Origin of the sequence: Aquisalinus flavus, from assembly GCF_014640095.1 — a bacterium.
In the GTDB taxonomy this organism is placed as follows: domain Bacteria; phylum Pseudomonadota; class Alphaproteobacteria; order Caulobacterales; family Parvularculaceae; genus Aquisalinus; species Aquisalinus flavus.
In genome coordinates this window covers 1742260-1798395 of record NZ_BMGH01000001.1, presented here as the reverse complement: position 1 = coordinate 1798395, position 56136 = coordinate 1742260, and the positions used below count along the sequence as shown (strand labels likewise).

The following is a 56136-nucleotide window of genomic DNA, read 5'->3' as shown; positions in this document are numbered from 1 at the left end:
GGCCGGCGATGAACCCGGCAGGCTTTGCCCTCGGCATCGCTGTCGGTACGTCCATCGGCGTTTCCCTTGGCGTCGCGCTCGACAATCTCGCCCTTGGAATCGCGCTCGGTGTTGCCATCGGCGCAGGGATCGGCACCTCTTTCGCTGTCGCGATGGGCAGTGCTGACAATAAAGACAAAACGGATAACGAGGACAAATAATGCTCTTTACAAAGAAGACCGTTGAACAGAAGCGTCGCGATTTCCGTGCCCAGCTGGCCGACGGCAAGCTGCACCAGTTCCCCGGCGCGTTTAACCCGCTCTGTGCCCAGCTGATCGAACGCAAGGGCTTTGACGGGGTCTATGTCTCCGGCGCCGTCATGGCCGCCGACCTCTGCCTGCCGGATATCGGCATCGCCAACCAGGAAGAGTTCGTCACCCGTGGCAAGCAGATCGCCCGCGTCACTGATCTTCCGGCCTTCATCGATATCGACACCGGATTTGGCGAGCCGATGAGCGCGGCCCGCACCATCCGCCTGATGGAAGAGGCGGGCCTTGCCGGCTGCCATATCGAGGATCAGGTGATGCCCAAGCGCTGCGGCCATCTCGACGGCAAGGAGATCGTCGACACCCACACCATGGTCCAGCGCGTGCGCGCCGCAGCTGACGCCAGGCTCGACCCGAATTTCGTGCTCATCGCTCGCTCCGACGCCCGCGCGGTGGAGGGGCTGGAGGCGTCCATCGACCGGATGAAGGCCTATGTCGATGCCGGCGCCGACATGATCTTCCCCGAGGCGATGAAATCCGAAAAGGAATTCGAGGCGGTACGCGAAGCGCTCGACGTGCCGATCCTCGCCAACATGACCGAGTTCGGCAAGAGCCGCCTGCTGAACAAAAAAGAGCTGGAAGACCTCGGCTTCAATGTCGTGATCTATCCGGTGACGACGCTGCGCCTGGCCATGGGTGAGGTCGAGCGCGGGCTGGATCACATTCTGGCCCACGGCGATCAGAATGGCATTCTCGATAAAATGCAGCACCGCAAGGACCTTTACGACCTGCTGCGCTACGAGGAATATAACCGCTTCGATCAGTCGCTGTTCAACTTCGAGGTCGGCGACACACCGATGGAGTAGACCCGGAGGAGGGGAGAGGGATCATGACACTGAAAGTAATCGGCGCTGGATTGGGCCGTACGGGAACGTTTTCGCTGAAGTTCGCGCTCGAGAAACTGCTCGACGAGCCTTGCTATCACATGTTCGAGCTGATGAAGCGGCCGCAGGACCTGCCGACGTGGAAGGCAGCCCTCGATGGCAATCCCCATGACTGGTCGGTGCCCTTTGCCGACTATGGCGCCGCCGTCGATTATCCGGTTGCGTATTTCTGGGAAGAGATCCTCGCTGCCTATCCTGACGCCAAAGTGATCCTGACGGTGCGCGACCCGGAAAGCTGGTACGACAGCGCGAAGAACACGATATACCAGTTCGAGCCGAATACCGCGGAAAAGCTCTCCATCGGCATGCGCTGGCTGTTCAAGCGCAGCCTGCGGACCATGGTGAAGTCCGGCCTCTATGCCGAGAAGCTGGTGTGGAAGACCCATTTCGAGGACCGCTTCGATGACAGGGATTTCGCGATCTCCGTCTTTGAGAAGCATAACCAGCATGTGCGCGATACCGTGCCAGCAGACCGGCTGCTGGAGTTCAACGTGAACCAAGGCTGGGGCCCGCTCTGCGACTTCCTCGGAACGCCGGTGCCAGACATGCCGTTTCCCCACGAGAATGAACGCGCCGCCTTCGCCGCCCGCCGCAAGGAAATGATGGGATGATGGGCCGCTTCGCCGAGGGGCTGGTGCCGCCCTATTTTGCGGTGATCTTCGCCAACCAGCTGCGTGATCCGGCGCCGGGATATGAAGCGATGGCAGAGCGCATGGCGGCGCTTGCCGAGACCATGCCGGGCTATCTCGGCGTCGAATCGACCCGCGACGCAGAAGGCTTCGGCCTCACTGTCTCCTACTGGGAAAGTGAAGCGGCGATTGCGCACTGGAAAAAGCAGTCGGATCACCTGGCGGCGCAAGACACAGGTATGCGTGAATGGTATGCCCGTTATCACTTGCGCGTGGCGCGGATCGAGCGGGCCTATGCTGGCCCCGATGGCCGCCCGGCGCTGACATGAAGAGATAAATGACGGAGGAAATGATGAGCGACGATATCAAATACGGCTTGGCCGGTGTCGTGACCGACGATACGGCGATCTCCAAGGTGATGCCGGAAACGAACTCGCTGACCTATCGCGGCTATCCGGTGCAGGATCTGGCGACGCAGGCCGATTTCGAGGAAACCGCCTATGTCATCTGGAATGGCGACTTGCCGAGCGCCAGCCAGCTGGAAGACTTCAAGAAACGCGAGAAAAGCGAGCGTGGGCTGTCGGATGATCTGGTGTCGGTTGTTGCCAAATACAACCGCGATGCCCACCCGATGGACACGGTGCGCACCTCTGTCAGTTTCCTCGGTCAGGAAGATCCGACCGCCGATGATTCATCGCCGGAAGGGCTGTATGACAAGTCCATCCGCATGATGGCGAAGATCCCGGAAATGGTTGCGGCGGATTATCGCCATCGCAAGGGCGAGAAGCCGATCGGGCCGGATGAGAGCCTGAGCTTTTCGGAGAACTTCTTCCACATGTGTTTCGGCGAGGTGCCGGCACCGGAAGTGATCAAGTGTTTCGATATTTCGATGACTCTGTATGCGGAGCACTCCTTCAATGCTTCTACCTTTGCCGCGCGGGTCATCGCCTCGACGACCTCGGATATCTATTCCGCCGTCACTGGTGCCATCGGCGCGCTGAAGGGGCCCCTCCATGGCGGCGCGAACGAAGCGGTCATGCATATGCTGAAGGAGGTTGGCGAGCCGGAGAGCGCCCGCGAATGGATGCTGACGGCGCTGAAAGAGAAGCGCAAAATCATGGGCTTTGGCCACCGGGTCTATCGTTCGGGCGACAGCCGCGTGCCGACCATGACCGATGCCTTCAAGGCGATGGTCGATATCATCGACACCGAGGAAGCCCGCAAATACTGGGAGATGTCGCGCATTCTCGACGACACCATGGTCGCGGCAAAGGGCATCTATCCCAATCTCGATTTCCCGGCGGGCCCGGCCTATTACCTGATGGGCTTTGACATTCCGATGTTCACACCGCTCTTCGTCATGGCGCGGATCACCGGTTGGACGGCGCATATCGCCGAGCAGCTGGACGAGAACAAGCTGATCCGTCCGCTGTCGAACTATACCGGCCCGGATGAGCGCTCGGTCACGCCGCTTGACGCGCGCTGAGGGACCCTGTCAGTCGCGGCCCGGTCTCGCGCCGGGCCGACCAGCGGCATATTGCCTGAAAATTCCCGAGCGGACTTTGTAATTGCCGTGGATGTCCGATGACGAGGCGGCGGGGGAGAAGAGGATGATCTCTCCTTCCTTTGCCGAGCTTGCGGCCATGGTGATCGCGTCTTCCAGCGTCTTGGTGCCATGGAAGCGGACGCCGAGGCCGGCTTCTTCTGCGGCATCGGCGAGCTTGCCAGCAGTGTCGCCAAAGCCATAGATGCGCACATCCTGGCGCAGGGCACAGGTCGCCATCAGATCGCCGAAGGACTGGCCGCGATCCTTGCCGCCGAGGATGAGATGGATCGGCGTACGCGCCCAGCGGGTGAGCGCCGACTCCGTCGCCTCCGGTACGGTGGCAAGGGAGTCATCGACCCAGACCTTGCCGTCTTTCGAAGTGATAATCTGCTGGCGGCATTCAAGGCCGGACCATGTCGGCAGGTGTTTCTCCAGCGCGTCGTACATTGTGACCGGTTCTGCAAGGCCGCGGGCCTTGGCAATGGCGATGGCGGTGCGCAGCGCCATGACCATGGTCGGTGCCTTGAACGCTTCGTTGTGGTCGGCAGGGCGAAATGTCAGTCCCTGTCCGAGAAAGATGGTGCCCGCCGTGATCGGCACAACATCCTCGAAATAGCGCACGCCGTCAGGCTTTTCCGACAGATAGGGTTTCAGCTCGCTGCTGGTCAGGCCGGGCGCTGGCGGGTCAAAGAACCATGGCCGCATTTTCGCCTCGGCATAGGCCTCGTGCGTGCCGTGCCAGTCCGTATGCTCCGTATAGAGAGAGGTGACGGTGTGAAAGACATCTGCCTGCGGCAGGTCGTGCATCATGTAGGAGGACAGCTCGAATACGCAAATCGTGTCCGGCCCGGGATTAGCCTCATAGGGTGTGCGGCCGATATTCCCCATCTCCTCGGCCTTTACCCCGCACCATTTAAGGAGGCTCGCTGTCAGGCTGGCGGTCGAGCTCTTGCCCTTTGTGCCGGTGATGGTGATCGTGCCTGCACGGGCGTGCTGCGAGATCCAGTAGCCGGTCGGCGTCGTCGAGGCGATGCCGGCCTCGGCCATGGCGGCAACGATCCTGTTGCGCGGCGGAATGCCAGGGGAGCGCAAATAGAGCGTCGTCTCGCGGTTCTCGTCAGGAACGGCAACCCGATTCTCCTCCGCGAAGCTGATGCGTTCATTGTGGCGCAGCGCCTCCGGAAGGCGCTCGACCGCTTCGGCCTTGTCGATCGCGATGATCCGGCATTGGGAGCGCTCGAGGAACCAGGGCAGGGTGGCGCGGCCCTCGACGCCGAGGCCATGCATGATCAGCAGGCTGATATCCTGTTCAGAGCGCACGGGCAGCCTCCAAGAATTTTTCCGGCACAAAGTGGCGCGGCGCCTCGCGCAGACCGTCATCCCAGAATGCCTGCAGCTCCGCGGGCGTGTTCCGCGCCAGCACGTCGGGCAACAGCGCGCGGACGACGGCCACGTCCTTCCAGTCAGCCATCAGGCTGATCTGATAGAGCGTGGCGCGGCATTCGTCGATTGTGCCGACGCAGTCCCACGGCTTTGTCTCGGTCAGGCCAAGCAGTTCGCGATAGACGGGAATCAGGTCTTTCTTGTCCGGAAACAGGGCCGGGAAGATCGCCTCGGCCTCATGGCGAGGCATGTGCGGAGCGAGCATCAGGGAGGTGAAGGCGCATTTGGCGCAGTCGCCGCACCACCGGGGCGAGTCATCGCCGGTGATCTGGAAATTGCGATTGCAGCTCGTGAACTTTACCTTGGGCAGCGTCGTGCCGGCAAAGGCGCGGGCGATCCAGATTTCCGACCACGGCCGCAGGATGGAGAAATAGTCCGGCGCGCCAGGATCGGCGGCATGGATCGCGGCGCGCAGCTTCTCCTCGAAAAAGCTTGACTTGGAGTACTGGTGATTGGCGCTGAGGCCGCCCAGCTCCATGGTCGGTTCGTCTGCGGAGCGTTCATTCGCGAAGATCGCGTATCTTGCTCCGGTCAGGCGGCCGAGGATGACCAGCATCAGCGAGTTGATGGCGGTGATCGGCACGTGACCGTTGAAGGCGCCCCCTTCCTCTGGCGGGACGGCATTCACCTCGCGGATTTTCGGGTCGAGGGTGCGGCGCATAAAGTGGACCGGCGTTACGGACGTGCCCTGTATCGTGTTGGCGACCTTGTCCGACATGACAGAGGAAGACGCCGCCCAGGAGATACCAGCCTGTTCCACGATGCGTTCGGCGACGTAAGAGTCCTTGCCGCCGCCGAAAGCGACGAGGGCGTCGGCAATCTGAGGGAAGGAAGCTGCACCGCCCTGATGGGGCTGGTGGCGCTTTCCCTCGAACTCGAACCGGAGGTCGGTCGGCCAGGGCAGGCCGGCGCGGACATAGAATTCGGCGAGGCCATCCGTGTAGAGACTTCCCGCCATCTCCCGCGCTTCAAGGCCGAGGTCGCCGGGCAGGGCCAGTCTGTACGCCGCTGCGCATTTGTAATAGCTGACGCCGAGGGCCGCATGGAGAAGGTCGATCAAACCCGCCAGTCCCTCGTCGATATGATCCGTCAGCGCGCTTTCCAGTGTCGGCCAGGCGACGGTCTCGCGGAACGCGCCGAAGCGCGAGCAGGTGAAATGAAAATGGATAGCGGGTTTGGTCTCGTCAGCCTGCCATCCGGCAAGCGCGAAACGCTCGGCCCGCTTGGGGGTGTCTGTCATGCGTCGTTCCGTTTCGCCTCTTCTCTAGAGCCAATTGCCTTAACAAGACAATATTTCGCCCGGCAGCTTCACGGCAAAATGGGGCGACAGCATGATTTCAGCTTGATCAGTGGAAACGGATCGAGACGGTGACGGTTCCGATGATGTCGGTCAGCCGGTCGACATAGAGGGTTTCGTGGTTGGGATCGCTGGAATAGGGCTCAAGCCGCGACGGTTCCTTTCGCCAGCGCCTGAGCAGAGGCGATCCGTCCTCGCGCCGGATCAGGACGATGTCGCTGTCGGCCGGCACGCGGTGGTTATAGTCGATCACCACGAGGGTGTTGGACGGGAAGGCGAGATTCATCGCCGCATCGGCGGAGAAAAAGCCGAACATGCGCTCGCTGCCCGAGGTGACCGGGATATAGTCGGTCGCGATTTCGTGTGGGTCGAAATTCTCGTGCTCCAGCATGCGCACCGTCTCGGCATAGGGGATGACCGGCACATGGTGGATCGCCCGGCGCAGATAGGCGGCGGCCGGGTGCTTGTCGCGTTCGGCCATGGAGCGCTCGCCGGAGGCTAGCCAGCCTAGATTGACGTGCAGCGCCTCGGCGAGCTTGGCGAGCATGAGCTGACGCGGGTCGTGGACCCCGGTTTCCCAGTTCGCGACGGTGGGCTGGGAGACACCGAGGCGCAGGGCGAGATCGGCCTGGTTGAGGCCGATTGTCTTGCGCGCGGATTTGATTCTCGCCCCTATCGACCCCACATCCCCTTCAGCCGCCGGCTCCGGCGCGTTCTGGTTGGGATAGGCATATCTCGCCATGATCTTCACTTTGTCCATAATATTAGCCTAACCTATAGAACTTTATAAAACAACATATTTGAACCCTGAATGTTAGCGCTAAACATTGATTTTGCACTGCAGCAAATGAATTTCCTATAAATGTTATCAGGCTAAACTATTTTTCGTGTGGACAAGATAAGGATTCTCTGCTTGCTTACAGGTATAAAAAGGTCACCCAAGCACAGGAGGAAATCGACCCATGTCAGACTTGTGTACAAAGGACGGCGCCCACCGTTTGCAAAATCTGATTGCCGACTATTGGCGTAGAAAAGGGTTTGATGTCGATGTGAAGCTCGTCAATGAGGGCTTTGTCTCGACCATGCGTTCCGCGCGGACCGATATTCGCAGCGACATGGTCAACGGCATGCCGCGGCGGATCAACCAGCAGGCGCATGCATAAGTAGACTTTTGTCGTTACAGATTGGACAGAAGGCCGGGCAAGGCGTCGAAGGCGTCGAACCACCCGGCCTTTTTCTTTTGCTCGTCGGTGAATCTGCCATAGCCGAAAGAGGCGATGAGGCAGGGCATGCCGGCGGATAGGGCCGCGGAGAGGTCCGTCATGGTATCGCCGATCATTACGCCGCGACCGCGGCCGGTCCGGTTGACACATTCCAGCAAGGGTTCGGGCGCCGGTTTGTAGGTCGCCAGCGTGTCACGGCAAATGATTGTGTCGAAGCGATCCGTCAATCCCGTCGCGTCGAGCAGCGCAAATCCCAGTTTTTCGGTCTTGTTGGTGCATACGGCTAGAGCGGCGCCGTTTGCCGCCAGCGCATCAAGCATTGATTCGCAGCCAGGGAAGGGCCTGCTCTCATCGGCGATGTGATCGACGTACCAGTCAATGAACCTGCCGATATGACGCTGCATCTCTTCTTCTGCGATACCGGCCGGGTCATATTCGGCAAAGCCCCGCTCCAGCAGTGCGCGGGCGCCATTGCCGACGAGCCCGCGGACCTTTTCCAGGGGCAGGGGCGGGTGACCCTCCAGAGCCAGCACATGGTTCATCGCGTTGGCGAGATCCGGCGCCGAATCGACCAGTGTTCCGTCGAGATCGAAAATCACCACCATGTCCTGAAATACCATGCAAACTGCCCCTTTATGTCTTCACAAGCCTTCTAGGATGCGGCGGCGAAAAGAAAAACCCGCTTTAGGGCGTTGATTACCGGTTCGGTGCCATAATACGAAACGAATCGTCATTTAGAGAGCGCGGGAAAGCCCGCTATGCCGAACGCTGAAGGACCCTGTATATGACCAGCACCGCCACGCCCGGCACCGCCATCGTGATACTGGCCGCAGGCCATGGCACCAGGATGAAATCATCCCTGCCAAAGGTGCTGCACCCCGTCGCCGGCCTGCCGATGCTGGGCCATGTCATCAAGACCGCGAAAAGCCTGTCGCCGGAACGGCTGTGCGTCGTCATGGGCGATCATGCCCCGCAAGTGGGGGAGGCGGCGACCGCTTTCACGCCGGATGCCCAGATCTTCGTTCAGGCGCCACCGCGCGGCACCGGCGATGCCGTCAGATGTGCCCTGCCGGGTCTTGAGGGTTTCAACGGCGCCGTCTTCGTTCTGTATGCCGATACACCGCTGATCACGCCGGAAACATTGCAGCGCATGGCGTTGGGCATGAATGCCGGCACCGCCGTCAGCGTGCTCGGCTTCACCCCGCCGGACCCCGGGGCCTATGGCCGGTTGATCCTCGACGGCACGGGCGCGCTCGCCCGCATCGTCGAGGCCAGGGATGCGAGCGAGGAAGAGCTTTCCGTGCGCCTGTGCAATTCCGGCGTCATGGCGATCCGCTCCGATGTGCTGTTCGACCAACTGCCGAAGATCGGCAATGACAATGCCAAGGGGGAGTATTACCTCACCGATATCGTCAGGCTGGCGCGCCAGGCTGGCGGTCGATGTGCCGTAGTCGAGGGCGACGCGGATGAAGTGCTGGGCGTGAACTCCCGTGTCGAACTGGCCGAAGCGGAAGCGGTGTTCCAGCGCCGTACCCGCAAACGCATGATGGAGGCAGGTGTGACCCTCGCCGATCCGTCCACTGTGTATTTCTCCTACGACACGCAGATCGGCAACGACGTGATGGTCGGCCAGAATGTCGTCTTCGGGCCTGGCGTGATGGTCGAGAGTGGGGCGCAGATCAAGCCATTCAGCCATCTCGAAGGCGCCAGTGTGAAATCCGGCGCTGCCATCGGCCCCTATGCCCGGTTGCGCCCCGGCGCGGAAATCGGCACGAAGGCCAAGATCGGCAATTTCGTCGAGATCAAGAACTCGGTCATCCATAGCGGCACCGCCGTCAGCCATCTGAGCTATATCGGCGATGCGGAGATCGGCGCTGATTGCAATATCGGCGCGGGGACCATCACCTGCAATTATGACGGCTACAGAAAATACAAGACCATTATCGGCGCCAATGCCTTTATCGGGTCCAACACGGCGCTGGTCGCGCCGGTGACCGTCGGCGACGGTGCGTTTGTCGGCTCCGGCTCGGTCGTGACCGAGGATGTGGCTGGTGACGCCCTCGCGCTCGCTCGCGGGCGGCAGGTGGAAAAGCCGGGCTGGGCGATCAGCTTTCGCAAGAAAATGACGGAAACGGAGTAACAGCGCATGTGCGGCATCATCGGCATCATCGGCAAGAGCGAGGTTTCGGACAGGCTGGTCGAGGGGCTCGCCCGGCTGGAATATCGCGGCTATGACAGTGCCGGTATCGCGACGCTGACCGGCGGCGCGATCGAGCGCCGCCGCGCCGTCGGCAAGCTGCAGGCCCTGCGCGAGACGCTGGCCGGGAACGCGCTGCCGGGCGTCATCGGCATCGGCCATACGCGCTGGGCGACCCATGGCGCGCCGACCGAAGGCAATGCCCACCCGCATGCGACGGAACAGGTTGCGGTCGTCCATAATGGCATCATCGAGAATTTCGCCGATCTGAAGGATGAGCTTCAGCAAAAGGGCCACCGGTTCGCGACGCAGACGGATTCGGAAGTCATCGCGCATCTCGTCACATTCTATCTCGCGGAGGACAATGATCCGGTCACGGCCTTTCACAAGGCGCTGAAGCGGCTCGAAGGGGCGTTTGCCATCGCCGTGCTGATACGCGGTGAAGATGATCTGATGCTCGGCGCGCGCAAGGGCTCGCCCCTCGCCATCGGGCGCGGCGACGGGGAGATGTATCTCGGCTCCGACGCCTATGCGCTGGCGCCGTTCACCAATCGCGTCACCTATCTGAAGGATGGCGACTGGGCGATCATCACCCGCGAGGGCGCCGAGATCCGCGATGGCGCTGGCAATGCGGTCAGACGCGAGGAGAAACTCTCCGATGCCTCCGCCGCGCTGGTCGACAAGGGCGGCCATCGCCATTTCATGGCCAAGGAAATCTACGAGCAGCCTGAGGTGATCGGTCATACGCTGTCATCCTTCATCGATCCGATCACCAGCAAGGTACGCCTGCCGGGCAAGGGCATCGACTTCCGCGGCATCGACCGGCTGACCATGTCAGCCTGCGGCACTGCCTATTTCGCCGGGCTGATCGCCAAATACTGGTTCGAGGAATGGGCCCGCCTGCCGGTCGAAATCGATATCGCCTCGGAACTGCGGTATCGCCATGTTCCGTATCCTGAAAAAGGCGTCGCCCTGTTCATCTCCCAGTCCGGCGAGACGGCGGACACGCTCGCGGCCCTGCGCGATGCGCGCGAGCATGGCCAGACCATCGCTGCGCTGGTCAACGTGCCGGAGTCGACGATTGCGCGCGAAGCGGATGCCCTGTTCCCGACCCATGCCGGTCCGGAGATCGGCGTCGCCTCGACCAAGGCGTTCACCTGCCAGCTCGCCTCGCTTGCCGCTGTCGCCATCGCCGCCGGCGTCCAGCGCGGCCATCTCGACGAGAAGGAAGAGAAACGGCTGGTCGAAGGCCTGCTCGGCATGCCGCGCCATATGTCGGAAGCGCTAGCAATGGCGGGAGAAGTGGAGGCCATCGCCGCCGATCTCGCCAAGGCGCGCGACGTGCTGTATCTCGGTCGCGGCATCTCCTTCCCCATGGCGCTGGAAGGGGCGCTGAAGCTGAAGGAAATCTCCTATATCCATGCCGAGGGCTATGCGGCGGGCGAGTTGAAACACGGGCCCATCGCGCTGATAGACGAAAATGTGCCGGTCATCGTGGTCGCGCCGGATGACGCGCTGTTCGACAAGACCATCTCCAATATGCACGAGGTCATGGCCCGCGGGGGCAAATGCATGCTGATTTCCTCGGAAAAAGGCATCAGGGCTGCAGGGCGGTCCGGCGACTTGTGGGCTTCGCTCGCCGTGCCGGAATGCGACCCGCTTCTCGCCCCTTTGCTGTACGCCATTCCGATCCAGCTGCTTGCCTATCATACCGCCGTTGCGAAAGGCACGGATGTCGACCAGCCGCGCAATCTCGCCAAGTCCGTAACGGTTGAATAATTGCCGAACTGGTTTAAGGCTAGGATAGTAGAGGCCACAACCCGAGGAGAGAGAAAATGGGTTTTGTTGACGCCGTAAAGACGGTTTACACGAATTATGTGAATTTCCAGGGCCGGTCCGGCCGCGCCGAATTCTGGTGGTTCGTCCTGTTTTATCTGATTGTCGTTATCGTGCTGTCGCTGCTGGGCGAGGTCGGCAGGTTGCTGAGCACGCTTTTCTGGCTCGCCAGTATATTGCCGGGACTCGGCGTTTCAGTACGGCGCCTGCATGATACCGGGCATTCCGGTTGGTGGATTCTCCTGAATCTGATCCCGCTTATTGGTTTCATCATCTTGATCATCATGTCCTATGCCAGAGCGAGCCAGGGCCCGAACCAGTACGGTCCGCCGGCTGAAGGCGGTGGCGCAATGCCGATCAGCGACGACAGTACCGCCGTTTGATCTCCCGCAGCTGATTTTCAGTAGTCTGCAGAACCCCGCGACGTGCCGTCGCGGGGTTTTGTGTTGGCGGCGGCGTGGTGCACAGGCTTGCGGTGTCGGCAGGTTTTTGCTTTAGCTTGGCGTACACCACCGTGAGGAACGATCCATGTCCGCCGACTCCCAGAAAAGACGCGCTGCCGCCGCTGCGCTCGAACATGTAACCAACGGGATGACCCTCGGGATCGGCTCCGGCTCAACCGCGAAACACCTGGTCGAACTGCTGGGCGAGAAGGTCAGGGCCGGCCTCACCGTTCTCGGCATTCCGACCTCCGAGGAGACCAGGCGTCTTGCGACAGAGGCCGGGATCGACCTGGTCGAGCCGGACGAGATGACCCGGATCGATCTGGTGATCGATGGCGCCGACGAGGTGGATCCGGACCTTAACCTGATCAAGGGTGGCGGGGGGGCGCACCTGCGCGAGAAGATCATTGCCGCGGCCGGCCAGCGCATGATCGTGATTGCCGACAAGTCCAAGAAGGTCGCCCAGCTCGGCAAGTTTCCGCTGCCGGTCGAGATCGAGCGCTTTTCGTGGCCGCTGACAGTGCAGGCGATTCGCAAGGCACTGGCCGAGAATGACCTGAAGTCCGCCACCCTGAAATTGCGGCCCGGGGCACGGGACGCTGGCGGCGGCGTCTATCTGACCGACAGCAACAATTATATCGCCGATATTCAGTGTACCCGTATCGCCGATCCTGCCGCGCTGGATGCGGCGTTGCGGGCCATCCCGGGCGTGATCGAGACGGGGCTGTTCGTCGGCATTGCCGACCTCGCCATCTTCGGAACCGATCGCGGCGTCGAGACATTGGGCGCGTAACCCGTGACGGCAAGAAGGTAAGGCGAATTCATGACCGACACTAACGAGCCAGGAGACAGCTCCGCAGACAGTCCCTATGGTGAATTAAAGCGTGCCGTCGCCGATTACGGCAAGGCGGCGATGGACAACCTGCTCCACTGCAAGGCGTTCGGCCGTGCCGTGATGGAGGGCTATGCAGGCTGGCTCGGCTGTGAGCCGGAGCGTGTCGTCGGCGTGCCGGCCAAAGGCCAGTTCGATCCGCATCACGACTATGGCGATGCCGCATTCAGCTTTTACCAGAGCCCGGTGATCCGGCTCGAACCGGTAACTTTCGGTATCTGTCTGACAATCGACAATGTCGAGGATTCAGGCTCGCTGTGGCTGCGCACGGCGATCCGGGTCGACATGGCCGGGACGGTGCTGGAGGTCTTTGTCGGCACACAGCCCATGGTCAATGTGCCGGTGGAATTCGACGGCCAGCTCGATCCGGTCTTCCGGGCGATCCATAAGGAGATGATGTCGGTGTTCTCGCAGGAGTTGCAGGAATTCCGCGATGACCGGTTCAGGGGCGGGATCGGCTTTATCGCCGACTGATCACCCGGATTCGGTCACATTCCTGTGGAGCCTGCCTGGCAAGAGCTTGTTTTCCGGCGCCAAAGCCCCCACAACCACCACCATGAAATTTGACTATGATCTGTTTGTCATTGGCGCGGGGTCCGGCGGTGTGCGGGCCTCTCGTCTCGCGTCCCAGGCCGGGGCAAAGGTTGGCCTTGCCGAGGAAAGCCGCGTCGGCGGCACCTGTGTCATCCGGGGCTGCGTGCCCAAGAAGATGTTCGTCTATGCCAGTGAGTTCGGGCGCGCCTTCGATGATGCCCAGGGCTATGGCTGGGTGCAGCGCGGGCGGCCGGACTTCAACTGGAAGCTTCTGGTCGACAACAAGGACCGGGAAATCGACCGGCTGAACGGGATCTATCTGACCAATCTTGAAAAGGCCGGCGTCGAGGTGCTGCACACTCGCGCCGTGCTGAAGGATGCCCATACGGTGCATCTGGTCGGCGAAGACCGCGACGTGACGGCGGAGAAGATCCTGATCGCCGTCGGTGGCACGCCGGTGCGCGACACGTCGGTCGAGGGCAACGAACTGGGCATCACATCGGCAGAGGCCTTTCACTTGCCCGAGCTGCCCAAGCGCATGGTCATCGCGGGCGGCGGTTATATCGCCATCGAGTTCGCCTTTATTTTCGCCGGGCTCGGCGTCGAGACGACGCTGGTCTATCGCGGCCCGCGCCTGCTCAAATATTTCGACGACGACCTCTCGAAGCAACTGCATGTCGAACTGGACCACAAGGGCATCCGCCTGATTACCGAAACGATCTTTACCAAGATCGAGGAAACGGACGGCGAGAAGGTCGTGCACCTTGCCAATGGCGATACACTGCACACCGATGTCGTATTCTGGGCAATCGGGCGGGCGCCCAAGACAGACGGCCTGGGGCTCGATGCTGCCGGTGTCGAGACGCGACCGAGCGGGGCGATCATCACCGATGACGAGCATCGTACCACGCAGGGGAATATCTTCGCGCTGGGTGACGTCACGGACCGGGTCAATTTGACACCGGTTGCGATTCGTGAGGGCGTCGCCTTTGCCGAGACGCAGTTCAAGAACAATCCGACGAAGATGGATTATGACTGTATTCCCAAGGCGGTGTTTTCCCAGCCGCCCATCGGCACGGTCGGCATGACGGAGGCCGAAGCTCGTGATGAGTATGGCGAGGTCGATATATACAAGTCTGACTTCAGGCCAATGAAACACGTTCTTGCCAATAATCCGGAACGCATGCTGATCAAATTGGTCGTTCATCCAGAGACTGACAAGGTGCTGGGCTGCCACATCATCGGTGACGATGCGCCGGAAATCATTCAGGCGGTGGCGATTGCCATCAAGGCCGGTGTCACTAAGGCGCAGTTCGATGCCACCGTGGCCCTGCATCCGACGGCGGCGGAAGAACTCGTGCTGATGCGTGAGAAGACCGCGAGCTAGAAAACGTTCTTCAGGTTAACCTTCCGTCATCGGCGGAACTTTACAGACCTGCCGGCTGACTGCTCAGCAGTCGGAACCATCCCTTGCGGGCATTTGTTACTTCATCACCGGACAATATTTCCCCAAGCAATTTCAGGAATGATGAAGATGACGCACAAGAGTAAATTCATGGCCGTCCTTTTGTCGGCGAGCTGCATCATTCTGCCGGCCTGTTCGCCGGATGGCAGCACTGCAAGGGTGCAGCCGGCCAGCGACCAATCGGCACAGGATGAAAAAGCGCGCCTGACGGTAGCGCTGCAGGATCAGCCCGAATGGATTCAGGCCGCCTATAGCGAGACTGACTACCGCATGATCTGGACCGGCATGTTCGACCGTCCGACGCGCAATTACGACCAGCTGATCGATTACCTGCGGGAGGCTGAAGAAGACGGCGTAATGGTAACAAGCGGTCGCGTGCAGCAGCTTGAAGACGTGCGTCACGCCTCGCCGGTGGAACGCGAGATGACCGCTGCGCGGGTCTTCGCCGAAACCGTCGAGGAGTTGCGCAATGGTGTGACGACGCCGCAATTCGAGATCCCCGATGTCGAGGAACTGACCGATCGCACCGCGAACTATGATGCGATCCTGCAGCAGGCCTATATGCGCGACGATCCGGCAGAGCTGATCAACATGGCGCTTGAGGACAATTTCATCGTCACCAACCTTCTTGATGCACGCAAGGAGTATCGCGCATTCAAGGAGCGCGGCGGCTGGGAGCAGATCACCTTCGATGAACGCAAGATCGAGGTCGGTGCAACCGACGAGGCCATCCCGCTGGTGCGCGCACGACTTGAAGCCGAAGGCTTCGATGCGGGACAGATACCAGAAGACCCGACCCTGTATGACGAGAATCTCGAACAGGCACTGATGGATTTTCAGCGTACACGCAGCATGATGGAAGATGGTGTCATCGGGCCAAACACGATCGAAGCCCTGAATGAAAGCGTCGATGACCTGATCGCCAAGATTGAAATCAATATAGAGCGCGCGCGCTGGCTGCCGGAAAGCCTTGGTGACAAGGCGGCTTTCGTCAATATCGCCGATTACAAGCTGCGCATGCTGAAGAATGACCGCATTGTCGATGAGATGGATGTGATTGTCGGCACGGTGAACCACCAGACGCCGGTTTTTTCCGACAAGATGGAAACGGTCGTCATCAATCCGTACTGGAATGTGCCGAGCAGTATCACCATCGAGGAGATCGCGCCTCAGCAATTGAACAATTCCGGCTATATCGCCAGCCAGAACATGGAAGTACTTGCCGGAAGCGAGATCGTTTCGCCCTCCAGTGTCGACTGGTCGGCGGCGGCTAATGGTGATTTGAATTTCCGCGTGCGCCAACGGCCCGGCGACAACAACGCGCTTGGACTGATCAAATTTCTCTTCCCCAACAAATATGCGGTCTATCTGCATGACAGCCCGGCTGAACAGCTGTTCTCGCAAGACCTGCGAACCTTCTCCCATGGGTGCATCCGGCTGGAAGACCCGATGCGCTTCGCGGAATTCGTGACCGAGAACGCGAGCGGCTGGGATCGTGACCGGGTAGAGCAGGCGATTGCGTCTGGCGAGCGCATCGAGTTCGCGCTCGATGAGCAGTTCCCGGTCTACATCACCTATTTCACCGCCTGGGCCGGCCCGGAAGGCAATGTCAGCTTCGCGCGTGACGTGTATGAGCGCGATGGTCGCATCGCCGGCGCGCTGCAGACACGCATCTAGGACGACATGGCTACCGGCCCCAGCGGGCCGGTACGCCGCGCGTATCGACATGAACGAACGGTCCGTGGGCGGCATTTGCGCCATATTCGCCGATCTCGCCCCGGCGCAGGCCGATGCCGGGTGCGGTCGCGTTCATCCTGCATCGCCCAGCGCCTAGCTTTCACGGCGGGCGAGGAAGGCGAGCCGCTCGAACAGGTGAACGTCCTGCTCGTTCTTCAGGAGGGCACCATGCAGCGGCGGGATCGCCTTGCGCGGGTCGCGCTCGCGCAGCACGCTCTCGTCGATATCGTCAGACATCAGCAGTTTCAGCCAGTCGAGCAATTCCGACGTGGACGGTTTCTTCTTCAGGCCCGGGGTTTCGCGCAGGGCGTAGAAGACCTTCAGCGCCTCGGACACCAGCGATTTCTTGATACCGGGGAAATGGACCTCGACGATCTCGTTCATGGTCCCGGCATCGGGGAACTTGATATAGTGGAAGAAGCACCGGCGCAGGAAGGCATCCGGCAGTTCCTTTTCATTGTTGGAGGTGATGACAATGATCGGTCGCTGGCGTGCACGGACGGTTTCGCCGGTCTCGTAGACGAAGAACTCCATGCGGTCGAGTTCCTGCAGCAGGTCGTTGGGGAATTCGATGTCGGCCTTGTCGATCTCGTCGATCAGCAGGATCGGGCGCTTTTCCGACGTAAACGCCTCCCACAACTTGCCGCGCCTGATGTAATTGGCGACATCGGTGGCGCGTTCATCGCCGAGCTGTGAATCGCGCAGGCGCGCGACGGCGTCATATTCATATAGGCCCTGGCGCGCCTTGGTGGTCGACTTGATGTGCCATTCGATCAGCGGCGCGTCCATCGCACCGGCCATCTCCTGCGCCAGCACGGTCTTGCCGGTGCCGGGCTCTCCCTTGATCAGCAGTGGCCGTTGCAGGGTGACGGCGGCATTGACTGCGACCTTGAGGTCGTCCGTTGCGATATAGTCCCTGGTGCCTTCGAATTTCATGCGTCATCCGTTTTAAAAATCTGTTCAGCGGGAAAGATAGCAGGGCTGACCTTCAGGACAAGGTATGCTTGCAGTGGTCTGCAGCGGGGTGTCGCTCAGTACCGGGATGGTCGGCTCGTGGCGACGCCAAAGGCGATTTTCTCACTGATTGGTTCGTGCCGGACAGAAACAGTAACGGCGGAGAATCACGCATTCACATCGGTCCTGTTTTCACGCCCGTACGGCCAAGAACAGTGTTTGCCGGTCAGTGGAACTCCGGGGGAAATGGTCTTTAGCGGGAGAAAAATATCATTTAAAATCAGATATATAACAGTCGTTCCGGCAAAAAATATGCTCATGGGGCGTCCCTTTAATACTTCGTAATATCTTATCGCGGAACTTTACATGGTAGAAAAGGGGCGTATATCCGCACTTCGAACAGAAACCATCTTGGGCAGAGCAATGAAAACCAGGACTTTCTCGACACTGGCGGCCGCAGGCCTTGTTTGTGCTGTTGCCGTGTCGTTCGCCAATGGCGTACCGTATCACAAGAACCAGATGAGCCCGATTGCGCTCGCCGATGTTCCGACCCCTGCGGTCAAGCCTGACCCCGCGCTCATCCCGCGGGATGTCAGCGTGCTCGAGGTCAATGAAGCGGCGATCGAGCTGATCATGACCAATGAGGGCCTTGAGCTGGAGCCATACCAATTCGGTGGCGCCTGGTATATCGGCTATGGTCATGGCCGCACGGCGAAGCCCGACATGAAGATCACCCCGGAAGATGCCCTGACCCTGTTGCGCGAGGATTTGCGTGATTTCGAGGACGCTGTCCGCCGCCTGGTAAAGGTGCCGCTGACAGAAAATCAGTTCTCGGCGCTGGTCTCCTTCGTCTATAATTGCGGCGAGGGCACCTTCTCCCGGTCATCCATCCTTCGCCATATCAACAATGGCGAGATGGAAAAGGCCGCCGATGCGCTGCTGCTCTATACCAAGGCGCAGATCGGCGAGGAAAAACGTGAACTGCGCAGCCTCGTCAAGCGTCGCCAGGGCGAACGCCGCATCTTCCTCGGCCAGCCGCAGCTCGACAAGACGCTGCGCACCTAGCACTTTCGCTATTTCTTCAGGCCGATTGCCTCCAGCCGCTGCTGGAGGAAGTCGTCTGCCGTGATGTCCGGCATCTCGCTGCCGTTGCGAAATTGCGGCAGGCAGGAGAGCTGTGCTTCCGGGCGCGGATGCAGAAAGAACGGCATGGAGTAGCGCGAGACATTCGGCCCGTCCGGATTGACGACGCGATGCGTGGTCGCCGGAATGTGGTTGTTGGTGATGCGGGCGAGCATGTCGCCGGCATCGACGATCAGCGCATTCTTCGAGCCTTCCACCGGCAGCCATTCGCCATTGCGGTCGAGCAGTTCGAGACCTGACGAGGAAGCCGCCACCAGAATGGTGATCAAATTGATGTCTTCATGGGCCGCGGCGCGCACGGCATCGGGGTCGGCATCCTCCGGCACTGGCGGATAATGCAGCAGGCGGAGGATCGAGTTGCCCTCGAATGTCATGGCACGGAAATATTCCGTGTCCACCTCAAGGGAGGGCGCGAGTGCCTCGAGCATCACCTGGCCGGCTTCCTCCAGCGCCTTGTAGAGGGTCAGGAAGGTTTCCTTGAAATCTGCGGGATGATCGGGCCAGAGGTTGGGCTGATAGACGCCGCGCATGTCGCTGCCTTCTGCCGGCTCCTGGCCGATATGCCAGAATTCCTTCAGGTCCGGCACCTTGCCGCCAACGGCCTGTTCGCGACCGGTCTTCGTATAGCCGCGCTGGCCGCCGAGGCCGGAATCGTAGCGCATTTTCTCGTCCATCGGCCGGGTGAAGAAGTCGGCGCTGGCGATATAGGCGCGGTCGAGCAGGTCTTTGGAAATGCCGTGGTCGCGCAGGATGATGAAGCCGAAATAGCGGAAGCCCTCATAGAGGGCCGCAATGAAATCGGCGCGCGCGGCGGCATCGCCATCGGTGAAATCGCTCAAGGAGAGCTCGGGTACTTCGGTGAATGTCTGCATGGCGTTTTTCCTATCCCACGCCATGCAGATTGACCAGCCCCGGGGCGCGCCCGGGGGGGGATTGTGTCCGTCTGATCGTCTGGCGTCCTACGCGGCGACGCCGGTATCCCATTGCGGCGCCCAGTCCGGGTCGATGATACGCCCGTCCGGCTCCACGAGGGAAAAGATTTTCTTCATCTCGTCGTCGCTGAGGTCGAAATCGAAGATGTCGAAATTCTGCTCGATATGCTCCCGGCTTGTCGCCTTGGGGATCGCGGCGACATTGGGCTGCTGCATCAGCCAGCGCAGCAGGACCTGGCCCGGCGCCCTGCCATGGGCCTCTGCGATGTCCTTCACCACCTGCTTGTCGAGGCTGTCGCCACGCCCGAGAGGGGAATAGGCGGTAAACAGCATGTTGGAATTGCGAATCACGTTGAGGACCGGGTCCTGGTCCAGCTCGGGGTGGTACTCGGCCTGCAGGCAGGCCAGCTCCGGGCAGGCGCTGATCGCTTCGGTCAACTGGCTGACATTGTAGTTGGAGATGCCGATGGCCCTGGCCTTGCCGGCCTTCTTCACCTCGGCCAGTTCCAGCACCTGCTCGGATACGGGGCGGTCTGTCATCGGCCAGTGCAGGAGCAAAAGGTCGACATAATCGGTGCCGAGGCGCGACAGGCTCTCATCGGCGGCATCGGCGATGCGCTGTTTCTCGATGTCCTCGTTCCAGATCTTGGTCGTCAGGAAAATCTCGTCGCGGGCAACGCCGCCGTCCTTCAGGCCCTTGCCGACAGCTTCCTCGTTTTCATAGATGGCGGCGGTGTCGACATGGCGATAGCCGGTATCGAGGGCGATCTTCACGGCTTCCACGGCGTCATCGTCCTTGAGCTGCCAGGTGCCGAAGCCGAGGCGCGGAATGGTGAGGTCGCCGGATTTGAAATATTCCATGGTGAGCTCCTGTCGGTGTTGCTGATTGCTGTTGGCTGATGTTGTACCGCAACACGGGGCGGCGGGGATATGTTCCTGCCTGGCGTGCCACAGGTCGCGTCCCGGCTCGTCCTGGTGCTTGTCTGTCGAGCCGGGCTTGTCCTTCCCATCGGCGGGGTCTAATCCTCGTGAAACTGTCCGAAACTCCAAAACTTCCGGGAGACATGCATGAGCAATCATGGCCAGAACGAATTCCAGTCCAACGACGTGCTTGTTGCCAGGCGCGATGAGGCCTGTCCACGCGGCCTGCCGTCGAAGTCCGGCATCTATGCCGAGCGTGCGCAGGGCGCCGAGATCTGGGATGTCGAGGGCAACCGCTATATCGATTTCATCGCCGGTATCGGCGTGCTCAATGTCGGCCACCGTCACCCGAAGGTGCAGGAAGCGATCAAGACCCAGCTCGACAAGGTCGTCCACACCTGTTTCGGCGTTGCCCAGTACGAGAGCTATATCGAGCTGGCCGAGCGGCTGAACAAGCTGGTCGCCAATGGCCGGTCGACACCCTACAAGACGATGTTCATGAACACCGGCAGCGAGGCGACCGAGCATGTGTGCAAGTTCGCCCGGCGGATCACCGGCCGCACCGGGCTGATCTCCTTCGAGGGATCGTTCCATGGCCGCACGCTGCTGGCGACCGCGCTGACCGGCAAGGCCGTGCCCTACAAGGTCGGCTTCGGGCCGCTGCCGGGCGATGTCTTCCATGCGCCCTATCCGGACCCGTACAAGGGCCTGTCGAGCCAGGGCGCGCTCAATTGCCTGAAGCACATCCTGCAGACCTCGATCCGCGCCGAGGATGTCGCCGCGATCATCATCGAGCCGGTGCAGGGCGAGGGTGGCTTCGTGGCCGCGCCGAACGAGTTCCTGCAGGGTCTCAGGCAGCTGTGCGACGAGACCGGCATCCTGTTCATCGCGGATGAGGTCCAGACCGGTTTTGCCCGGACCGGCAAGATGTTTGCGATCGAGAATTCCGGTGTCGAGCCGGACTTCCTCGTCTGCGCCAAATCCATCGCCGGCGGCCTGCCGCTGTCTGCCGTGATCGGCAAGCAGGAGCTGTTCGACAAGATCGAGCCGGGTGGCATGGGCTCGACCTATGGCGGCAACCCGGTCGCCTGCGCCGCAGCGCTCGCCGTTCTCGACGTGATCGAGGAGGAGGGGCTGATTGCCCGGGCCGAGCAGATCGGTGCGAGGCTGGAAGCGCGCTGGAAGGCCATGCAGGCCGGTATCGCCAAGGGCCTGTTCGGCGATGTGCGCCGGGTCGGCGCCATGGCGGCGGTCGAATGCGTCGTCGATGGCGACCCGAACCAGCCGAATGCCGAGATGGCGGCGGCGATCCAGGGCAAGTGCCGCGACAATGGCCTGATCTTCCTGACCGCCGGCAAGAAGGCGCAGGTGATCCGTACCCATGTGCCGCTGGTCGCGTCCGATGAGCTGATCGACGAGGGCCTCGACATCTTCGAGAAATCCGTACGCGAGGTTCTCGAGGGGCAACGGGCCGGGTGAGCGGTTTTGTCTTCCCGCCGATGAGGCAGCCAGCCGTGCCGGTAACCGGCGGCGGGCTGTTCCCGGTGCGCCGGATATTCTGTGTCGGGAAGAATTACGCCGACCATCAGGCCGAGATGGGCGATGCGAAGGGCACGCCACCGGTATTCTTCACCAAGCCTGCCGATGCGGTCTGTTCCGGCGGCGACATTCCCTTTCCGCTGGCGACGCAAGACCTCCATTACGAGGCCGAACTGGTCGTCGCGCTGGGGCAGGGCGGTGCGGTCTATGGCTATGCCGCCGGTTGCGATCTGACCCGGCGCGATTTGCAGGCGGCGGCGAAAAAGACCGGTGCACCGTGGGATACGGCCAAGGCGCTGGACAATGGCGCGGTCATCGGGCCGATCACGCCCCTCGAGGCGTGCGGCGATCTGCGCGAAGCGGCGATCCGCCTGAGCGTGAATGGCGAGCGGCGGCAGGATGGGCGCCTGTCGCAGATGATCTGGCCGGTGACGGAGATCATCGACAATTTGTCAGCCTATTTCGAGTTGCAAGCCGGTGACCTGATCTATACCGGCACACCGTCCGGTGTCGGCGCCATCGCGCGCGGCGATCGTGTGACGGTCAGCATAGACGTGCTGGAGCCCGTCAGCTTCACGCTCGTCTGATTGCGGTATTCGTGGCTGCACCGGCGGGAGGATTTTCTCAAGCGGAATATTTGCATCTGACGGGCTGGAAGTTCGCTGCATGACATGGTGTGATCGATCATAGCTGAGCATCTTGGGGAGAGGATAACAGCACCAGAGGAGGAGCCGGAATGAGCGAGACCAAACAGGAAATCTATGCCCGGGTGTCGAAGGAGATCCTCTCCGTGCTGGAGGACGAGACCGATGACATCGCCCGCATGGCGACGATCTCCTGCCTGTTGCACCAGGCCTTCGACAACCGCATCTGGACCGGCTTCTACATCACCGATCAGCACAAGGACAAAGAGCTCGTCGTGGGCCCGTATCAGGGCACGCTTGGCTGCCTGCGTATCCCCTTCGACAAGGGCGTGTGCGGGGTAGCGGCCTCGACGCGGGAGACCCAGGTCGTCGACAATGTGCACGACTTCCCCGGCCATATCGCCTGCGATTCCCGGTCGGTCAGCGAGATCGTCGTGCCGGTTCTGCGCGATGACCGAGTCATCGCCGTGCTCGACATCGATTCAGACCTGCCGGCGCAGTTCGACGATGTGGACCGCGAGGCACTGGAAGAACTGGTCGACGAGATTTTCTAGATCTCAGTCCGCGTCGCCGGACAGCTCGTCGCGCGAATAGCGGCGCAGGTTTGATTTGGCCGACTCGATCGTGCGGCGCAGGTCGATCGGGTTGTCGATCGCCGGCAGTTCGATGACGCCGACGCCGGTGCCGCGCAGGATCAGCGAGCCATAGCCGAACAGCCGGCCGAAGATAGATTGGCGCAGCTGGATCTCCTCGATCTTGTTGAGGCTGACTTCCTTGGTGTTGCGCGAGACCAGGCCGGTCTTGTAGACGAACCGGTAAGTGGTCACGACGATTTCCGTCGTCCACAGCTCGACCATGTGCAGGAGCATGATGAGAGAGCCGAAAAAAGCCGCGATCAGGGCGACGATATAGCCGGTCAGAAGGTCTGAAAAGGTCTTGCCGGTGACGATCTGGCCGACGATGAAGACCACGAGCGGTGCCAGGCCGAGCAGAAAGAAAAACGTGTTCCAGAAGGAATAGGTCCAGTTGAAATTCGCACGGGTGATGATTTCCTCATCATCCGCCAGCGTCTTCGATACATAGCTCATTACCCTGTCCCCACCGGTTCTACCCTCATATAAGCAGTCTAGCGGCAATCACCAGCGTGGGGAAAGGGTATTTTGCCGGGGTGCGACAGGCTGGCCAGCGCCGGGTATCGTGGGCAAAGTCCTTATAACATAACATTTTCATAAAGGTCTCGAATTTCTGTTATAACATAATATACGGCAATCAAGTATAGGAAGCCGGTTATTAAATAAAATGGTAATCACAATGTTGATGAGTCCTGTTTTGTTCCCTTGATAGGGGTGCTCGCAAGGTGTATGCAAGTATGAGATGCGGGAGAGAGCATCCACCTCGACCCAAAGACGACCGGTCAAGGAACCCGACCCAAGTTCCTTCCCTGCAATGAACCGCGCTTCTGGTCCTGCGGCAGGGAGCCCGGCCGATGGACTGGGGCCGGATGTCAGGACGGTGGGCACCATGCTCACCAATGGCATCTGACCCGCTCCAGGCACCATGCCGTCTGCCCTGCGGCATGGTGCCCCCTCCGTGACCCCTTGCCCCGGCTTGCGACAGCCGGGGCTTTTTTTTAGGTGCGAGAGCGGGGCGAGCGCGTGCCGTTGTTTCGCGGCCGGGAGGTTGGTCAAGGCGGCATCCGCTTCGCGGCGCGGCCCCCTATGTGTAAGGGGCCGGGGCCCTGACAGCGAAACACCGGCAAGACACATGGCGAGACTCTTCTGTTTTCAAATCTCGCCTCGTCCTTCGTGGCTCCTTCGGAGTACCTGAGGATGAGGCTTTTTCCGCCTCACCCTGAAGTGGCCGCTCAGCGGCCCACGCAGGGCAAGCACAGATATCGCCGCCACTTTTGAGGGTGCGAGCGTATGAAAGAATGAGGGAGCCCGTGTGCAGCGGCCATTGCCTCAAGTAAAATAATAAATAGTGGCATAGCTCTCGCTACACACGGCGGCGATCGATGCGGGGCCAAAGTGCATAGCTCTCCCGCCCGGGGGCTACCCCGGGACGCCGTTCTGCCGGACGGTGCAAAGCTGTACACACCCTCAACTGCCGGCAGAAACCTGATACGCCGATGCTCCGTGCAGGTCACACTTTGCGGTCGGCGCCTCCGCCGGGTCCTCACCTGGCTTGGGGAGGGTTATACGCGCTTGCGGCGGGACGGGGATAAGTGTTGTGCCGGATCTCTCTTCTTGTCATCCCGGGGCTCGCGCCAGCGAGAACCCGGGACCTATATGCCAGAGACGGGGCATTGATGAGAGGAAGGTTCGCCATGCCATAACGATCTCTCCAGATGGAAAGGCCTCTGGAAAATGGGTCCCGGCTCGCGCTGCGCTTGGCCGGGATGACAAGAGGGGAGGCCGGTTCTCGTGTTATGCGGGATCAGGATTGGACGCCGTGCCGCTAAGGCATAAAGTGCCTGAACAGCCTTGGCTGGGGTACTGGAGGAGTAACAGATATGGTTCAAAGACACATTGTGGCGTTGCCAATCGACGGTGCATTGAAAATCTTTCCCTTAAAGAGGTGGGCGCGGGAAAATCCTGATCAGTTTTCAGGAAACTTTAATCCTGATCACACTTCTCATCAACTAAGGGGTGTGCTGATAAAAAATGGATGGCTCACTGCGGAAACAGAAGATCAATTTATGCTGTTTCCTCGTGAGGCTGCACATCTAGTGAACGAGATCGACCATTCGGATGAGCAGGAATCTGAAGTTGATGTCGAGGTGGGGAGCGAAGAAAATGACATCAGCTTTGCGATGGAGCATCAACTTAGAGATTTTATTATTGCCAATTTGAACGGGATAGACGTGGGCGGTAAGAAGCTAAGTCTGTTTCGGGACTCGGACGGTCGAGATGGAAAGGAATATAGAACAGGTGTTGGGCTTATAGATATTCTGGCTATTGATGAAGATGGTAACTTTGTTGTTTTCGAATTGAAGCGAGCGAAATCACCTGATCATGCGATAGGGCAGATAGCCAGATATATGGGCTGGCTCACGGCGAACATCGGAAAAGACAAAGAAGTTAGTGGTGTTATCGTTGCGAAGACGATCGATGAAAAACTGCAATATGCTATTCGGGTGATGCCAAATGTCTCGCTGTTCGAATACTCAGTCAGCTTTACGTTAAATCAGGTCGATGCATTCTAACAGCATCACCTTTCCCCATTGCCCCGGCTGCGCTCAGCCGCTAAACAGCCTGATCATATTCACGCTTTTTCAGGACCGGACGCGACACCCATGTCGAAGAAATACCAGTATATCTACCACATGCACGGGCTCTCCAAGAGCTATGGCTCCAAGAAGATCCTCGACAATGTGCACCTGCAGTTCTTCCCCGACGCCAAGATCGGCGTGGTCGGGGTCAATGGCGCGGGTAAATCGACGCTGCTGAAGATCATGGCCGGGGTCGAAACCGAGTTCAATGGCGAGGCGGCACCTGCCGCCGGGGCCAAGGTCGGCTATCTGCCGCAGGAGCCGAAGCTGGACGAGACCAAGACCGTGTTCGAGAACGCGGCCGAGGGCGTCGCGCCGATCAAGGCCAAGGTCGAGGCCTATAACGAGATCGCCATGAAGCTCGCCGAGGATTATTCCGACGAGTTGATGGAGCAGATGTCGGCCATGCAAGAGGAGATCGACGCGCTCGACGCCTGGGACATCGACGCCAAGGTCAACATGGCGATGGAAGCGCTGCGCTGCCCGCCGGGCGACTGGCCGGTGACGGACCTGTCGGGCGGGGAGGCGCGCCGCGTCGCGCTGGCAAAGCTGCTGCTGTCGCAGCCGGACCTGATGCTGCTCGACGAGCCGACCAACCACCTCGATGCGGAGAGCGTCGCGTGGCTGCAGAACTATCTGCACAATTATCATGGCGCCGTGGTGATCGTCACCCACGACCGCTATTTCCTCGACCAGGTGACCGGCTGGATCCTCGAGCTCGACCGGGCCAAGGGCATTCCGCATGAAGGCAATTATTCGAGCTGGCTGCAGGCCCGCGCCAAGCGGCTGGAGCAGGAGCAGCGCGAGGAGAAATCGCGCCAGCGCTCCATGTCGCAGGAACTGGAATGGATCAATGCCTCGCCCAAGGCGCGCCAGGCCAAGTCGAAAGCGCGCATCAACGCGTTTGACGAGCTGGTGCAGAAATCGACCAAGAGCCAGGTCGGCCAGGCACAGATCCAGATCCCGCCGGGCCCGCGCCTTGGCGGTGTCGTGGTCGAGGCCGAGAACCTCAAAAAGGGCTTCGGCGACAAGCTGCTGATCGATGGCCTGTCGTTCCGCCTGCCGCCGGGCGGGATCGTTGGCGTGATCGGCCCCAACGGCGCCGGCAAGACGACCCTGTTCAAGATGCTGACCGGTGTCGAAGGGCCGGATGAGGGGACCCTGCGCATCGGCGAGACGGTGAAGATCGGCTATGTCGACCAGAGCCGTGAGAATCTCGACCCGAAGAAGAATGTGTGGGAGGAAATCTCCTCCGGACTCGATATCCTGACGCTCGGCGCGAAGGAATCAGGCGCCCAGCGCGAAGTGCCGTCGCGGGCCTATGTCTCGTGGTTCAACTTCAAGGGCGCCGACCAGCAGAAGAAGGTGGGCGACCTTTCGGGGGGTGAACGAAACCGGGTGCAGCTCGCCAAGATGCTGCGCGAGGGTTCGAACCTGCTGCTGCTTGACGAGCCGACCAACGATCTCGACGTCGACACGCTGCGCGAGCTGGAAGCGGCGCTGGACGATTATCCCGGCTGTGCGGTGATCATCTCCCACGACCGCTGGTTCCTCGACCGGATCGCGACGCATATCCTCGCCTTCGAGGGCGACAGCCATGTCGAATGGTTCGAGGGCAATTTCGAGGACTATATCGAGGACAAGAAACGCCGCCTCGGCCCGGATGCGGATATTCCCAAACGCATCCAGTATCGCAAGATGAGCCGCTAATCCTTCGAGGTCCGGCTTTGCCGGACACCTCAGGATGAGGAGTGCCAGATACTCAAATTGCCTCCCTGCGGCGCCGCCCTTCGAGACGCCGCCTGGGGCGGCTCCTCAGGGTGAGGACGGCCATGAAGGGCGGGGCATCAAACAAAGAAAAAGCCCGGGAAATTCCCGGGCTTTTTGCTGTGCAAGTATTGGCGCCAAATCCTATGTCGCCAGGGTCGAATCGAGGTTAATGCGGCTCGCCCGGCCCAGCTCTTCGCGGCTGAGATAGCCGTCGCGATTGCTGTCATAGTGGCGGAAGACGCCTTCATAGCCGTCATTGTTGCGGATATTGATCGAGGTGACGTCGCCAAGGGTTGCATAGCGATCGACATAATCGCTGTATTCGCTCAGGCTCAGCTGGCCGTCATTATTGCTGTCGATCAACTCGAACAGGCCATTGGGGTCGTAGATATTGGGATCGATCGCGCGGGTAACGGATGTCTGCGCCATGGCCGGCGCTATCAGCAGGGTTGCAGCCACAAGTACAAGCGAGACAGGGGCAATCAGGCCGCCGAGAAGGGCAGTCCGTGCTGTCGTCAGAGTCGTTGTCATATTCGGTTTCATATCATCTCCAGACACCGTGTCGTTATCAAACACCACTGCCCGACCGCGTGTTCCTATTCATGCGGAAAGCTCCCCGCTCTCGCTCTATTCACACCGTATATGTGACTGAACTATGGCATTGCAACTTCCGCGCCTGTTTTCGCCATCTGCTGGCCGGAATGTGTCGCATTATACGCGTTGACGGGACGGACCGGTCCCGGTGTGCCGGGCAAATCGGGGAAGCGGCTTGACCATATAAAGATTTCTTTATATGTCTTCTGACTCAAGGAGCCTCCCACGGAACCGGTATGCCGCAGCCACCACTCGACAGCTTTCTGACGGAAATTCGCGCCCTGGGGGAGGAAACCCGGCTGCGAATCGTCCTGCTGCTGTCGCGGGGCGAACTGACCGTCTCCGAACTGACCCAGATCCTGCAGCAGAGCCAGCCGCGGGTGTCGCGCCATGTCAATATCCTCGCCGATGCCGGGCTGGTCGAAGGCCATCGCGAAGGGGCGTGGGTGTTCTATCGCCTGAACCCGGCCTCGGTGCTGCTCGAAGGGCTCGAGGACGTCTTGCCCGGCCTGCACCGGGCGCAGGACGAGGCGCTGGCCGAGGATGCAACGCGCCTGTCGGCGGTGATGGCGGCACGCGCGGCGGTGGCCGCCGATTTCTTCCAGCGCAATGCCGAAAGCTGGGAAAAGCTGCGCCGGCTGCATACGCCGGAATCCGACATCGAACAGAAGATGCGCGAACTGGCCGGCGATGCGCCGGTCGGGAAGTTCATCGATCTGGGCACCGGTACCGGCCGTATGCTGATCGTCTTCCGCGACCTGTATGAGAGGGCGATCGGCTATGATGTGTCGCGGGAGATGCTGGCCGTTGCCCGGACGCTGTTGAGCGATGCCGGGGTCGAGAATGCCCAGGTGCGTCAGGGCGATATCTTCGATCTCGCTGATCAGGATGGCGCCGAGCACGAGGGCAGTGCCGATTTCGTCTGTATTCATCACGTCCTGCACTTCCTGCCGGACCCCGCCGCAGCGGTGAAGGCGGCGCGCAAATTGCTGCGGCCGGGCGGGCGGATGATGATCGTCGATTTCGCCCCGCATGAGCTGGAGCATCTGCGTGAAGAATACGCCCATCGCCGTCTCGGTTTTTCCGATGCCGATGCGAGAGGCTGGGCCAAGGCCTGCGGTCTCACGGTCGGTGGCAGCGAGACATTGACGCCGGGCGCGGACGAGCAGGACAGGCTGAGCGTCAAGTTATGGTTGTTGAAAGCACCGCGCGAGTCCGGTGCGCAAGCCCAATATCTGAAAGAGAGTATCCATGTCTGACAGGCTGAAGATCAGCTTTGAATTCTTTCCGCCGAAAACGGAAAAGATGAGCGAGCAATTGTGGGGCGCTATCGAGCAGCTGGTGCCGCTGGGGCCGGACTTCGTGTCCGTCACCTATGGTGCCGGCGGGTCGACCCGCGACCGCACCCACCAGACGGTGTCGCGCATCGTCGAGGAGACGAAAGTGCCGGTCGCGGCGCATCTGACCACGGTCAATGCGACGAAGGACGAGATCAACCAGGTGCTCGACGACTACTGGAATGCGGGTGTGCGTCATATCGTTGCCCTGCGCGGCGATCCGCCCGGCGGGGTCGGCGAGACATTCGAGGCGACGCAAGGCGGCTATTTCAATGCGGCTGACCTGGCCAAGGCCGCGACCGACCGCCATGGCTTCGAGGTTTCCGTCGGCTGCTATCCGGAAAAGCACCCTGAAAGCCCGGACTTCGCGCTCGATATCGAGCTGTTGAAACAGAAGGTCGATGCCGGCGCGACGCGCGCGATCACCCAGTTCTTCTTCGATAATGACTGCTTTTTCCGCTATGTCGACATGGTGCGCAAGGCGGGGATCACCATCCCGATCGTGCCGGGTATCATGCCGGTGAACAATTTCGGCGCGCTGACGCGCATGGCCGGCCTGTGCGGCGCGACCATTCCCGGGCGCATCGGGCGAATGTTCGAGAATCTCGACGACGACCCGGAAACCCGCGAGCTGGTCGCCGCGACGCTGGCCGCCGAACAATGTCTCGACCTTGCCGAGCAGGGCATCGACCATTTCCACTTCTATACGCTGAACCGCGCCAAGATGGCCTATGCGCTGTGCCATATGCTCGGTGTACGCGCCAATTCCGACACCAGTCAGGACTGAATCATGCAACCGACCTTCGTCAATATCGGTGAACGCACCAACGTCACCGGCTCCGCCCGCTTTCGCAAGCTGATCAAGGACGGCGATTATGAGACCGCCCTCGATGTCGCCCGCCAGCAGGTCGAGAGCGGCGCCCAGATCATAGATGTCAACATGGACGAGGGGATGCTGGACGGTGTCGACGCGATGCGCACCTTCCTGCGCCTGATCGCGTCGGAACCGGATATCTGCCGCGTACCGATCATGATCGACTCGTCGAAATGGGAGGTGATCGAGGAAGGGCTCAAGAACGTCCAGGGCAAGGCGATCGTCAACTCCATCTCGCTGAAGGAAGGCGAGGAGGAGTTCCTGGCCCACGCCCGCAAGATCATGCGCTATGGTGCAGCGGCGGTAATCATGGCCTTCGATGAAAAGGGCCAGGCCGATACCGAAGACCGGAAGTTCGAGATCTGCGAGCGCTCCTACAAGCTGCTGGTCAAGAACGGCTTCCCGCCGGAAGACATCATCTTCGATCCGAACATCTTTGCGGTGGCGACGGGCATCGAGGAGCATGACAATTACGCTGTCGACTTCATCAATGCGACGCGGCGGATCAAGGAAAATCTGCCCCATGCCCGCGTCTCGGGCGGCGTGTCGAATATCTCGTTCTCGTTTCGCGGCAATGAGGCGGTGCGCGAGGCGATGCACTCGGTCTTTCTCTATCACGCCATTCAGGCGGGCATGGACATGGGCATCGTCAATGCCGGCCAGCTTGCGATCTATGACGATATCGAGGCCGAACTGCGCGAACTGGTCGAGGATGTGATCCTCAACCGCCGCAAGGGCGCGACCGACGCGCTGCTGGAGCGGGCCGACCGCTACAAGGGCGATGGCGGCAGGAAGCGCGAGGAGGATCTGGCCTGGCGCGACCAGCCGGTCGAGAAGCGCATCCAGCATGCGCTGGTGAAAGGCATCACCCAGTACATCATCGAGGATACCGAAGAAGCCCGCCAGAAGCTGGACCGGCCGCTCTATGTCATCGAGGGGCCGCTGATGGACGGCATGAATATCGTCGGCGACCTGTTCGGCGCGGGCAAGATGTTCCTGCCGCAGGTGGTCAAGTCGGCCCGGGTGATGAAGCAGGCCGTCGCCTATCTCGAACCCTATATGGAAAAAGAGAAGAAAGAGCAGGGGCTGGCCCAGGGCGAGGCCAAGGGCAAGGTGCTGATGGCGACGGTCAAGGGCGATGTCCACGATATCGGCAAGAACATCGTCGGCGTGGTTCTTCAGTGTAACAATTATGAGGTCATCGACCTCGGCGTCATGGTGCCGGCTGACAGGATCCTCGATGAGGCGAAAAAGCACAATGTCGACATCATCGGCCTGTCGGGCCTGATCACGCCCTCGCTGGACGAGATGGTCAATGTGGCCAAAGAGATGAAGCGGACGGGGCTGGATATCCCGCTGCTGATCGGCGGGGCGACGACCTCCAAGGCACATACGGCGGTCAAGATCGAGCCCAATTACGAGCATGGCGTGATCTATGTCACCGATGCCAGCCGCGCGGTCGGCGTCGTGTCGACGCTGCTGTCGAACGAGCGCAAGCCCGATTACCTTACCGGCATTCGCGATGATTATGACAAGGTGCGCGTCAGCTACAGCAAGCGTCAGCAGACGGATAAACGCGTGCCCATCGACAAGGCGCGGGAGAACCGCGTCGAGATCGAGTGGTCAGGCTATGAGCCGCCCAAGCCGTCCTTCACCGGAGCGAGGGCGTTTCGCGACTATGACCTGAGGGACCTTGCCGATTATATCGACTGGTCGCCATTCTTCGCGTCATGGGATCTGCATGGCCGCTATCCGGCGATCCTGGAGGATGACACGGTAGGCGAGGCGGCCCGCGACCTGTTCGCCGAAGCGCAGAAGATGCTGAAAAGGATCATCGAGGAGAAATGGTTCACGGCCCATGGCGTGATCGGCTTCTGGCCGGCGCAGTCGGTTGGTGACGATATTCATCTCTATGAGGATGAAAGCTGCGAGAACCAGATAGGAGTGTTTCACGGGCTGCGTCAGCAGATGGAAAAGCGTTCCGGCCAGCCGAATTATTGCCTGTCCGATTTCGTCGCGCCGAAGGACAGCGGCAAGGTCGATTATCTCGGCGCCTTCGCCGTTACGGCCGGCCATAATGAAGACGAGGTGTCACAGAAATTCGCCAAGGCGGGCGACAATTATTCCTCGATCATGGCATCGGCGCTTGCCGACCGGCTGGCGGAGGCGTTCGCCGAGGCGCTGCATGCGCGCGTGCGCCGCGAATTATGGGGTTACGCGCCCGATGAAGGCCTCGACACGCAGGCGCTGATCGAGGAGAAATATCAGGGCATCCGTCCGGCACCGGGCTATCCGGCCCAGCCCGATCACACCGAGAAGGAAGTGTTGTTTCGCCTGCTGAAGGCGGAAGACAATGCCGGAATGGAGCTGACGGAGAGTTTTGCGATGATGCCGGGGGCGTCCGTCTCGGGCATGTATTTCAGCCATCCCCAGTCGGTCTATTTCGGCGTCGGCAAGATTGCCCGCGACCAGGTCGAAGACTACGCCAGGCGCAAGGGCACGCCGGTTGCGGAAATCGAGAGATGGCTCGCCCCGATCCTCGGTTACGAACCCTGATGCCAGTGGTCATTTGAGACAGAATGGAGGCCGGCTCCCCCGCTTGAGCCCGGCCTCTGGCTGTGTGCCGGCGGCTTACAAACCGCCGGTCAAAAAGATGGCGGCCATCATTACGACCGCACCGAAAAGTGCCCCTCCCACAAGGCAGCTGATCTCCGTCATATCCCCATTACCCTCTGCTGGTGGCTAGACAAAAGAGACGCAACAATTGCGTCTCATACTGAGCAGAAAAAAATGGCCTTGAGAATAGGCCCTTGCCCGACCCCTGCGCATCCCTTGCGCTTCCCGTCGGTAAGCCCTTGGAATCAGGCAGCGAAAAAATTTCACAAAACTGTGGAAAACTCGCATTTGGCGAAGTTTTTCAAAAGCATGATCTGTCGCGGGCTGACTCCCATTGCCTGCGGCACACGGAAAACCACGATCCGGCTTGCCTGAAAAAGTTTTTCTGGCTCGCTGCCGGTGGTTTCGCTATGGAAAATCATGACCCTGTGGCAACGCATACAGCAATTCCTCGAAGCGGCGGGAGAGCGCACGCTTGGCGCCCTGATGGAGGTGGTGCGCGCGCGCAAGGCGCGGCGGGACGAAGCGGTGTTTTCCATCGCCCTGATCGCCCTGTCTGCCAAGATGGCCAAGGCGGATGGCTTCGTCACCGATGAGGAGATCGTCGCCTTCGGTGATTTCTTCGCCTTCCCGCCGGAAGAGGCGAGCAAGGTGCGCATGGTATACAACCTCGCCCAGGAAGATGTTGCCGGGTTCGATCTCTATGCCAAGCAGGTCGGCGAGCTGTTCGGCGACGAGCCGACGATCCTGGAAGACGTGCTCGACTGCCTGTTCCACATTGCTCTTGCCGATGGCGTGATGCATCCGCGCGAGATGGAGCTGCTGCGCGCGGCGGCTGAGGCGTTCTCGATCAGCCCGGCGCAGTGGCGCCGGATCAGTGCGGCGCATCTGGGCGCCGACAAGGACGATCCCTATGCGGTGCTCGGCCTGTCCCAGGACGTCTCCGACGCGGAGCTGAAAAAGGCCTATTACAAGCTGGTCAAGGACACCCATCCGGACACGCTGATCGCGCGCGGCGTGCCGGCCGAACTGGTCAAGATTTCCGAAGGCCGGATGGCGGCGATCAATACCGCCTATGAAAAGGCCATCGCCGAGCGCAAGGCCGCAGTCTAGCGCGGCTTTTTGTCATTTCCGGCACCCTGACGGTCCTGTGACGGTCCTGTGGCCAGCCTGCACCCTTGCCCATGGTTAATTGAGCCCCATGTCAATTCTGCTGGATAAATCGAACGGCGAGTGATTAAATAACCCCATGAACAGTGCACCGGTAACCCGTCAGTCCTTTTCCGCATCGGATCTCGTCAAGAAAGCCGCCAGCGGTCTTATGGATGTCGTGCTGTTCGTCGTCGTGTTGTGCTTTACCGGCGTCGCCATGATCGCGGTCGCCATCGTCGCGCCGCTGGCCGTCGGTATTTCCGCCCTGATCGGCCGCCATCGCGAGACGCGCTCCAGCTGGAAACGCGTCAAGGCGGGTTGAGGCGTTACCCCGCAGACTTCTCTTATCGTCATCAGCAATAGTGGCTGGCAGATCATGCCAGCGCACCCTATGGTCCGCCCCTCTGAGTAGAAGAGGAGCGATGGGATGCCCGCGCGCGAATTGATCATGCTGGTTCTGATGTGCCTCGTCTGGGGGCTGCATCTGGTCGTCATTCGCGCGACCACGAACCAGTTCGTCGATCCGATCTTCTATGCCGCCTGCCGGATGACGCTGGTCGCGATCATCCTGTCGCCGCTGTTGCGCATCCATCATGGTCAGATGAAGCGCATCGCCGTCGCCGGGCTGTGCCTTGGCGGGCTGAATTATGCGTTGATGTTTACCGGCTTTGCCCATGCCTCGGCGTCGGTCGGGGCGATGGTGATGGAGCTGTATGTGCCGATCACCGTGGTGCTGGCAGTGGTGTTCCTGAAGGAGCGCATCGGGCTGCCGCGCATTGCCGGGATTGTCATTGCCATTGCCGGGGTCGGGCTGATCGCGCTGTCGCAGGAGCGCGACGGCGACACCTCGATGCTCGGGGTCGCGCTGCTGGTTGCGGCGATGGCGTCGGAGGCGACGGGGGCGATCATCGTCAAGAAGATCGAAGGCGTAAAGCCGCTCGAACTGCTCGGCTGGTTCGCGATCTTCGGCTCGGCCTTCCTGTGGACCGCCACGCTGACGCTGGAGCGCGACCAGATCGCCGTGCTGACGGGCGAGAATATCTGGCCGTTCCTGGCGGCTTTGTCCTTCACCGTATTCGGCGCGTCGATATTCGGGCACACGACCTATTACTGGCTGATCCAGCGCCTGCCGGTGAACCAGGTCTCTTCCTCGACGCTGCTGGCGACGGTGATTGCCGTAGCGGGCGGGGTGTTCATTCTCGGCGAGCCGGTGACGTGGCAGTTTATTGTTGGCGGGCTGATGACGCTTGGCGGGGTCGGGGTTATCCTGATCCGGACGAAGGACAAGCAGGGGCCACCCTCGGCGACCATCGCGCCGATTGAAAACTAGAGAGACGCCATGAGCCTGACGATCAATAGAGACCATCGCTCGCCGAACCATGATGCGCGCGACGAGACGGTCGACATGATCGTGCTGCATTATACCGGCATGGAGAGCGGCAGGGCGGCGCTGGAGCGGCTGTGCGACCCGGCGGCGCGGGTCAGCGCCCACTACCTGGTCGAGGAAGACGGCACGGTGTTCGCGCTGGTCGACGAGGACCGCCGCGCCTGGCATGCCGGCCTGTCGCACTGGCAGGGACGGGACAATGTCAATGGCTGTTCCGTCGGCATCGAGATCGTCAATCCGGGCCATGAATGGGGCTATCGCAAATTTCCCGGCGTGCAGAGCGATGCGGTCGCGGCGCTGGTCGCTGAGATCGTCGCGCGGCACGGTGTGCCGGCCTCGCGCGTCGTCGGTCACAGCGATGTCGCCCCCGAGCGCAAGGAAGACCCGGGCGAGCTGTTCCCCTGGCACAAGCTGTCGCAATCGGGGCTGGCGCTTGCCGCCATCGACCCGGCGCTGCCGCTGCCGGAGGATGTGCCGGATTATGCGGCGGCGGTCACCATGCTGCGTCAGATCGGCTATGGCTTCCGCGATGGCCATCCTGTCGCAGCCGTGTTGGCCTTCCAGCGGCGGTTCCTGCCGGGCCAGATGGGGCAGGGGCTGAACCCGCCCACTCGCGCCGCCATCGGGCGGGTTCATGAAGCGCTTTAAGCGCGGCGTGAGGGCCTTCGCGGCCAATGAAGTCTTGCCGATAAACCCTTCATGGCAAACGAAAAATTTACCATGTGCCCTTAGCGTGGTTCTCAACGACCGGTGTCATTTCAAGAGGCCGGAAGTGGGGTGACCTGTGTGCAAGCGGGTCCAGGGGTGAAGACCCGCCGCGCCAGGGGCCGGCGGGTTTTTCATTGCGCGGGGTTGCCCGGAACCGCGGCACTGGCGTTATCGCCGTAAAAGCCTTATATGCGCGGCCATGACTGATGTACTGGACAAGACGGATAATCTGGCGCTGACGCGCAGGGTGGCGGGCGCGCTCGATCTCGGCCTGCCCAAGGGCGCGCGCATCATCGTCGCCATGTCGGGCGGCGTGGATTCGTCCGTGACGGCGGCGCTGTGCCATTATGCCGGCTACGACGTCGTCGGCGTGACGCTGCAGCTCTATGACCATGGCGTCGCGATCCAGAAAAAAGGCGCGTGCTGCGCCGGGCAGGATATCCATGACGCCCGCCGTGTGGCCGAGGCGCTGGGCATTCCCCATTACGTGCTCGATTACGAGAACCGCTTTTCCGATGCGGTGATGGAAGATTTCGCCGATACCTATCTGGCCGGCGCGACGCCGATCCCCTGCGTGCGCTGCAATGAACGGGTGAAGTTCAAGGATCTGCTCGAGACTGCCCGCGACCTTGGCGGCGCAGCGATGGCGACCGGGCATTATATCGCGCGCGAGATCGGCGACAGCGGCAAGGCGGAGTTGCGCCGGGCTGCCGATGCCGATCGCGACCAGAGCTATTTTCTGTTTACCACGACGCAGGACCAGCTGGACTTCCTGCGCTTCCCGCTGGGCCATCTGCCGAAGCCTGAAGTGCGGGCGATCGCGGCGGAGCTGGGCCTCGTCGTGGCCGACAAGCCGGACAGCCAGGACATCTGCTTCGTGCCGGAGGGCAAATATACCGCCGTGGTCGAACGGTTGCGCCCCGGCGCGGCGGAGCCGGGCGAGATCGTGCATGTCGACGGTACGGTGATGGGCACCCATCCGGGCGTCATCCACTACACGGTCGGCCAGCGCCGTGGCCTCGGCATCGCGACCGGCGATCCGCTCTATGTGGTCAAGCTGGATGCGGACAAAAAGCAGGTGGTGGTTGGCCCGCGCGAGGCGCTGACGACCAAGGTGATCCATCTGAAGGAAGCCAATTGGCTTGGCGACGAGGCCGTGCCCGAAGGCGGCATGCGTGTCGCGGTGAAAGTGCGCTCGACCAGGCCGCCGGAAATCGCCACCCTGCGCCGTGACGGCGACAGGCTGTCGGTCGTGCTCGACGCGCCGGAAGATGGCGTCTCGCCGGGCCAGGCCTGCGTGTTCTATACGCCGGATGACGCGCACAGCCGTGTCCTCGGCGGCGGCTGGATCGCCTCGACGGAAGCGGCGTGAGCATGGCATCCCCGTCCTTCGAGGCTCGCTGCGCGAGCACCTCAGGATGAGGATGTTCATGCCCTCACCCTGAGGTGGCAACGCAGTTGCCCACGAAGGGCGAGGGCCTTGTGAAGGAAAATATGATGGCGTCTATTGCACTATTTGATCTCGGCAACGTCCTGCTCGACTGGGATCCTGTGCGTCTGTACACGGAGCTGATGGGCTCGCGCGAACAGGCCGAGGAATTCTGCGCCACCGTCACCACGATGGACTGGCACAAGCAGCATGATCGCGGCGTGCCGATGGCGGAGAATGCGCGGCGACTGATCGAGAAGCACCCGGAACATGCCGAGCTGATCCATGCCTGGCGGATCGACTGGCTCGACATGTTCGACGGCTATGTCGACGGGGTCGATGATATCGTGCGCGCATTGAAAGTGGCGGGCGTGCCGCTCTATGCCCTGTCCAACATGCCGGCCGAAGTCTGGCCGGAAATGCGGGAAGAATTCCCCGTGCTGACGGACTTCCGTGACGTCATCATCTCCGCCAAAGAGAAGATGATCAAGCCCGACCCGCGCATCTACGCGATTGCGCTGGAGCGGATGGGCAATCCCGATCCGGCTGAGGTGTTGTTCATCGACGACCGGCAGGACAATGTCGACGCCGCGATCGCCGCCGGCATGAAGGCTGTGCACTTTACCGACGCTGCCGCGTTGCGGGCCGCGCTTGGTGAAGCGGGACTTCTCTAAATTAGCGCTTAGGCACAGCCTTCGACATAATCGACCGGCGGCGCAAGGCCGATGCGATAGCGGCTGATCGTGCCCTCACCGACTTCCTGTTCGAAGATGGCCTTGGCGTCATTGCCGAGATCGACATGGATATCGTCTTCATCCGTATACTTGTTCGGCAGGCGCTCGGCATCGGGATAGCGCGCGAGGACGTCCTCTGCCGCCATGCCGACCATGGCGCCCGCCTCGGTGGTAACGCCCGGCGCGCGGACATCGAGGCGCATGACCGTGCCGTCGACGACCATGAAGCCGATCTCGTAGTTTTCGGGCGCGACGTTGAGATAATAACAGCCGGGATCGCCATAAGGGTCTTCGTCTGGCCCGCCGACCAGCCCGCCGGGATAGGCGGCGCGGGCTTCCCCGGCGCTCATGCCGAACAGGACGCCGCAATAGCCCTCAGCCGTTGCCGGGTCGCAATCCGCGCCGGCCAGGTCCTCATCACCGGCGCGCACAGGAAGGCTGGCCATGTCGGCTTCCAGATCCTCGATGACTTCATCTGTTTCCTCAGCGGTCAGTTCTTCGCTCGCCGTCTCTTCCGGGGCGGCGGGTGTGGCCGCGTCTTCGGCGCAGGCCGCGAGCAGGGCGGACAGGGACAGGGTGGCTAGCAGGATCTTGTTCATGGGCGGGATCACTTTCCTTGGTCGGCCGTTAGTGTCCCCTGAATTGATACTCGGCGAAAGAGGCTATTCCGGGTCCGCTGTCGCAACATCGCCAATCACGACAGTGCCCTCGCGGCGTTTGTCGGCGCCGCCGGTTAACTCGCCATCGGCCGTCACCATGACGCCATAGACACCGCTGCTCAGCTCCGTCTCGCGCGGCTCGAGCCCGAAGGCGGCCAGCGCGGCGAGGCGTTCGGCATCGAGCCGGTCATCCTCGACCAGAACGCCGCCGCGCGGGATCACGATATTGGGCAGGTCGATCGCTTCCTGCATGGTCATGTCCCAGTCGAGCATACCGACAATGGTCTTGGCGACATAGCCGATGATCGCAGGCCCGCCGGGAGAGCCAAGCGCGGCATGGAACGATCCGTCCGCGTTGAAGATGATCACCGGCGACATGGATGATCGCGGCCGCTTGCCCGCCAGCGGCGCATTGGCGACCGGCTGGCCATTGCGCTCCGGCACGAAGGAAAAGTCCGTCAGCTGATTGTTGAGGATGATCCCCGCCGCCATGATATGCGACCCAAACGGCGCTTCGACAGACGATGTCATGGAGACGACGCGCCCCTTGCCGTCGCGGATCGAGAAATGGCTGGTCGAGGGCGGCTCCGGCGAGCCATCGAGGCCGAGATGGGCGTCGCCCTCGAACGGATCGCCCGGCGCGACCTCGATTGCGGAGCGGTCGACCTGGATCAGGCTCGCCCGGTCAGCGATATAGCCGGGGGCGAGCAGGGCATCGACGATATCGCCGGCGCCATGGTCGCCAATGCTCATGAAGGCCGGGTCGGCGAGATAGAGATTGCGGTCGGCATAGGCGAGGCGGCTTGCCTCCATCAGCAGGTGCCAGGCTTCCGGTGATTGCGCCGTATACTGATCGAATGCAGTCTGTTCCAGCAGGGAGAGGATCTGCAGCACGGTCACGCCGCCGGAGGAGGGCGGGCCCATGGAGCAGATCGTCTTGCCGCGATAGGGTGCGCAGACAGGTTCGCGCTCAACGGGAGAATAGTCGAAGAAATCCTCGACCGTCAGCGTGCCCGGTCCGGCGATGGAATCGACCGTCGCGGCGATTTCCTGGGCGATCTCGCCGCCATAGAAGGCACCGGGCCCCTGGTCGGAAAGGGTCTGGAGCATCCGGGCATAGGCAGGGTTCTTCAGGACATGACCGACGGGCAGGGGCGCGCCGGCCTCGTCGAAGAAATAGTCCTGAGAGCCGGTCATCTGGCCGAGGCGCCCTGCCTCGCTCATGCGGACGATCAGGCCGTTGAGACGCGGCGAGATATCGAACCCGTTTTCGGCAAGTTCGCGGGCCGGGGCAAGCAGTTCGGCCAGCGGCAGGGTGCCATGCTGTTGATGGGCCAGGGTGAGCATAGCGATGACGCCTGGCACGCCGACCGAGCGCCCGCCAGTGATCGCATCGTAGAAATTCATCGGGCTGCCGTCCGGGGCGAGGAACATGTCCGGCGCGGCGCTTTGCGGGGCGGTCTCGCGGCCGTCATAGGCGATGGTGCGCCCGCTCGACGGGTCGTAATGCAGCATGAAGGCGCCACCGCCGAGGCCGGAGGATTGCGGCTCTACCAGGGACAGTACCGCCTGCACCGCAATCGCGGCATCCGCCGCCGTGCCGCCGCGGGCGAGAACATCGGCACCGGCCTGCGTCGCAAGCGGGTTCGCCGTGGCGATCGCGAACTTGCCGTCGAGGGCGTCACGGGCATCGGCGGCCTTCTCCGTGCGCGCCGCGTCAGGGGCCTGCGGCTGGCCGCAGGCGGCAGCGAGTGCGAGGCCGAGAAGCAGGGCGATAGACGGGCTGGGCTTGAACATGAATGGGCTTTCGCTTGATAACGGTACAAGGACAGCAGGGTGGAACGTGTTACATGGCAAATCAAGGCACAGCTCGAAACGGACATCCGGGGCCGCGCAACGCGATCACCGACATAGACGGGTTACGGGTCGGGCACAGCCATGACCCGGCGGTCAACACCGGCGTCACCGTGATCCTGCCCGACCGGCTGGTGGCGGCCTCCGTCGATGTGCGCGGCGGCGGGCCGGGCACGCGCGAGACCGATGCCCTCGACCCGGAGCGGCTTGTCGGCGGGCTGAACGCGCTCGTTCTTTCGGGCGGGTCTGTCTATGGCCTTGGCGCCGCCGATGCGGTCGCGGCGGTTCTGGGCGCTGCCGGCACCGGTTATGCCCTGGTGCCGTCGCCGGGCGTACCGGTCTCGCCCATCGTGCCCGCCGCTATCCTCTATGACCTTGCCAATGGCGGCAACAAGGCCTGGGGGGAGGCGCCGCCCTATGCCCGGCTCGGCCGCGAGGCACTGGCCGATGCGCAGGGCGCTGGCGGCAGGGATGCTGCCATCGGGCGGATTGGCGCCGGTTATGGCGCGCGGGCCGGGGCCTGGCCCGGCGGGCTCGGCACGGCGTCCTTCGTCACGGCGGATGGCATCACCGTGGGCGCAATCGTGGCGGTCAACGCCTTCGGCTCGCCCTATATCCCCGGCACGACATGTTTCTGGGCCTGGCCGTTCGAGCAGGGTGGCGAATTCGGCGGCGTCCGGCCCGCTGGCAGCGAGGCGGCGCAAGGGTTTCCCGATGATACCAAGCTCGGTCCTGTCAGCGCGGCTGGCGGGGCGGGCGCAGCGACACCGGGCGCGAACACGACGATCTGTGCCGTCGCCACCGATGCGGCGTTGTCGACAGCGGACTGCAAGCGCCTCGCCATCATGGCGCAGGATGGCCTGTCGCGGGCGCTCAGGCCCGCCCATGCACCGGTCGATGGCGACACGGTGTTTGCCCTGTCCACAGGCGCGACGCCCTTGCCCGAGCCGAGGGCGCTGTCGCTCACCGTTCTCGGCAATCACGCCGCCGACTGCCTCGCCCGGGCGATTGCCCGCGGGGTGTACGCGGCGAGCGGGGCCTGAGCATGGCGCCCGATGCGACGCCGCCTGATGCCAGACCGGCGCCGATCGAGCCGCGTCATCTGGCGGGGCTGAGGGCGATCAACAATGCCGACCATGACAAGCTGTCCTGGCTCTGTGAGGGCGACCTCGAAGCGCTGATCGCCGGCGCCGCCTATGCCCGCCAGAGCGGCGATGGCGCCGCGATGATGATCGCCTATCGCGAGGGCGCCGATTATGTCAGCCCGAACTATCGCTGGTTCGCGGAGCGCCATGAGCGGTTTGTCTATGTCGACCGCGTCGTCGTCGCGCAAGGCGCGCGCGGGCAGGGCCATGGGCGCGTGTTCTATGAGGATCTGGCCGCGCTGGCGCGAGCGGCGGGCGTGCCGGTGATTGGCTGCGAGATCAACATGCTGCCGCCCAATCCGGTCTCCATCGCCTTTCACCAGACGCTCGGTTTCGTTGCGTGCGGGCGGGCGGTGCTGGAACCGCGTGAAAAGCACGTCGCCTATTACCGGCTCGATCTGTGACGCCCGGGTAAGCGGGCTTGGCGGGATTGCGGCGGAAAAATCCCGGAAAACAGGCTTGCAATTGCCGCGCGATTGGGCTTTAACGCCGGTTCTCGGCACCGGCGGCCTTTTGGCTGCCCGCGGGCTGAAATGCGCACCCGTAGCTCAGCTGGATAGAGCACCAGACTACGAATCTGGGGGTCAGGAGTTCGAATCTCTTCGGGTGCGCCACTTTTAAGTCATTGATATTAAATAGGTAATTATTCCCATTAACCGGCACAGGGTAGGCTTTGTCACCTAAAGCCCTGTTTTCTAATATGTTTCTGAGTTCGAATCCTTCAGGGCTTCTCTGCGTAATACAACCCAACAATATATGAGAAATGGTGGCCCGAATGTCCGAAATTGATTTCGAAGAATTATCCCCTTCAGTACACGGTAATGATAAAACAGACAGATTATTACAGCCCAAAGCGGAAGATTTTCTATATCTGTTTGAGGAAGAAGATACGACGAGAGAGCAGGCTCTGGAATATCTAACTGCGCTGATGAATACCTTGCAGCCCTTTGTGGATATGGGATTTGGTATTAACGCGATCCCCGAACGGGCTTGTACAGGCGCTTCCAAGGATGACTGACCATTTGCTCTGGTAAAGACCGGGTTGAATCGGGTATAATCGGGTATGGAATTGGATATCCCGACATGAAAGAGCCTGTTTTTGCCCTGACATCTGAGCTTGTTAAGCTCATCGCCGAGGTCGATGAATTCAAAGGCCGTTGGCAAGCGTTGAAGACCCTCTCCCCGGATCGCTTGAATGCCCTTCGTAAGGTGGCGGCTGTCGAGAGCATCGGCTCTTCGACCCGCATCGAAGGGGCAAAGCTGACCGATGTTCAGGTGGAAACCTTGCTGTCCAATCTGGAGAAGACCTCCTTTCTCACGCGCGATGAACAGGAAGTAGCGGGCTATGCCGAAGCCATGGATATGGTTTTCGAGGCCTATGCCGATATGCGTATCACCGAAAACCACATTCGCCAATTGCATCAGGTGTTGCTGCGCCATTCGACCAAGGATGAACGCCATAGGGGTTCCTACAAGACACTCGCGAACAATGTCGTCGCCTTCGATGCAGACGGGAAAGAAATCGGCGTGGTCTTCGAGACGGCGACGCCATTCGATACGCCGCGCGAAATGGAGGAGCTGGTCGCATGGACCAATAAGGCAATTGCGGAAGAGTCCCACCACCCCTTGCTGATCATCGCCGTCTTTATCGTGACCTTTCTGGCTATCCATCCCTTTCAGGATGGAAACGGGCGTTTGTCCCGTGTGCTGACGACCTTGCTGTTGATGCGGGCCGGATACGCCTATGTTCCGTTTGCATCTCTCGAAAGTGTGGTCGAAGCGAATAAGGACTTTTATTACAAGGCGCTGCGCAGGACGCAGACGACCCTGAAGACGGATAATCCGGACTGGATGCCATGGACCGGTTTTTTTCTGCGCTCGCTGAAGAAGCAAAAGGACACGCTCGAAGCCCGTATCGAGAAGGAGAGCGGAGGGAGCGATAGCGACGATGACCTTCCCGAAATATCGGTGCAGGTTATAGCGCTTCTGCGAAAGGAAGGTCGCCAGACCCCCTCCCAACTTGCCCGTGCCATCGGCGCGAACAAGAACACGTTGAAAGTGCGTTTGCGTGAACTCGTAGAGGCAGGGCGTATCAAGCGACACGGAAAAGCCCGGGCCACCTGGTATTCCCTGTGATTGCAATGCTGGGACCATCATGGCGTTGGCCCGAAATCGTCATGGTCCAGCGCCTTTAGTACCTCGTTCCAGCGCTCCAGTTCTTCGAACAATTCAGGCCCGCAGGAGTTGGAAGACTCTCCTGTGAGGTGCGCCATTTTTTCTACAGGATCACTGTTCTGAAGGTCAGCGATATGCGACGGCTGCGTTGATGGCGGATGCCGTCGACTAAATCCGACCTGCGCGGTCGGATTGCATGCTGCCATTCAAAGCGTGCAGGGCCGGAGAGTGTCAGCAAGCTGCGCGGTTCCAGCAACTGCGATTTCCGACTATTGTGGGACTGCGTATTCAGGAATTCCATTTCACAGGCCGACAATAAGCTGATTGAGGCGATGATTTCGCCGAAACAGGGAATGCAATCGGTGTGCGGGGCGATGCCCTGGCCTGGCAGATAGTCGTTAACGATGACTTGATCCGGCAAGCGGGCGAAGCGGCGTTCTGCGACAAGGCGTTCTGCCAGCGTTGCGAACGGTCCGGGCAAGTCCCCGAGATACATGTCGGGGCGGATCTGGCGCGCCCGGTAGTCGTAGACATATCCATAGTGCTGCACGCGTCTTGCCAGATCATCACGCCAGGATTGCCGATCGATAAATTCTACAAGGGTGGCTTCGGTATCCCTATCGAGAAAATCCGGAACATACCGAAACCCGTCGATTGGACTGCCAGATACGAAACTAAATTTCTTTTGATCAGTCATCGTCTGGCGAAAACCCACGTATTGAAGCGGTGGTGCTTTTTCAGCGCACTATCGTCATCATTTGTGTTTTCGTGGGAATAGCCCGGGTGAGCGGAGGGTGAAAATGAAAAAATTTCCGGTTTTCGATAGCCGGCCAAGCTGGCTGCCTCAAACGGGTTGAAGGCCGCCCTGTAATGCGGACTATCTACAATCGACACAACGACCCGCCCGTTGCTTCGGGTAGAATTGACTGCCTGGTATCGTGATGCATGGAGCTGGATCCTTTCCATGGCCCAGCATAATTTCACCCAGATGCGCGGGGATTGAGTTTTCTGTTGGGTTGCTTTGCCCTCGGAGCAGGTTCTCTAAAGGTTTGAAATTCATGGCACATCCAAGTTCGAATCCTACGGCGTGTCTGCTTCAATATTCTGGTACAGCAGCGCTCTCCAAGAAATCCTTTGGATGAGAAGCTCGTGTTTCCTCGCAATTTTCCTTGGTATGACAACGCGAAAACAACTCAAGGGTAGCTTAATATATTCGGGTTCGTTTATCCTCGGTACTACCTGGACTTCAAATGACCCCGGATCTTACGCTTGAGCTGGAAGCTTTTTCAGTCAGGGTTAAGCTTGATTCAGGTACTATGCGAAACCGGGCACTTGTATTAGCAAATGCAGGATGTCGGTATTTCTCTGGACGCCGTTCTCGATCAGTTTCCTCGTCCAGCTGCTGCTCGGAACGATCTGTACCGGCTACCTGTTTTTCCGGCTGGTCACGGAAAGCCGAAGGGGCAGGATGATGGTGTCGAACGTCGCGGTCACCGCGGCGGCCTTCAGCCTGACATGCTTTATCGGGCTGAACTTCCTGGCGGAAACACTGCATCCCGACCTTGCGACCTGGTGCCTTCCCTGGGAGGCCCCGTTTGGTACCGTCGCCCTGCTGGCGATCACCGTCTTTGTGTATAATTATCCTGTCCCGTTGGTCAGGCTGCGATCGGTCGAATCAATCGTGGTCGCGGGCCTGTCGTTGCTGTATCTGATGGTCGAAGTCTGGGCGGCGGTCTGGAGAGTGCAAAGCCAGTCTCAAGGTTTTGTCGAGTATCGCCCGGGTGTCCTCGACCTCGTGCAATTGATGACGGCGCTTTGGTTGCTCGTGGTGATGGTCCGGCAATATCTTCGTGCGGTCCGGAGGGACGCCGCCGCCGGAGTCACGCCGGGGGTCTCCCTCTGGCGCCTCGTCACAGGCGAGGGATTGCCGACAAGGGCATCATCGGTCCGGGCGTTTCTGATCGTATCGCTGATCCCCGTCGCCGCGATCGTGCTGCTGACATTGCGGTCCTACTGGATCCTCGGCGGCGTGGCGACTGAAATCGGCCTGTGCTGGCTCATGCTGCTCGTGCTGTGCGGATTTTCGCTTGTCTACCTGAACTATATACCGGAACGGTCATCCTTCCTTACCAAGATTACCGGCGTCACGCTGACGACCCTCCTGTCGATATTGTGCGGCATCTCGTGGATCATCGGCACCGTCTATGCCGAAGCGTTCGACAATGACGGGATTCCCGAGTCCGGAACGGCGATCCGGTTCCAGCTTCGCAGCGATGACAGTTACTTTGTCAGCAACACCGCCTTCCGGTTCGACAACGATCTCGGGGACAGGCAACCGGGCGCCTTCGCTGTGGATCTGGACCCGGTGTTTCCGTTCTACGGCGTGGAACGCAACCGTCTGTTCGTCGATCCGAACGGCATAGTCAGTTTTGACGGACCGTCGTCTCTGCGCCATGTCACCGACCGCTTCGGGGGCACGGGCGCGATTTTCCCGCTCGTACTCGACACTGCGTTTCGCGCCGACGTGGCCGACAGCGTGGCGGGGGAACCGGAAAGCGGCCTTTATTTCAGGCAAGCGACGGATCGCATCCTCCTGACATGGTACAACGCCTCGCAAAGGGCTGCCCCGGATGCGCTTTACACGTATCAAGTTGCACTTTACCCGAACGGTGTCATCGAAATCGCGTACAGGACGGTGCCCGATACGGTCCGAGCGAATGTGATATCACCGCTGTCCTCACCGGCGCTTGCCGGCATCACGCCCGGCTGGCTGAACGGGGAGATTGACCGGGTGACCTTCGGGTCGGACCTTCCGCTTGACGCCCGGCCGATGACCGGTCTTGTGGAGGACTACCGCCTTGCATTCCTGATCTACCTCAACCAGATATATACCCCGGTTGCCGCCTTCACGCTGCTCATGACGCTTGCCGTATCCGCGCTGATGCCGCTGATCTTTCAGCGAACCCTCGTGCGTCCGCTGAACCGCCTGCTGGAAGGCGTTCAGAGCTTCCGCCGGGGAACTTATCCGGGCGCGATGAGGATCTTCTACAAGGACGAAATCGGGTTTCTAACCAGGGCGTTCAGCGAGATGGCGAACGCACAGATCGCTCTGGTGCAATCGCTGGAGGACCAGGTCGCGGCCCGTACACAGGCTGCGGTCAGCCTGGCCGACAGAAACGCGAGACTGGAGGAGCGCAACCACCTGTCGGGCGAGCTCCACGACGCCGTCAGCCAGAAGCTGTTTTCCGCAACCATGATTGCTGACCGCGTGTCCGGCCTGGTCACGGATGGAGACAGGACGATCACGACCGCCCTGTCCGAGATTCGCGGCCTGAACCGCGCAGCCCTTTCCGAAATGCGTATGCTGATGGCTGACATGCGACCGGGCGGCAATTGCGCCGAGACATTGGGGTTTTCGTTGAAAGCCCTCGTATCCTCGGTCGCCGCCGCGGAGCGGTTTCGCATTCAGCTTCAGGTTGAAGGCGATACGAGACTACCCGATGCCGTCCATAAGGTGTTTTACCGCATCGCTCAGGAAAGTCTCAATAATATAGTGAAGCATTCGGAAGCGGAGTCGGTGACGATTTTTCTTGATGCGCTTCCGTCCCAGAGTATTCTTTCAATCTTCGACGATGGTCAGGGATTCGAACTGGACAAAGTTCCAGAGGGGTGTTTGGGGTTGGAAATCATGCGTGAGCGCGTTCAGAAAATCGGAGGAAACCTCGAGATCTTCTCCGCACCCGGACAGGGTACGTCGCTGACATTGATCTGGTACGAACGGGATATTGTATGAGCGTTCCGATCAGGGTCGTCCTGACGGACGATCATCCTGTGGTCCGGCGCGGCGTCGCCGATGTCCTCTCCGCGAGCGGCCGGATCAGTATCGTCGGTGAGGCTGCAAACGGCGAGGAGGCGCTGGCAGTGTGCCAGACCACCCAACCCGACATCGTGATCATGGACGTGCGGATGAAGGGTATGGACGGGATCGAAACGACTAACCGGATCAAGGAGAAGTTTCCCGGCATCCGGGTCATCGGACTCAGCACCTTTCCGCAGGACCACATTATCGAAGCCATGAAAGACGCTGGCGCGTCGGGCTTTCTCGTCAAGGAGCTGACCGCCGCCGAACTCATCGATGCCACCATTCGGGTACACTCGGGCGAAACGGTGTTTTTCCGGGGAGCCGAAGTCACCGCCGGTGACGAGGGTGCCGCATCGCAGGCTCCGGAAAAATCCGCCTATGCCATCGGACCCCAGCAGCAATAGGTGCTGTGGCTGCTGACCAAGGGCCTGACCAACAGCGAGATCGCCGAGCACCTCAACATTTCGCTGCCGACCGCCCGCTACCATGTCAGCGCAATCCTTCAGAAGCTGGACGTCTCCAACCGCGCCGAAGCTGTCGCGCTGGCATTGAAGGAACACCTGGTCTGACCCGCCAATGCGGGTGCGGCCGGTTCCGTCCCTGTACGTTTGTCCAGTTCACCGACCTCTCGGCTCCATTTAGCGTCACCCGGGAGACAAGCCCATCCATGAGCGTTCCCGGTGGTCAAGACTGCAGCATTTTTCAGATTTCTGTCGATCGTCATGTTTGGTGCGCTGACACTGTCGGCGACCCCTTCGCCGCGCGCGGAGGTCGGGGAACCGGCAGAATTTGTGGTGAATTCCGGCGATTTCCTGTGCGGCGAGAATACCCGGCTGGCATCTGTCGATTTTGCACAAGCCAACAAGACGGCGCTGTGCAACGGTCTGGAAGACTGGGGGACGGCGAGACTGGCCGGGCAGGCCTCGATAACCGGGCCCGGCAATAAATGCGTCATTCGCGAGAACGATCCGCGGCGGCTGCTGAAGTCGGTCTGTGTACCGAAAACCGATTCGGCGGCGATCCGCGGTATCCTCCTCTTCGGCGGCTTCCGGACCCAGCAGGAACTCAACACGGCATCGCCTGAGGGCTGGAGGGAGGCGCTGAGCGTCGAACTCGCCAACCGGCTGGCCGAACCCATCACGACGTTTCAATCTCTCAGCGAAAAGGAACTGAGCGCCGCAGGCGGCATGCTCGTGCTGATTCAGTCCTCGGCGCTGTTCGATGCCGAGAGCATCAGCCGGCTCTCGCTGCCTGAGCTTCGGCTTGAAGCCATGACACTTCTGACGACGCAAACCGGCATCCCGCTCGCTGATCTGAAAGAGATGAGCGACGAGCAACTCTTTGAACTCATTTGGAAAGGATGACTCCTATGACCAAGAAATTTCTGTTCGGCAGTGCCTGCTCGGCGTTCCTGCTGTTGCAGGCCTGCAGTGCCGGGGAGCCGGTGGCACAAATGGCGGGCGATGCGCCTGCCGGGTCCGCTCCCGCCGGAGAGTGCCGGAATGGCGGCGACCGTCTTGCGCTTTCCGGACTGTGCAAGGATGCAGCCATTGCGATGCTGAACACTGCCGGTGGTCCGGACCCCGTGCTGCCGGATGAGTGCAGCTGGGAAATCCAGGAAACCCGGTTTGCCATCGATGTTCTGCTTTACCGGGCGGCGAGCTGCGACGGCACAACCGCGAAACTGTCCTTCGCCGGCGGTGCACAGCAGGCGGAGCTGCGGCTTGAAGAGTCGGCGCTGGGCTGGCCGACGGGCGAGGAGTCCGAGCCGTTGATCCGTGTCATCAGCGCCGATCCCGAGGCGCCTTACGCAAATATCGAGTTCTACGTGAAAAACGCGATCGAGGATCCGGTCGAGGCCGCCAATTGCGCCGCCCGCCCGGCAAATATCGATGGCTGGCCGGACGATGCCATCGTGGTCGACGAAAAGGATGCGCCGGAATTCGATCTCGACGGCCCGCGTTCCGCCTGCGGACCGTTCGGATTCAGCGGCGATGAAACGCGGTACTGGCGCGTGTTCAACGATTTCTCGTGGCTCTTCAGCCTCGGGCAGGACCTCTATCAGGACATCGATGTCGGATCGCTGACGCTGGTGCCATCAGTCACTGAATAACCAGGCCTTTCCAATGGCAGTGCAATTAGCCGCGAAATGACTTTCGACTTGAGAAAATAAAGAGGAGAGAAACATGAAGACCTTGATGCATTGTATATGCCTGGCAGTGATGTGCCTCATGCTGCCGGCTGTTACGCCGGCATATGCGCAGAGCCAGGGAGAGACCGTCACCGATACCGGCATGACGCGTCACATGTTCCGCCGTGACTACTGGAATACCACCAGACATGGGCAAGCCATGCGCGCAAACTCGGTGAAATCGGATGTCGCGGGCGATATCGCCTTCGCAGCGCTCAACGACACACTTGCGCTTGCAGCAACGACTGCCTCGGGCGGTGCCGGTGGCGCTGTCGCGGGCTATGTCATGGGCGAAGCCATTTCCGAGTTGACGGGCCTGTTGCGGGACACCGATGCGCAACTGCCACGTCTGGCCAAATTCACGAACACGGATGCGACCTATCTGCAATATGACGACGGCAGCTGGTGCATCATCGCAAATGGTACCGAACTTGATCATATCGAGCGCGATTCGCTGGAGCCCATGGAGCGCTATGATCTGGTTCCCAATGCCGGTAATCAGGTTTGCGGTTCACCGGACGGGTATTACGAGGCACACGGAACAGTATACCGCCTGTACAGCTCATCGCCGTCGAACAAGGCCTGGTACGGAATAGGATTTGGCGACAGCTATTGCGCCATTCCGAACGAGGCGACATGGCAATCGCTTGCTGTCACAGATTTCGACAGTCGCGATACGGACGGTCACACAACCGCCCTGCGCGGATCGACCTATTTTTCCGTCGCTGACATCGGCCATGCAACAAGGCACAGGACTTACACCGATGTGTGCCGACTGGATAATATGGGCGCCCGGACGGTCAATTTCTCGACTACCAGAAAGAAAATGCGCTCGATTCTGTACAATGATCATTGGGAGAGTTCTGGCGTCGGTGCGGGCCTTTACTTCCTTGCCAAGGGAGGCAATGCGCTCGGCGATCTGCTGACGGGCAAGGCCGCCGGTTTCCTTGCCGGTACCGACAGTGCCGAGAAGGCCGTCACCAAGGTCGCGGGCAAGAATGCGGCAAAGGCGCTTGCGTTTTACGGTACGGCGACCACCATCATGTCCCAGTTTACGGGCGACGATACAGCGCTGCCCCAAATGGCAAAACGCTCCTATAATGACACGGTCTATCTTCAGTTCGACAACGGATCATGGTGTGCCATGACCCAGCCGCAGATGCTGTCGATCATGAAAGCCGATATGATCGAAGTCGATGTCAACGACAGTCTTCCCTCAAGCGTGAATGCGCCCGGCGCCAAGCTGTGCGGCTGGCCGGACGGTTTCTACAAGGCCGGCGGCGACCAGGTTTATTATTTGTATAGCGGGTCCGTGGAGGATCCGACCTGGTACGAAATCGGCTTCGGCTTCCGCTACTGCGCGATCTCCAGTGAAGCTCAGTGGCGTGACCTTCTCGAACGGGCCGGCGCAAACCGGCATGCGCCGCAGGAATCCCTCCACCGGATATCGGACACGCGGTTCCTGGAATACCGCACGGCCTATGATTGCCCGACCAGCATGGTTGACGGTGTTGCGGTCCATCAGCCCGACAAGACAGCGTCTTTGACACCTACGGGTACGACGTCTGCGGCACCTGCGCCCGCCGCGTCGTCGACGGCGTCGGGGCCATATGTCCCGACCTTCGCTTTGACCGCCCGTAACTGGAGCGAAGTCGGAAACGGCATCACCATGTCCGACGTCGGTACAGGCTGGGCCATGGGCACGATCCCCGACGCCGCAGGCAACTTCAAGGTCTACAGGCTGACCTCTTCCAATCAATGGGAGAACAAGCCTGAATATGGTGCGGGTACTCGCATCGGCGGCACGGCGGCGAACCCCTGGGCTGTCGTGGCGAGCGGCGATGTCTATTACTGGAACGGCAGCAGCTGGCAGCCTCGCGGTGGGATCCAGGCTCAGGATGTCGGTGATGGCTGGGCGACAACCAAATCCGGTGCCGTTGCGCGCTGGAACAACGCCACCAGCAAATGGGATATCATTCCCAATGCTGCAGCCGTCCGTGTCGGCGGCACCTATGACAACCCGTGGACTGTCAATGAAAATGGCAGGGTGTACCGCTGGGTCAACAATGTCCAGGTGGAGGTGAAAGGTCTGTTTGCGTCCGATGTGGGCGATGGCTGGGCCTTGAACAGGACGGAGAAACAGCGTCCGGGCTTTACGATCCATCGGTACAACGCGTCGACCGGCCAATGGGAAACACGCTCTGGCGGGGGCCTAAGCATCGGCGGCACATATGAGGACGTCCTGGTCCTCACCGAGGATGTAAAGAAAGTATATCGCCTGAAATAGACAAGCCGGATCGCATCTTGAGGCCGGATCCCGTCTCTCACGGGGTCCGGTTTTTTTGTCTCATCAGGGCGACGTTCCGGCCTTCGCCCGCCAATCACATCTGCTCTGCGAAAACGATCCGCGAACTATCCGTCCGGCTAGTTCCCGACCCTTCGTATCGGATCAATAATCGGTACTCGGCATGGCTCACGAGGGCCGAACAGGAGGAACCACACATGACTCACCAAACTTCAGAAACCACGTCTTCGGCCGTGTCCGGCAAGGTCACCCTTCGAATGAGGGCAATTGCCAGGAAATGTCGGGCGTCCATGCTTGCCATCGGCGTTGGTATTGGCTTGCTGATGGGCGCGGCTGCGCCTGCCCATGCGCAGGAACAATATCTCATGCCCCTTCTGACGGTGCTCGAGGTTGCGCCGCCGGCCGGTTCCAGCATGGATACCCAACGCAATACGGCTATTGCCTGGTTGTCAGCCTACACAGCCGACAGCGTCCAGTTCTACCAGTCGCAGAACAACGCCCAGCTTGCCGATCATTTGTCCTATGCCTTTTTCATCCTCAGTCGGGGTGTCAAATATTCCGAACTGAAAGGCATCTCAGCCGGCAATATGAGGAATACCGCCATCGTCATCATCAACAGGCGGACCAATATACCGGTTTCCGAACTACAAGGCCTGAGCGCGCAGCCATTGTTGGCGAAAGATTATTTCGACGCGCAATCAATGAAGACGAGCCTCGACCATGTTGCGTCAAGGAGTGATCTGATCGCGCATCCGATTGCCTGGACGACCGACGAGTGCAAGCAAATCGAGGACGCGAAGACACAGCTCGCTCAGGTGGCGCCGACACTCGCCGGTAAACTCAATGAATATCACTCTGTGATGGGCAAGATCGATCAGGTACTCGCCCCGCTTCGCAAGCTGGGTCCGCTCTATGATGCTGCGGTTGCGACAAACGCTGCACTCGCCGAATACGAACGCCAGCGCGGGACGCTTCTCGGCGAGATCAGGGCGCTCGAAGCGCAGCAGGCGAGCCTCCAGGCTTTCCTCCGTGGCGGTGACGTCCTGAACAAGTGCCTTAGCTGCCAATATCAACGCAGCATGGCGCAGTCGTCCCTTCAGTCACATGCATATGCTTCCCAATCACAAAAATACACCGAGTACTATTGGGCAAGCCTTGTTTCGTCGCGGGAATCTGCGAAAAAAATGTCGGCAACGTGGGCGGAGTTTGACGCCCAGTTTGCCGCCATTATGGCTCAAACCGGGGTTGCCACGACATTGAACTCTGCTCAAACCTTTAACGATGAACTCAGCAAGTTCGAGCGCGTGAGCACGCCTGAATGGCGAGGCTTGTGGCAAGGCTGGACGAGGCGCCATGAAACGCTTCCCCTCTGCAAGTAAGGCCATTTAATGCTGTCATGATGAAACGCCCGCCGGGAGAATCTGGCGGGCGTTTCCGTATCGAAAAGCAGGAAAAACGCTATCTGTCGGGACCAGGGAGGTGATCCATGCGGCTCATGCGTGGGCGCACCCCGGTACGCCAATAAAAAACCGCCTGCAAAGATGGGGCAATCCTTCTCTGCAAGCGGTTGTGTCGACAGGTTTCTGAGCGCCTTTTCGCCAGACGGCCTATTCCGGGGTCACGACCTCAAACGAGAACGGGTCAATGTCCCAGCCTTCGGCCGGCAGCGACACGGCATAGACATAGTCCTTGTCCGGACTCACCATCCAGAAAGTGTCATAGTCCGTACCCTGTGCATAAAGTCCGCAATCGGCGGATGGCGCATCGGCCCTCGGTGCGATGACCATGGCGCCGCCGGGATAGCCTTCACCGGCGGGGCGGATCTCGCACGCGTCCATCGTCTCCTCGGGAATGGTTTCCCGCAGGCGGAATTCATCATCGCCCCAATAGGTGGCGATGCGGACGGCGACATGGCCGAGATGGATGTCGCCATAGGCCGGCGAGACGGCATAGGTCAGTTCAGCGGCATGGGCACCGCCGCCATAGTCGAGCTCGGTGGTCTGATCGCTGCAGCCGAGCGCCCTGAAGAGAAGCGCATCCACGCCGAAATCGGCTTCCGTATTCACCCAGGTACAGCCCGGATAGTCGACCGCGGCGACTTTGGAAGGCAGGGCGTCGTAATCGACGACGCCAACACACCGGCCCGATATCGGCAGACGCCACCGGGTCTCGTCAGCGCAGGGCACGAACGCGGACGGCGCCGGCTCGCCATACCAGTCCCGGAACGCATAGGTCTCGCCATCGCGGACAATTTCTGGCAGAAACTGCTCATTGTCGGCGTATTCTTCGGGCGTAGCGGAGTTGCTTTGGCTGACCGTCGCCTCGCATGCCGCAGTGGCAGCGAGGCTGACGGCCACAACTGAAATCAAACAAGTCTTCATGGAAATCTCCCTTGGTATATCGGGCAGATTGTGAGTGGCGAAATGAATCGCCGTCCCGATAGTACGAGAGAATTAAACCCCGCAGGCATCGTCAACTGGACGATTGAATAGTCTGTGTAGACAAAGAGAGACGAGCTCTGACGGCAAAAATTATCCTGACAGACGGCCCTTTCTGCCAGATCAGCCTGCATTCATATGGACGTGCCCGTAGAAGCGTTGAATGCCGCGTCTTCCTCGCACCAACTACCGCACGTCGCGAAGGTGAAAATAGTTGTATAGCGGCCAGCTGTGCGGGTGGGAGCAATAGCCGATGCCGCTTTCCTCCAGCGAGGGCTTCCAGTAGTTCATCAATCCTTCGCGCGGGTGAAGGCTCGATTGCATACTGTCCGTGTGGGTCCATCTGCCGAGCACATAGTCGGGATATTCCTTCGCGAAATTGTGGAAGCTCATCGTCTCCAGGAGCTTTTCAGCCTCGGCCTTGTCGAAGCTCGACACGCCGAGCACCATCTGGCCTTCAAGCGCAAACCAGAAACCGCCATCCTCACCCCCGCCGCTGGTTCCGAAGATCGGCTTTTCGCGAATGCGAAAGCCGACCTTTTCCGGCGCGAAGGTCGCCTCCTTCACCACGCGATAGATCGCCGCCTTTCGGGGCTCGGGCAGGTCCGGGATTTGCAGCAGGAATCCCTGCGGTTCGAGGCAGACCACGTCCACGCCATAGCGTGGCTTGCCGCCGTTGAGATAGGCGCGCGCGCTGAAGGTGCGGTCACCCAGATCGGTCATATAGGCGGCGGATAGATCGTCGTGATAGTGCGACAGCGCGGCAATGAACGGATCGTCCTGGCCGATGCCGGCGGCGCGCAGCCCGGCGATGAAGCGGGGCAGGATTGCGAGCGCCATGGCGCTGTTGAGGTGAGATTCGGCCGACGCCGCTGTCAGATTGGGTGAATACAGATGAAAAAAGGAGTCGCTCCAGTCCGAATTGAGGATGCGGATCAGCCCGTGCTCGCCTGTTCCCACTTCGTCGCGCAGATAGACGAAGTGGCGCTTGAGGACGTTCAGCACCGTTTCGCTGTGGTTTCCCTCGACCGGATAGAATTCGACGCGCTCGTTCAGAAGTGCATGGTCGCG

General features: G+C 60.7%; 54 protein-coding genes and 1 tRNA gene (2 of these 55 cut by a window edge). 40 read left to right on the top strand and 15 right to left on the bottom strand.

The genetic code is table 11. From position 1 onward, the window contains the following. The 5 genes in view from IEV88_RS08275 to IEV88_RS08255 are tightly spaced (at most 23 nt apart) and all read left to right on the top strand, a layout consistent with a single transcriptional unit that may run on beyond the window. Positions 1-200, top strand: partial view of a hypothetical protein gene (locus IEV88_RS08275; protein WP_206711233.1) — the 3' portion only. 37 nt of this gene lie to the left of the window's left edge; only the last 200 of its 237 coding nucleotides appear in the window; its start codon lies off the left edge, out of view; its stop codon occupies positions 198-200. Further along, on the top strand, positions 200-1111 hold the full coding sequence (prpB, locus tag IEV88_RS08270) for a methylisocitrate lyase (RefSeq protein WP_188158896.1): 912 nt from the start codon (positions 200-202) through the stop codon (positions 1109-1111). The genes IEV88_RS08275 and prpB overlap by 1 nt, the downstream gene beginning before the upstream one ends. A 23-nt stretch (positions 1112-1134) precedes the next feature. Continuing rightward, a complete protein-coding gene (locus tag IEV88_RS08265; protein WP_188158897.1) occupies positions 1135-1800 on the top strand; it encodes a sulfotransferase family protein in 666 nt (221 codons plus the stop codon). Further along, a complete protein-coding gene (locus IEV88_RS08260; RefSeq protein ID WP_206711234.1) occupies positions 1797-2147 on the top strand; it encodes an antibiotic biosynthesis monooxygenase family protein in 351 nt (116 codons plus the stop codon). The genes IEV88_RS08265 and IEV88_RS08260 overlap by 4 nt, the downstream gene beginning before the upstream one ends. Positions 2148-2170: 23 nt before the next feature. After that, complete coding sequence (locus IEV88_RS08255) at positions 2171-3304, top strand: bifunctional 2-methylcitrate synthase/citrate synthase (RefSeq protein WP_229731437.1); 1134 nt, start codon at positions 2171-2173, stop codon at positions 3302-3304. 9 nt (positions 3305-3313) lie between these two features. Here IEV88_RS08255 and murD read toward each other — a convergent pair whose 3' ends face one another. The 3 genes from murD to IEV88_RS08240 all read right to left on the bottom strand — a co-directional run bounded on the left by murD (position 3314) and on the right by IEV88_RS08240 (position 6864). Further along, complete coding sequence (gene murD / locus IEV88_RS08250; protein WP_188158899.1) at positions 3314-4684, bottom strand: UDP-N-acetylmuramoyl-L-alanine--D-glutamate ligase; 1371 nt, start codon at positions 4682-4684, stop codon at positions 3314-3316. Beyond that, positions 4674-6047 (bottom strand): MurL-like N-terminal domain-containing, encoded by a 1374-nt coding sequence (locus IEV88_RS08245; RefSeq protein ID WP_188158900.1) that lies wholly within the window; start codon positions 6045-6047, stop codon positions 4674-4676. Before IEV88_RS08245 ends, murD begins: the two co-directional genes overlap by 11 nt. Positions 6048-6153: 106 nt before the next feature. Continuing rightward, positions 6154-6864, bottom strand: a complete 711-nt coding sequence (locus IEV88_RS08240) for a helix-turn-helix domain-containing protein (RefSeq protein ID WP_188158901.1) — start codon at positions 6862-6864, stop codon at positions 6154-6156. A 202-nt stretch (positions 6865-7066) separates the two neighbouring features. On the opposite strand from IEV88_RS08240, the gene IEV88_RS08235 reads away from it, so the two are divergent. After that, positions 7067-7267, top strand: a complete 201-nt coding sequence (locus tag IEV88_RS08235; RefSeq protein ID WP_188158902.1) for a hypothetical protein — start codon at positions 7067-7069, stop codon at positions 7265-7267. A gap of 14 nt (positions 7268-7281) precedes the next feature. Here IEV88_RS08235 and IEV88_RS08230 read toward each other — a convergent pair whose 3' ends face one another. Next, positions 7282-7947 carry an HAD-IA family hydrolase gene (locus tag IEV88_RS08230; RefSeq protein ID WP_188158903.1) on the bottom strand — a complete coding sequence of 222 codons (666 nt, stop codon included), beginning with the start codon at positions 7945-7947 and terminating at the stop codon, positions 7282-7284. 164 nt (positions 7948-8111) lie between these two features. Here IEV88_RS08230 and glmU point away from each other — a divergent pair, with 164 nt between their 5' ends. The 7 genes from glmU (at position 8112) to IEV88_RS08195 (ending at position 16371) form a co-directional block, all read left to right on the top strand. Beyond that, complete coding sequence (gene glmU, locus IEV88_RS08225; protein ID WP_188158904.1) at positions 8112-9467, top strand: bifunctional UDP-N-acetylglucosamine diphosphorylase/glucosamine-1-phosphate N-acetyltransferase GlmU; 1356 nt, start codon at positions 8112-8114, stop codon at positions 9465-9467. A 6-nt stretch (positions 9468-9473) separates the two neighbouring features. After that, positions 9474-11303, top strand: coding sequence for a glutamine--fructose-6-phosphate transaminase (isomerizing) (gene glmS, locus IEV88_RS08220; protein ID WP_188158905.1), 1830 nt, complete (start codon positions 9474-9476; stop codon positions 11301-11303). A 56-nt stretch (positions 11304-11359) separates the two neighbouring features. Next, positions 11360-11743, top strand: coding sequence for a DUF805 domain-containing protein (locus IEV88_RS08215; RefSeq protein ID WP_188158906.1), 384 nt, complete (start codon positions 11360-11362; stop codon positions 11741-11743). A 145-nt stretch (positions 11744-11888) separates the two neighbouring features. Beyond that, entirely contained in the window at positions 11889-12596 is a 708-nt protein-coding gene (rpiA, locus tag IEV88_RS08210; RefSeq protein WP_188158907.1) for a ribose-5-phosphate isomerase RpiA, read from the top strand. Positions 12597-12626: 30 nt separating this feature from the next. Then, positions 12627-13169, top strand: coding sequence for a hypothetical protein (locus IEV88_RS08205; protein ID WP_188158908.1), 543 nt, complete (start codon positions 12627-12629; stop codon positions 13167-13169). An 82-nt stretch (positions 13170-13251) separates the two neighbouring features. After that, the gene (gor, locus tag IEV88_RS08200; protein ID WP_188158909.1) at positions 13252-14616 is read left to right on the top strand and encodes a glutathione-disulfide reductase; all 1365 of its coding nucleotides are present in this window, start codon (positions 13252-13254) and stop codon (positions 14614-14616) included. A gap of 147 nt (positions 14617-14763) precedes the next feature. Then, positions 14764-16371, top strand: a complete 1608-nt coding sequence (locus IEV88_RS08195) for a L,D-transpeptidase family protein (protein WP_188158910.1) — start codon at positions 14764-14766, stop codon at positions 16369-16371. A 10-nt stretch (positions 16372-16381) separates the two neighbouring features. Here the strand turns inward: IEV88_RS08195 and IEV88_RS15320 are convergent, their stop codons facing one another. Both IEV88_RS15320 and IEV88_RS08190 read right to left on the bottom strand, forming a co-directional pair. Beyond that, on the bottom strand, positions 16382-16507 hold the full coding sequence (locus IEV88_RS15320; protein ID WP_268235731.1) for a hypothetical protein: 126 nt from the start codon (positions 16505-16507) through the stop codon (positions 16382-16384). Between the two features lie 17 nt (positions 16508-16524). Next, positions 16525-17367, bottom strand: coding sequence for an AAA family ATPase (locus tag IEV88_RS08190; protein ID WP_188158911.1), 843 nt, complete (start codon positions 17365-17367; stop codon positions 16525-16527). Positions 17368-17808: 441 nt separating this feature from the next. On the opposite strand from IEV88_RS08190, the gene IEV88_RS08185 reads away from it, so the two are divergent. Continuing rightward, positions 17809-18450 (top strand): lysozyme, encoded by a 642-nt coding sequence (locus IEV88_RS08185; RefSeq protein WP_188158912.1) that lies wholly within the window; start codon positions 17809-17811, stop codon positions 18448-18450. Positions 18451-18458: 8 nt separating this feature from the next. On the opposite strand, the gene IEV88_RS08180 is transcribed toward IEV88_RS08185, so the two are convergent. Then, the gene (locus IEV88_RS08180) at positions 18459-19400 is read right to left on the bottom strand and encodes an isopenicillin N synthase family dioxygenase (protein WP_188158913.1); all 942 of its coding nucleotides are present in this window, start codon (positions 19398-19400) and stop codon (positions 18459-18461) included. An 87-nt stretch (positions 19401-19487) separates the two neighbouring features. After that, positions 19488-20321: an aldo/keto reductase gene (locus tag IEV88_RS08175; RefSeq protein WP_188158914.1), complete on the bottom strand. Its 834-nt coding sequence runs from the start codon at positions 20319-20321 to the stop codon at positions 19488-19490. Positions 20322-20528: 207 nt separating this feature from the next. Here IEV88_RS08175 and gabT point away from each other — a divergent pair, with 207 nt between their 5' ends. The 3 genes from gabT (at position 20529) to msrC (ending at position 23118) form a co-directional block, all read left to right on the top strand. Next, positions 20529-21860, top strand: coding sequence for a 4-aminobutyrate--2-oxoglutarate transaminase (gene gabT, locus IEV88_RS08170; RefSeq protein WP_188158915.1), 1332 nt, complete (start codon positions 20529-20531; stop codon positions 21858-21860). Next, on the top strand, positions 21857-22507 hold the full coding sequence (locus IEV88_RS08165; protein WP_206711235.1) for a fumarylacetoacetate hydrolase family protein: 651 nt from the start codon (positions 21857-21859) through the stop codon (positions 22505-22507). Before gabT ends, IEV88_RS08165 begins: the two co-directional genes overlap by 4 nt. A gap of 149 nt (positions 22508-22656) precedes the next feature. Further along, the gene (gene msrC, locus IEV88_RS08160) at positions 22657-23118 is read left to right on the top strand and encodes a free L-methionine (R)-S-oxide reductase MsrC (protein ID WP_188158916.1); all 462 of its coding nucleotides are present in this window, start codon (positions 22657-22659) and stop codon (positions 23116-23118) included. Positions 23119-23121: 3 nt separating this feature from the next. Here the strand turns inward: msrC and IEV88_RS08155 are convergent, their stop codons facing one another. Then, positions 23122-23652: a PH domain-containing protein gene (locus IEV88_RS08155; protein WP_188158917.1), complete on the bottom strand. Its 531-nt coding sequence runs from the start codon at positions 23650-23652 to the stop codon at positions 23122-23124. 1424 nt (positions 23653-25076) lie between these two features. Between IEV88_RS08155 and IEV88_RS08150 the strand changes: the two genes are divergently transcribed. Both IEV88_RS08150 and ettA read left to right on the top strand, forming a co-directional pair. Next, positions 25077-25769 (top strand): endonuclease NucS domain-containing protein, encoded by a 693-nt coding sequence (locus IEV88_RS08150; RefSeq protein ID WP_188158918.1) that lies wholly within the window; start codon positions 25077-25079, stop codon positions 25767-25769. A gap of 90 nt (positions 25770-25859) precedes the next feature. Continuing rightward, positions 25860-27545: an energy-dependent translational throttle protein EttA gene (gene ettA / locus IEV88_RS08145; protein WP_188158919.1), complete on the top strand. Its 1686-nt coding sequence runs from the start codon at positions 25860-25862 to the stop codon at positions 27543-27545. A gap of 201 nt (positions 27546-27746) precedes the next feature. On the opposite strand, the gene IEV88_RS08140 is transcribed toward ettA, so the two are convergent. Then, a complete protein-coding gene (locus IEV88_RS08140; RefSeq protein ID WP_188158920.1) occupies positions 27747-28136 on the bottom strand; it encodes an EF-hand domain-containing protein in 390 nt (129 codons plus the stop codon). A gap of 299 nt (positions 28137-28435) precedes the next feature. On the opposite strand from IEV88_RS08140, the gene IEV88_RS08135 reads away from it, so the two are divergent. The 9 genes from IEV88_RS08135 (at position 28436) to IEV88_RS08095 (ending at position 38376) form a co-directional block, all read left to right on the top strand. After that, positions 28436-29458 carry an ArsR/SmtB family transcription factor gene (locus tag IEV88_RS08135; protein WP_188158921.1) on the top strand — a complete coding sequence of 341 codons (1023 nt, stop codon included), beginning with the start codon at positions 28436-28438 and terminating at the stop codon, positions 29456-29458. Further along, positions 29451-30323, top strand: coding sequence for a methylenetetrahydrofolate reductase [NAD(P)H] (metF, locus tag IEV88_RS08130; protein WP_188158922.1), 873 nt, complete (start codon positions 29451-29453; stop codon positions 30321-30323). The genes IEV88_RS08135 and metF overlap by 8 nt, the downstream gene beginning before the upstream one ends. Positions 30324-30326: 3 nt before the next feature. Beyond that, positions 30327-32966 (top strand): methionine synthase, encoded by a 2640-nt coding sequence (gene metH, locus IEV88_RS08125; RefSeq protein WP_188158923.1) that lies wholly within the window; start codon positions 30327-30329, stop codon positions 32964-32966. A 480-nt stretch (positions 32967-33446) separates the two neighbouring features. Further along, complete coding sequence (locus tag IEV88_RS08120) at positions 33447-34139, top strand: molecular chaperone DjiA (protein WP_188158924.1); 693 nt, start codon at positions 33447-33449, stop codon at positions 34137-34139. Positions 34140-34275: 136 nt separating this feature from the next. Further along, the gene (locus IEV88_RS08115; RefSeq protein WP_188158925.1) at positions 34276-34500 is read left to right on the top strand and encodes a hypothetical protein; all 225 of its coding nucleotides are present in this window, start codon (positions 34276-34278) and stop codon (positions 34498-34500) included. Positions 34501-34605: 105 nt separating this feature from the next. Next, positions 34606-35508: a DMT family transporter gene (locus IEV88_RS08110; RefSeq protein WP_188158926.1), complete on the top strand. Its 903-nt coding sequence runs from the start codon at positions 34606-34608 to the stop codon at positions 35506-35508. Between the two features lie 9 nt (positions 35509-35517). Beyond that, positions 35518-36213: an N-acetylmuramoyl-L-alanine amidase gene (locus IEV88_RS08105; RefSeq protein WP_188158927.1), complete on the top strand. Its 696-nt coding sequence runs from the start codon at positions 35518-35520 to the stop codon at positions 36211-36213. Positions 36214-36472: 259 nt separating this feature from the next. Next, the gene (gene mnmA, locus IEV88_RS08100; RefSeq protein WP_188158928.1) at positions 36473-37645 is read left to right on the top strand and encodes a tRNA 2-thiouridine(34) synthase MnmA; all 1173 of its coding nucleotides are present in this window, start codon (positions 36473-36475) and stop codon (positions 37643-37645) included. Positions 37646-37770: 125 nt separating this feature from the next. Further along, a complete protein-coding gene (locus IEV88_RS08095; protein WP_206711236.1) occupies positions 37771-38376 on the top strand; it encodes an HAD family hydrolase in 606 nt (201 codons plus the stop codon). Between the two features lie 8 nt (positions 38377-38384). Here the strand turns inward: IEV88_RS08095 and IEV88_RS08090 are convergent, their stop codons facing one another. Then, complete coding sequence (locus IEV88_RS08090) at positions 38385-39035, bottom strand: hypothetical protein (protein WP_188158930.1); 651 nt, start codon at positions 39033-39035, stop codon at positions 38385-38387. Positions 39036-39098: 63 nt separating this feature from the next. Then, on the bottom strand, positions 39099-40892 hold the full coding sequence (gene ggt / locus IEV88_RS08085; protein ID WP_188158931.1) for a gamma-glutamyltransferase: 1794 nt from the start codon (positions 40890-40892) through the stop codon (positions 39099-39101). 53 nt (positions 40893-40945) lie between these two features. On the opposite strand from ggt, the gene IEV88_RS08080 reads away from it, so the two are divergent. The 5 genes from IEV88_RS08080 (at position 40946) to IEV88_RS08060 (ending at position 44230) form a co-directional block, all read left to right on the top strand. Then, the gene (locus IEV88_RS08080; RefSeq protein WP_188158932.1) at positions 40946-41992 is read left to right on the top strand and encodes a P1 family peptidase; all 1047 of its coding nucleotides are present in this window, start codon (positions 40946-40948) and stop codon (positions 41990-41992) included. 2 nt (positions 41993-41994) lie between these two features. Continuing rightward, the gene (locus IEV88_RS08075) at positions 41995-42498 is read left to right on the top strand and encodes a GNAT family N-acetyltransferase (protein ID WP_188158933.1); all 504 of its coding nucleotides are present in this window, start codon (positions 41995-41997) and stop codon (positions 42496-42498) included. Positions 42499-42631: 133 nt separating this feature from the next. Continuing rightward, positions 42632-42708, top strand: a tRNA-Arg gene (locus tag IEV88_RS08070). 161 nt (positions 42709-42869) lie between these two features. Beyond that, a complete protein-coding gene (locus IEV88_RS08065) occupies positions 42870-43112 on the top strand; it encodes a hypothetical protein (RefSeq protein WP_188158934.1) in 243 nt (80 codons plus the stop codon). 65 nt (positions 43113-43177) lie between these two features. Continuing rightward, positions 43178-44230, top strand: a complete 1053-nt coding sequence (locus IEV88_RS08060) for a Fic family protein (protein ID WP_188158935.1) — start codon at positions 43178-43180, stop codon at positions 44228-44230. Between the two features lie 142 nt (positions 44231-44372). On the opposite strand, the gene IEV88_RS08055 is transcribed toward IEV88_RS08060, so the two are convergent. Further along, positions 44373-44966, bottom strand: coding sequence for an alpha-ketoglutarate-dependent dioxygenase AlkB (locus tag IEV88_RS08055; RefSeq protein WP_188158936.1), 594 nt, complete (start codon positions 44964-44966; stop codon positions 44373-44375). A 654-nt stretch (positions 44967-45620) separates the two neighbouring features. Between IEV88_RS08055 and IEV88_RS08050 the strand changes: the two genes are divergently transcribed. From IEV88_RS08050 to IEV88_RS08020, 7 genes are all read left to right on the top strand, one after another. Continuing rightward, positions 45621-48062 carry a sensor histidine kinase gene (locus IEV88_RS08050; protein ID WP_188158937.1) on the top strand — a complete coding sequence of 814 codons (2442 nt, stop codon included), beginning with the start codon at positions 45621-45623 and terminating at the stop codon, positions 48060-48062. Then, complete coding sequence (locus IEV88_RS08045) at positions 48059-48535, top strand: response regulator (RefSeq protein WP_188158938.1); 477 nt, start codon at positions 48059-48061, stop codon at positions 48533-48535. The genes IEV88_RS08050 and IEV88_RS08045 overlap by 4 nt, the downstream gene beginning before the upstream one ends. Next, on the top strand, positions 48536-48700 hold the full coding sequence (locus tag IEV88_RS08040) for a response regulator transcription factor (protein WP_188158939.1): 165 nt from the start codon (positions 48536-48538) through the stop codon (positions 48698-48700). It abuts the gene before it with no gap. A 111-nt stretch (positions 48701-48811) separates the two neighbouring features. Next, positions 48812-49495 (top strand): hypothetical protein, encoded by a 684-nt coding sequence (locus IEV88_RS08035; protein WP_188158940.1) that lies wholly within the window; start codon positions 48812-48814, stop codon positions 49493-49495. Between the two features lie 5 nt (positions 49496-49500). Then, entirely contained in the window at positions 49501-50244 is a 744-nt protein-coding gene (locus tag IEV88_RS08030; protein ID WP_188158941.1) for a hypothetical protein, read from the top strand. Between the two features lie 118 nt (positions 50245-50362). Continuing rightward, entirely contained in the window at positions 50363-52609 is a 2247-nt protein-coding gene (locus tag IEV88_RS08025) for a hypothetical protein (RefSeq protein WP_188158942.1), read from the top strand. A 308-nt stretch (positions 52610-52917) separates the two neighbouring features. Then, positions 52918-54006, top strand: coding sequence for a hypothetical protein (locus IEV88_RS08020; protein WP_188158943.1), 1089 nt, complete (start codon positions 52918-52920; stop codon positions 54004-54006). Positions 54007-54234: 228 nt separating this feature from the next. Here the strand turns inward: IEV88_RS08020 and IEV88_RS08015 are convergent, their stop codons facing one another. Beyond that, the gene (locus IEV88_RS08015; RefSeq protein WP_188158944.1) at positions 54235-55008 is read right to left on the bottom strand and encodes a hypothetical protein; all 774 of its coding nucleotides are present in this window, start codon (positions 55006-55008) and stop codon (positions 54235-54237) included. Between the two features lie 243 nt (positions 55009-55251). Then, positions 55252-56136, bottom strand: partial view of a GH36-type glycosyl hydrolase domain-containing protein gene (locus tag IEV88_RS08010; protein ID WP_188158945.1) — the end only. It continues 1452 nt past the right edge of the window; the window shows 885 of its 2337 coding nt (coding positions 1453-2337); its start codon lies beyond the right edge, outside the window — the gene reads right to left on this strand; it ends in the stop codon at positions 55252-55254.

Coding starts and splice junctions, on each gene's coding strand:
- IEV88_RS08050 (WP_188158937.1), top strand. CDS start 45,621: ATGTCGGTATTTCTCTGGACGCCGTTCTCGATCAGTTTCCTCGTCCAG.
- IEV88_RS08110 (WP_188158926.1), top strand. CDS start 34,606: ATGCCCGCGCGCGAATTGATCATGCTGGTTCTGATGTGCCTCGTCTGG.
- IEV88_RS08245 (WP_188158900.1), bottom strand. CDS start 6,047: ATGACAGACACCCCCAAGCGGGCCGAGCGTTTCGCGCTTGCCGGATGG.
- prpB (WP_188158896.1), top strand. CDS start 200: ATGCTCTTTACAAAGAAGACCGTTGAACAGAAGCGTCGCGATTTCCGT.
- glmU (WP_188158904.1), top strand. CDS start 8,112: ATGACCAGCACCGCCACGCCCGGCACCGCCATCGTGATACTGGCCGCA.
- IEV88_RS08090 (WP_188158930.1), bottom strand. CDS start 39,035: ATGAACAAGATCCTGCTAGCCACCCTGTCCCTGTCCGCCCTGCTCGCG.
- IEV88_RS08075 (WP_188158933.1), top strand. CDS start 41,995: ATGGCGCCCGATGCGACGCCGCCTGATGCCAGACCGGCGCCGATCGAG.
- glmS (WP_188158905.1), top strand. CDS start 9,474: ATGTGCGGCATCATCGGCATCATCGGCAAGAGCGAGGTTTCGGACAGG.
- IEV88_RS08235 (WP_188158902.1), top strand. CDS start 7,067: ATGTCAGACTTGTGTACAAAGGACGGCGCCCACCGTTTGCAAAATCTG.
- IEV88_RS08120 (WP_188158924.1), top strand. CDS start 33,447: ATGACCCTGTGGCAACGCATACAGCAATTCCTCGAAGCGGCGGGAGAG.
- IEV88_RS08205 (WP_188158908.1), top strand. CDS start 12,627: ATGACCGACACTAACGAGCCAGGAGACAGCTCCGCAGACAGTCCCTAT.
- ettA (WP_188158919.1), top strand. CDS start 25,860: ATGTCGAAGAAATACCAGTATATCTACCACATGCACGGGCTCTCCAAG.
- IEV88_RS08095 (WP_206711236.1), top strand. CDS start 37,771: ATGGCGTCTATTGCACTATTTGATCTCGGCAACGTCCTGCTCGACTGG.
- IEV88_RS08105 (WP_188158927.1), top strand. CDS start 35,518: ATGAGCCTGACGATCAATAGAGACCATCGCTCGCCGAACCATGATGCG.
- IEV88_RS08265 (WP_188158897.1), top strand. CDS start 1,135: ATGACACTGAAAGTAATCGGCGCTGGATTGGGCCGTACGGGAACGTTT.
- IEV88_RS08185 (WP_188158912.1), top strand. CDS start 17,809: ATGAAAACCAGGACTTTCTCGACACTGGCGGCCGCAGGCCTTGTTTGT.
- msrC (WP_188158916.1), top strand. CDS start 22,657: ATGAGCGAGACCAAACAGGAAATCTATGCCCGGGTGTCGAAGGAGATC.
- IEV88_RS08030 (WP_188158941.1), top strand. CDS start 49,501: ATGACCAAGAAATTTCTGTTCGGCAGTGCCTGCTCGGCGTTCCTGCTG.
- IEV88_RS08230 (WP_188158903.1), bottom strand. CDS start 7,947: ATGGTATTTCAGGACATGGTGGTGATTTTCGATCTCGACGGAACACTG.
- metH (WP_188158923.1), top strand. CDS start 30,327: ATGCAACCGACCTTCGTCAATATCGGTGAACGCACCAACGTCACCGGC.
- IEV88_RS08015 (WP_188158944.1), bottom strand. CDS start 55,008: ATGAAGACTTGTTTGATTTCAGTTGTGGCCGTCAGCCTCGCTGCCACT.
- IEV88_RS08135 (WP_188158921.1), top strand. CDS start 28,436: ATGCCGCAGCCACCACTCGACAGCTTTCTGACGGAAATTCGCGCCCTG.
- IEV88_RS08240 (WP_188158901.1), bottom strand. CDS start 6,864: ATGGACAAAGTGAAGATCATGGCGAGATATGCCTATCCCAACCAGAAC.
- IEV88_RS08190 (WP_188158911.1), bottom strand. CDS start 17,367: ATGAAATTCGAAGGCACCAGGGACTATATCGCAACGGACGACCTCAAG.
- IEV88_RS08080 (WP_188158932.1), top strand. CDS start 40,946: ATGGCAAATCAAGGCACAGCTCGAAACGGACATCCGGGGCCGCGCAAC.
- IEV88_RS08150 (WP_188158918.1), top strand. CDS start 25,077: ATGGTTCAAAGACACATTGTGGCGTTGCCAATCGACGGTGCATTGAAA.
- IEV88_RS08140 (WP_188158920.1), bottom strand. CDS start 28,136: ATGACAACGACTCTGACGACAGCACGGACTGCCCTTCTCGGCGGCCTG.
- IEV88_RS08155 (WP_188158917.1), bottom strand. CDS start 23,652: ATGAGCTATGTATCGAAGACGCTGGCGGATGATGAGGAAATCATCACC.
- IEV88_RS08115 (WP_188158925.1), top strand. CDS start 34,276: ATGAACAGTGCACCGGTAACCCGTCAGTCCTTTTCCGCATCGGATCTC.
- rpiA (WP_188158907.1), top strand. CDS start 11,889: ATGTCCGCCGACTCCCAGAAAAGACGCGCTGCCGCCGCTGCGCTCGAA.
- IEV88_RS08025 (WP_188158942.1), top strand. CDS start 50,363: ATGCTGCCGGCTGTTACGCCGGCATATGCGCAGAGCCAGGGAGAGACC.
- IEV88_RS08020 (WP_188158943.1), top strand. CDS start 52,918: ATGCTTGCCATCGGCGTTGGTATTGGCTTGCTGATGGGCGCGGCTGCG.
- IEV88_RS08055 (WP_188158936.1), bottom strand. CDS start 44,966: ATGACTGATCAAAAGAAATTTAGTTTCGTATCTGGCAGTCCAATCGAC.
- IEV88_RS08175 (WP_188158914.1), bottom strand. CDS start 20,321: ATGGAATATTTCAAATCCGGCGACCTCACCATTCCGCGCCTCGGCTTC.
- IEV88_RS08260 (WP_206711234.1), top strand. CDS start 1,797: ATGATGGGCCGCTTCGCCGAGGGGCTGGTGCCGCCCTATTTTGCGGTG.
- IEV88_RS08255 (WP_229731437.1), top strand. CDS start 2,171: ATGAGCGACGATATCAAATACGGCTTGGCCGGTGTCGTGACCGACGAT.
- IEV88_RS08180 (WP_188158913.1), bottom strand. CDS start 19,400: ATGCAGACATTCACCGAAGTACCCGAGCTCTCCTTGAGCGATTTCACC.
- IEV88_RS08065 (WP_188158934.1), top strand. CDS start 42,870: ATGTCCGAAATTGATTTCGAAGAATTATCCCCTTCAGTACACGGTAAT.
- ggt (WP_188158931.1), bottom strand. CDS start 40,892: ATGTTCAAGCCCAGCCCGTCTATCGCCCTGCTTCTCGGCCTCGCACTC.
- IEV88_RS08195 (WP_188158910.1), top strand. CDS start 14,764: ATGACGCACAAGAGTAAATTCATGGCCGTCCTTTTGTCGGCGAGCTGC.
- IEV88_RS08215 (WP_188158906.1), top strand. CDS start 11,360: ATGGGTTTTGTTGACGCCGTAAAGACGGTTTACACGAATTATGTGAAT.
- IEV88_RS08045 (WP_188158938.1), top strand. CDS start 48,059: ATGAGCGTTCCGATCAGGGTCGTCCTGACGGACGATCATCCTGTGGTC.
- metF (WP_188158922.1), top strand. CDS start 29,451: ATGTCTGACAGGCTGAAGATCAGCTTTGAATTCTTTCCGCCGAAAACG.
- IEV88_RS15320 (WP_268235731.1), bottom strand. CDS start 16,507: ATGAACGCGACCGCACCCGGCATCGGCCTGCGCCGGGGCGAGATCGGC.
- gabT (WP_188158915.1), top strand. CDS start 20,529: ATGAGCAATCATGGCCAGAACGAATTCCAGTCCAACGACGTGCTTGTT.
- gor (WP_188158909.1), top strand. CDS start 13,252: ATGAAATTTGACTATGATCTGTTTGTCATTGGCGCGGGGTCCGGCGGT.
- IEV88_RS08060 (WP_188158935.1), top strand. CDS start 43,178: ATGAAAGAGCCTGTTTTTGCCCTGACATCTGAGCTTGTTAAGCTCATC.
- mnmA (WP_188158928.1), top strand. CDS start 36,473: ATGACTGATGTACTGGACAAGACGGATAATCTGGCGCTGACGCGCAGG.